Source organism: Chryseobacterium sp. Leaf404 (assembly GCF_001424145.1).
Lineage (GTDB): Bacteria > Bacteroidota > Bacteroidia > Flavobacteriales > Weeksellaceae > Chryseobacterium.
The window spans coordinates 1-57,671 of record NZ_LMQM01000003.1; the positions used below are offsets into that span (position 1 = coordinate 1).

The following is a 57,671-nucleotide window of genomic DNA, read 5'->3' on the forward strand; positions in this document are numbered from 1 at the left end:
CTCATTCAGCGACTGGAAATTTGTGAGAGAATGTTTTCTAATCCCGTAAGATTTAAAACATAAGACGAAAGACTGATCCCGTAAGATCAGCAATTAAAAAAGTATTAACTCAAAAAATAATAAAAAATGAAATTTTGACCGCATTTCTACAAAAAAAACAATTATTAAATATCCTTAAATCAAAATAATCTGTAAGGATGCAACCAGAAAATTCAAAAACAACAATCAATAAATTACAACTTAAAATTAAAAATTACCATGAGAAAATTACTACAGGTCTTTGGAGTACTTATGTTATTAATCAGCAGCTTTACCTACGCTCAATACAGTCCTGGTGGATGCATTCCAACTCCTCCACCTTTGGACAGGCTGATTTTGAATCCTATCGGAGATCAGGGTTTTCCGGTTGATAAAGCCACTAACTTATCTAATTTCTTAGTTTCTATGAACAGAACGATTGATAATGGTCAGACTTCGGGAGATTTAACACAGTATGAAAAGGACTACATTAATAATGCAAATTATATCTGGGCAAAAGGTGTAATTGCATCGACTAATGCAAATGTCAATGATGTGGTTAACCAAGTAAACAGAAAATTAGCTCAATCAAGAAGCATTGAGGATAAGGCATTTTGTGTTTTGTTTTTATATGAAATTCAAATGCTTCAGTCGAAAGGGATGGTAGATAAATCTTCTACTATTGCAAAAAGACCGTGTACACCAAAAGAGAAGTTAGAGTTACTTGCTACTGGAGCTGCTCTTGGATCATTGGCAGAGCCGGGATTGGGAACTGCTTTAGGAGCTTTGGTAGGAGCTGCAATTGGGGCCTTTGGAGGATGCTAATATGAAAAAAGAACAAATTTCAATAATTGCATTCATAGCAGTTTTAGTGATTGGGCTCATTAGATTCAGCAATTCGTCTATATACGAAGCACTATCTACCGATCAAGCGGATACTATACAGGAATATGTTAAGAAATCAATTTCTTGGGGAATATTTTTTGGAGCCAGCATTATGTGCATGATCCTTCTTATAAAGAGATTGACACAAAAATTATCTAACAAAAAAACTAACTAAATAAACTCATCTGGAGGTTAAAAATATTAAACACTAACCTCCAGATATTTAAAACAAAAAAATTAAAACCATGAAAAAACTATTAAAATTTGCCGGCTTATTTATGTTGCTTATCAGCAGCTTCACTTTTGCACAATACAACCCGGGAGGATGCATTCCGACACCGCCGCCACTTGACAAGTTGATTAAAGAACCTATAACGAATGACATGTTCGGAGATCCAAATGCTAAAATCAGAAGTGAAGAGCTGTCACAGACATTATTAAGTTTTCAACAAAACTTATTTAAATATTCATCTGGGGGAACTGTTCCACAAAACCTGATCGATACCGTTGAGAATTCAACTCAGACTGCTTATTATCAATTACCTCAGTCTTTAATTGATAAATCATCTTCGATTAGAGACTTACGCTCTAAAATCAGGACAGCATTAAAAACTGAGAAAAATGTAAATATGATTGAATTTTATGTTGGTTGGGAATATCAACTTCAAGTTGTAGAAAATTCAGGTCTAAACTATCAATCTGCACGATTTGGGTGGGGATGCATAAGTTCCATCCTGGGAGGTGCTGCTGTTGGAGCTGGTGTCGGAGCTGGTGTTGGAACTGTTATACCTGGAATCGGTACTGCTGCAGGTGCTGTTGCCGGAGGTCTAATCGGAGGAACTATTTCTGGAATTAAAAACTGTAAATAATCTAAAAGAATGCATTCTATAATATTTTTACAACTGTATATAAACGAATTTTTTCATTAACCATATAAAACTAATTATCATGAAATTATTATTTATTCTATTAGCAGCACAAATATCTGCTGTTGTCTTTACTGATAACTATCAGGAAATGTGGAACCTCAAATCTGTTTTAAGCCTAAGCGGCCTCGTCGGATTCTCTGGAACCTTAATTAGCATAATGCTTAACTATAAAAACTAGATAAGTATGAAAACTAAAAATATCGCTGTTGCATTTCTACTCGCAGGTTCATCAATGACTTCTGCACAAGTTTTATCAAGCTTAGATAAGGGCTTAGTGATTGGAAGCTTGTTAATTCAAGGATATCAGGCTATTAAAGGAAGCTCGACTAAAAAAACTCCTGATCCGAACTCTAAAACAGTAGAAAGCTTCTGTTTTAAGAATAAGATGGAGGAAAAAATTTTAATAAAACTCGCTGCTAAAGTTGAAGATGAGACAATTACTAAAGATTTAGTGATACAAAAAGATGGCAAAGAATGTACATATAATCTACCTAAAGCTGTATATCAGTATGAAATCCAATTATCAAGTAAGGATGTTTATAAAAAAGGTGAATATAATGTACTGGAGGAAACTCTCATGACTATCAACCATGACTAAATAAATGTTTCTCCACTTTCCTGTGGAGAAATATTTTATTAATTTTAACAAAACTTTGACTATGAGAGAATTTACAGAAAAAGATCTTTATGAACTAGCTGAGAAGATTGAAGAATTTAAAGCGAAGAATTCACAAGCAATTAAACAGCCCCATATTACCATAGGCTATCAGGGAGACATTGAATCAACTAATTATGCGAATCAAATAGCAAATAGACTTACTGAAAGTGGAAATAATATTGAAAGCATTATACTTTTTAGTTCAGGAAATGCTGAAGATCACTATTCAATTTCATCGGCTCCGGATAACTCTATACTAGTTGAGATATTTTCGGAAAAATAAGTATCAGACCTAACAAATTGTTAGGTCTTTTTATTACAACAATTTATAAATGCAGTTCAGTATTTTATCAAACTGAAATTTTTGTATGGAGGGTTGAATGGCAGAATATAGTTCTTGTTGTTAACGGGTGTCAAAATATTGACACCTGATCTTTGATAGAAATCGGCAACATTCTTTATTTTGCTGCGTGGTACCGGAATATTCTACCTGAACCTGAGAAAATATATAGCATAGAAGCTTTTAGCAGATAAGACTCAAAATTGGGTTTTCTATCATGTCTTAGTCAATAACATTCAAAAATTTCCAAATATCCGTCTCACCTATCTTAAGAGATGGAGATTTTGTCATTTATCAGGCGTTAGATTTTATATTCTCTAATTTTTCCTTAAAATGATTTGAAAATTTTACAGAATCAGTTTTTTTACCATTCACAAAATTTATCATCTCTTGTAACAATAATTCATTATCATCCGTAGAGTGTTCTGAAGATCTTCCATTTAAAACCATTTGAGGCATAACAACATTATTATTTTCTCCTAATTCTTTTTCAATATGATTAATACATACAAACTTACCATTGTCATTTTTTGGCATATTGTAAATCCCACATTTGAGCAGTTAGATTAAAGGTAGTTAAATCGAATTAAATAACCTTTATATACTTTCTAAAACTTGAATTATGAGCAAGAATAGGATCACGAATGATTTCGTTTCGCCACCATAAATAATTCTCAGCCTTATAATCCAAATCGTTTTCCAAGAATATTGGTTCTTTCAAATAAATTAAAAAATTAATAAAGCCGTTTACGAGGTTTGGAAATCTCTGGGCATCCGTTCGCGCTTCAATAGTTTTTCAATACGGTAAGAAAGCCTCTGAAATATGTGCGAGAGATAAGAATCATTGTAGAAGTGGAAACAGTAAAATCTTAAATCTTTTTCTTCCTCTCCGAAAATCACATCTTCAACATATCCCATAAAAGTAGGCGTGAGAATTAAGAAGTCTGCTTCCATGTTTTTTGTGAGACGTTCGTATTCGGTGTATTCTATTTTACTTTGATAATTTTACTTTTTCAGTTTTTTCAGGCTGAATCAATTTATATTCTGTCTTTTTTAAAACTTCAATTTCTGTGTTGTTGTCCTCGCTGTCAGTATTTCGCATTGAAATAGCTGCAAATATTACAGTAAATATGGGACCTAGAATATCCTTTGAAAAAGTTATGGTCAAAGCAATAATACCAGTTGCTAAAGTTATAAGTTGTTTCACCGTATCAGCAGCAAAATCAAAAGCTTTTTTTTCTTGTTCATTCACAACTAACAGAATGGCCATAAAGGGCAAATTGCATCTCTTATACCATTAAAACTTTTATAGTCGAGAGTGTTTCCGTATTGGGATTTAGCTAATCTCTCTATAAGAACGTCCGTATTCATCAAAGCTCTAGTGTTTTCTACTACCGATGAAGCCTCATTAAACGTCATTCTATCAACTGCAATATCAATTAAATTACGAATATTTCTTTCGGTGTCTTCGGTTAAATCTAAACCTAACTCTCTTGCTTTACCTTTTGCTCTTTCAAATAGTAGCTCTTTTAGTCTTTCTCTCATGTAATAATTTTAGATTTCTAATATACAGAAGATAAATCACTCAATAGTTAAGTTTCTAATTGCATCATCTTTTTCCTACCCAAAAAATGTTTTATTTTTCTAAATAATTACCTAGAAGATTATTTAAAAGCTGCGGAAATCCATCAACTTTTAGTTTTACCTGATCTCTTTAAGTATTCAATTTTAAGCAAAAAAGTATTTTGTCAGCTTTATAATATCTTTACTACATGAAAACAAAAGACTTTATTTTTTTCGTGTGGTTTTTGATGATAACGGCAGCAACGTATGTATCAATTGATGCGTTCAATCACTTTAAAATTTTGATAGAATTTGGAATGTCATATTGGAGAATTGCAGGCTTTTCAGTGATTTACGTAGCGTTATAAGTCTGCTGTTAATCTACTATTTAGCTGTTATCAGAAATAATTTTGATGATGACGTACGGTAGCCTCTCATTAATGTCGCTAGCTTTAATGTCTATTTTGCTTCCTAAACTCCCAAGGAGAAATAGCATGAACATCACTCCAAAGACCTAGTTTCTTTTCTTGTGCTTCCTGCTCCAATTTACCTAGATTAGAATTTTTTGAGAAGTAATGATACCACCAGCCTAGTCCAGTCTTTATAAGTTCTTCGGAAAGGTATTTGTGATCGTCATAGTAAACTTTTGCGATTGTCCTGCCGTACCTGTCTGTATCTGTTTCAATAAAGATGATCTCCTTACCAAATACAGCAGCACTGGTAAAGTCCTTTGCATTTTTACTGAATGCCTGCCCGCTTTCCGGACAATCGACTTCTGCAAGGCGTAACTTCTTTTGAATATTCCCTTCAAGCAGAACGGTAATGGTATCTCCATCACTGATTTTAATTACTTTAGCTTTAATCTGAGCCGAAATAATAAAGGAGACAAAAGTGAGAGATAGTAGAAAAAGTCTTTTCATCATATAGTAGAATTTTAAATTTATTTGTGTTTGATCTTCGTCACCGCTATTTCGTCACTATTGATTATATTAAAAATCGATCTTTATAATTTTATTCCTGTTTCCTGTATGTTATATATTGCTCCGTGAAGAATATTTTCAGTTAATGTTTCTTGATGGGTTAAGTTGTAAGCATCTCTAACCAACTGTAGACCTCATCATCAGATAAAGCTGCGAGATATACATATAACTAACACCGTGCTTGATTGTCGAAATAATTAGCATCAAATGTCAAAGGATACTCTGCTTCAAATTCCCATTTTGCTGTGAAATATCCATCAAATTCAATACCTTTCGCATTCACCTGATATTGTATGAAACCAATTATATCGTCATAAATTTTGACATGCATCATCACAGCCATCTGCGATTTGACGTAGTACTACTAATGTGTCATTAGAAATGCTGAATTTTAAAAATCTAGTGTTGTTATATCCCTGAAAACAGTTTTAACAATTCCCCGTATTTCCACAATTTCATCTGCTCCGATTGAAATTTCAGGAAAATCTTTGTTCAGCGGTATAAGACAGTTTTTATCCAGATCAATTCTCTTTGCCGAGAAACCTTCACCTGATATATAAACGACCGCCAAATCGCCGTGTGTTGCTTCGAGATCAGATCTTATAATCATATAATCGCCCGGCATGATAAAGGGAAAATTTGATAGCCCCTTTGCCTTGCCTATAAATGTCGCATCGGGCTTTGAAAGAAATTTTTCGTCTAAGCTAATCCTTTTACCTGAGAAATCTTCAGCAGGAGATGGAAATCCGTTTGCAATATCATCATGCAATTCAACGTAATACCGCTCACCCTCTTTCTTTACCGGAAAAAATTCTATCTCACTATAGATATTTTCTGCTTTTTTTAAAATCATGATATTAAAATTAAGTCATCCCATTTGGTGGTATAACACTTTGACAGTGTCTCCCTAAGCATTTTTTCCCTCTTCTTAATATCCTGAGAAGCCAATGTGACAACGGGGTCTGATTTTGAAACGTTTAAATAATCCATAACTTTCATTAGTTTCTCGTGCTTCGGATTTTCATTAAAAAATAAATTGCCTTGCTTATAAGGTTCAGGACTGATTCCATGCACTACAACACCCGTCTTTTTATATCCATAGCCCTGTTTGTAAATTATATTCAAGGCTTTAACAGCATATTTTGAAATCGTGATATTAGAGTTAGATGCGAAAGGAAGGTTCAATATTACTTTGTTGGCGTACTGCGGTTCGTTTTGTTTGAATTTATTCGTAATCACAAATACTTCAATTTTGCTGCAATAGGATTGTTCCCTGCGAAGCTTTTCCGCACATTTGGTAGCAAAGGTTGAAACCCTTTCAGAAATATTTTCGTAGCTATACTCATCATGAGCAAAACTTCTGGTTGTTGCTATTGCCTTCTTACGCTCGGTTTCTTCCAGATCGAGATAGTTAAGCCCTGAAAGTTCTTTTTTAAGTCTTAAACCTACAATGCTAAGTTCTTTTTGAACGGTGTAATCATCCAGTTGTGTAAAATCGTAAGCAGTCTTAACGCCCCATCCCATCAGTTTTTTTGATAACTGACGACCAATACCCCAGATATCTTCTATTGAGAGCCATTTCAATGCCTTAATTCTTTTCGCATCGGTATCAATAACATAAACTCCACCAACTTTCTCCGAATACTTTTTTGCTATTTTATTGGCGACTTTTGCCAATGCTTTGGTAGGGGCAAATCCAACTGAAACAGGAATCCAGCAGTTTTTTTTTACCACCTTTCGCATCTTCTGACCATATTTGGTAAGATTGTACTTTTCATAGCCTGTGAACTTCAGAAAAATCTCATCTATAGAATATACTTCCATTTCAGGAGAAAACTCAGCCAGTGTACTCATTACTCTTTTGCTCATATCGTCATACAGTTCGTAGTTGCTTGAAAAGATGTGGAGATCTTTGTTTGATTCAAATTCTTTAAGCTGGTATGCGGGCAGCCCCATTTTGATCCCTATGTCCTTAGCTTCATTACTTCTGGCAATCACGCAGCCGTCATTGTTTGATAAAACAACGACAGGCTTTCCATTGAGATCAGGCTGGAATGCCCGTTCGGAAGAAGCATAAAAATTATTGCAGTCAATTAAGGCAAACATAAAAAATCGGGAATGAAATTTGGTGTAAAGTTAGACAAAAATCAATCCGAAAAACAAAATATATGTGCTACAGATTCTCCACCCAATTCACAGCAAAACAACTCGAAGAGTATTATACTGCTTATGAAATCGAGAATGAATACCACCTTCTCGATGAACTGAATGGCTTTAATTATCCTGAAACAGCCATAATAATGGACAAAGCACCCACCGAAATAGTCACTGGAAAATGGGGTTTATTTCCATCTTGGGCTAAAGCTGATTTTCAGAAAAAGGCAAATACGCTTAATGCAAAAATAGAGACAGCAGAGACGTTAGCTTCTTACAAAAATTCAGTAAGCAATAGGTGTCTTATACCGGCACATAAGTTTTACGAATGGCAATGGCAGGATTCAAAAGGCAAAGAAAAGAAGAAGTTCAGTATCGGGTTAAAGGATCATGAAGTATTTTCCCTTGCCGGAATTTATAATTTATGGACGAATCCAGAAACTGGTAAATCGTACCGAACTTACAGCATTTTAACTACTGAAGCAAACGATCTGATGTCAGAGATCCACAACACAAAAAAGAGAATGCCTGTATGCCTGAATAGGGCTATGGATCAGGAATGGTTAGAAGGTAGATCGCTACAAGATTTTTCATTCCCGAATTACAATCCTAATTTAACAGCTGAAGAAACAGGTGGAGGAATCGTTGATTTGTTTTCTCCATCTAAAAATAGTGACTGATCGTTAGTATTTAACGCAATTAATAAAGAAACATCCGAAAGGAAACTGAAGAGGACACTATGTCAATCAGAGAAGCTGTTATTGAGATTAAAGAAGATTCAAATGCTTTCAAATTGATATAGATGCAGCGAAGTAAGAAAAAAAAGGTTATAATAGGCTGTTGTAAAAAATAATAAAAACAAAACAAAGGAATAGTTGCAGATTATTAAACACAAGTTCAGGCCTGTCGGTATAAAGAAAAATCTTCAACTTCCAGGTCGTATTTTCCTTTATAAACTTGCTTATTAAAATCTGTAACAATTTTGAAATGGCTATCTTTTTTCTTTTTTTCTTTTGAAAATTTAATACAGCAGAAGTCTCTGATGATAACAGCACTCCCTCAGGACTGATAGAAAATTATAATAATCAGTTTTATATTAATAAAAATGTAGCAGATATTATTGTTTTGTGGGTCTGCCAAAATTCTACACTCTCCCATTCTAAATATCAATAAGTGAATATCATTTGACTAGGAGGTCAAGGAAGGTCCTTAATATTGTTTCATATGAAACAATAAAACCTTAAATCGTGCATTGTGATAAGCCAGCAGACTGAGAATAAAATCGACTTTCAAATTTCAATTTGGATTTACAGAAAACTATGGAAAATAAAAAATAATAAACATTTATAAAATAACTTTTGATCATCCATTAGCTGAACGTGTCTAAAGTCGTGTGGTTAATCAAAAGAAATGTTCTCACGAAATAGGTATGTATCCATCTATTAATATGATAATACAAATAAAATTTTATATTAGCAGGATAATTAGCTTAATGCAAGCTAGCCTTAATTTTATGAAAATAGCACTACAAGCATTGATGATTTTAGTTTCATCAACAGTTTTCTCACAAACTCATAATGAAAAAATAATTTCTATTTTAAAAGCAAATGGAAGTATTGAAGGATATAAATCTTTCATCATTGATATGACGATTAATCCACTGAAATATAATTCTAACAAGAGCGATAGTCTGAAACTTGTAGAAATTGAAAAAAAATTAACTGATAAAGAAATTGAAAAAAGACTTTCAAAGGCTTATTCGGAAGTTTACAATGAATCTGAGATTGATGAAATTTATAAATTTTACAATTCAGCAACGGGTATAAAGCTCTTAATGTCTTCTGATATTTTAGAAGAAAAATTTAGGAACAGTTTTCTAGATGTGCATAATGACATAAAATCAATTCTTGACGAAGCAATTGCTAAAAATCAAAAAGAATCTGAGGACAATAGAGAAATTCCAATTCCATCTGAAAAGGAGGATGGATTTTATTCTGTTACCAATCTCCCAAATTCAAATTATAAATTAGAAAATTTAATTTTAGCATTAAAACCCGAAGTTAAGAAAAGCGAAATATTAGAAATCAGAGCATCAAAGGATGAATTAAATCGGAATATTATAAATCTGACTTTAACTAAAAAAGGAGCAAAAAAATTCAAAATACTTACTGAAAATAATATCGGAAGACCAATTGCAATTGTCCTTGGCAAAATGCTCATATCAGCACCGAGAGTTCTGACTGAAATACCTGATGGAAGAATTCAAATAAGTGGAAATTTTACAGATGAAGACATTCAGAAATATGTAAATTCACTGGAAAAATAAAAACGAAAGCTAACGGGGGATTTGGTAATAGCGGTGTGTTGAAAGCCTGCAATTCACGTTTTTCGCAACGGTAGAAATTTCTGTTTTTAGTTGAAGTTCCCTTTTCGATTAACCAACCTTTAATGAAGTTATGTGTACATGTACAAAAGCAGATATGAAACTTCTTGAGCTTAATTGTACCTTTTGTATAAATCCACTCAATGCAGATCCAAAAAATGAAAGGAGAGGATGCTGAAAAGCACCCTCTTGCTGTGATTTTAGCTGTTCTGATCTCTGAAAAATAGCTATAACATATATCATAATTTGTAACAACAAGGGCTAGTATTTTAACCTAATCTAATTATTCCTCCATACCCATTATGGTGATATTTCATCAGATAATATCGTTATTAAGATCCCCGATCAATACGTATCAGCATCATCAAATTCTTTCCTGATCCACTCCACTTCTTTCTGATCTTTTAGAAAATAATCCCACCATTCCATGGTTCTGACAGTTAGATCAACATTGTTTTTTGGGGAATGTAATAAATTATGACCTCCCTCTGGATAAAAGAGTGCGATGACAGGTTTTCCATACCGTTTAAGTCCAATGTAGAATTCCATGGTGTGATCCCACTTTACGTTTTCATCCTTTAATCCTGTCCATAAGAGAATTGGCGCAGATACCTGATCAACATAATGGACAGGATTGTTTTTAAAATACATTTCCTTATCATCAGCAAAAGATCTGTTGAATGCGTACTGCCCGTTTTCAAACTGCCATGTCAGGGGAAGGTTGTTATTGTAATTGAATGAAAAATAGGCTCTGATAATATCACTATGCCCGGAACCTGTAAGAAAAGCTGCGAAACGTTTGGAATGCGTGGCAATAAAATTGGTTTCAAATCCTCCCATGGAATGACCGGTTAAACCAATTTTATTTTGGTTGATGTTGGGATGATTTATCAAGGCATCCAATGCTGCGTTAACACAGTCTAGTGCGGAAAGACCTGCTCCCTTCTTTTCAAATACGATGTCGGGCAGGAAAATGAAATACCCATTTTCAAGATATTTCCCCACGTCGAAACCTATACTGCTGTTATTGAAAAGATATTCGTTTGACCTGTTGCTTCTCATCTGATAAATGCTGACGATCATCGGGTATTTTTTGGAAGGATCAAACTCAGCCGGATAGTACAGCAGACCCTTTAGTTCTCTTCCCTCTCTGTTTTTATACCCTACTATGTCCTGCTTAATTGCAAAAGCTGTTCTGTCGTTTGTATTTCCGTTAAAAACAACTGATTTTTTTCCGGTAATATGATTATATAAAAACAATTTCGGAGGCATATTGTAATTCTCCTCAAGAGTGTAAGCAGTTTTACCCATCTGATCTGCCCGGAATTCCCTGATATTATTGATAACAGGAGCAAGTACTGTTGTCCACTTTCCATGATGGTATGAGAGATATGAAGTTTTATTATCTGATGTCTGGAGTCTGACGAGTAAGGGTTTGTTTTCAGAAACAGTACTGGTCGAAATATGATACATACTGTTCAACAAGACGGTATCCGTATTGCTTACTGTTGTTTTACTGCCTTGGGTTCCGTTAACAGGACTGCAAATTCTTTTTTTCATATCAAAGAGATACAGTCCCGTCTTACTTTCAAAAAATACCTGCTGCCTTTCTTCATCGTAAACAGGTTTTTCAAGTCCTTCCTGATCAATTGTAAATTGCTGTCCTGATTTTATCTTGTACAATATCCATTTCTTGTATTCTGAATGATAGCTTAACAGGTCATTTCCTGAAGAGGAAACGACAATTTCCCTTGAACTCCTGAGAACTTCGACTGCTTTGTTTTGCTTCAGATGATAGAGATAAACGTTGATCATGGGAACACGGGTATCATACCTGAAATTTTTGCGGGGGTTAAATGCCAAGACATGTTCCCTGCTGTTAACCGGAGCAAAAACAGTGAATTTCTTATCCTGTACAGGAGCCGGGAGGAGATCTTCATCCCTCCATATAAAATAATGCTTTTCCTGCTGTCCTGAAATTTTAGCCTGAAGATCCCCGTCACTGCCATACCAGATATCAGGTGTTACCACTGGAGGTATAACTTTTGATTGTATATCGATCCAAAGGGCTCTTTCACCGGAGATTTCACTGATCTCGGCTCTTATAAATGTATTTGCCTCACCGACTTTAAATGACCTGACAGATTTATTTTTGAGATCTACTATGGTATAGAAAACCTCCATACTTTTTTCATCAGTTTCCGTAACTGCAATATACCCTCCCGATTCTGTCAGGTGACTTCGTTTTATTAGTCTGCCGGTTTTGTAAACCTCAATAGGATTATTTCCTGAAAAATCGGTTACGTAAGTCTGACCATCTTTTTTGGAGATGACATACAGTATATTCTCATAATCTGTATGGATACTTACTGCGTTATCCATACTTTTCTGCATTGTGGCATTTTCATTATATACGGACAGAATATTGTTTTTGTAGAGGATGAAAAATCTTTTCTGTGAACTTAGAACCGCTGTCTCTTTCACGTTCTCAAATGGCTTTTTTTCCTTGTTCAGCAGATTGATCCACTCTGCCCTTCCGCTTCCGGATGCCAGAAAAGCATTCTTTCCTGAAAAAGCGGTATTTCCGTTCATCTTAACGAAAGTGGCCACAGGAAGATCAGGCTTTTGCCTGTCAAAAACGAGCATGGTGTCCTTTGAAGAAACATATATTTTTCTGACTGCTGACCATCTACCATCTTCTGATACCAGAAGATTTCCGAGGATATATTGAGCCTGGTTTTTTTGCTGATCAGCCGAATCGCTGACTGACTTCTCCCCTGCCCTGACAGATACCATCAGGAAAAGGAAAAAGACAGCAGAAATAACTTTTAACTTAGTATCCATTGTTTTGGGGATTGAGATTGGCATTGAGTAAAATTTCCTTTTGGGGTATTGGCCACAGCTGATGGAAAGATTTCCAGTTGGGCTTGACCACGGTAAGCTGATCGAGTTTCCCGAAGCGTTTCAGGTCAAAAAAGCGATGCCCGGATTCCGTAAAAAATTCCTTCCGTCTTTCAGAAAGAATTTCGTCCAGCATAAAATCTGCAGTAACAGTTCCCGAAATCAAAGGAATCTGAGCACGCTGCTTTATGCTGTTGATCAGAGGCAGTGCCTCAGCAGTTTTCCCCTGACGGGTAAGAACTTCAGCCAGTGACAGATTGACTTCCTCCAGTCTGAAAACTATGGAATACTCATTGGGATTGGCAGTGGTATTTTTGTATTTATTGGCTCTGTACCACGTATTCGAACCTACTGTTACAGATGCAGTCCAGTGCTGTCTTCTGAGGTCACCTGCAGTAAAGGAACTGATCATACCGGAACTCAAAGCCACCGTAGTCGGAGCCGAGTTATTGAAGTAATACGACATTGCTTCTTTAGTAGGCTCATTGGTATTTCTGGGTTTAAGCTGCCAGAGGATATGTGTTCCTGATTTATCGAATACTTTAGTGAGATCATTCTGAAACTGATACAGCGGACTTTGCCTGATGTTTTTCAAAAGCAACTCTGCCTCATTCCATTTTTTCTGAAGCATGTTGACTTTTGCCAGCATGAGCTGTGCTGTTTTACGGTTGGGAAATATCCTCTCCGTACTGCGGTACTGATCACTGCTCAGTGTAACTGCCTCCTGCAGATCACTTTCAATTCGGCTGAGAACCTCAGCGGAAGGTGTTTTTGAAATGCTTTGGTTGATCATGTAGCTTGTGGTTACAGGATACGGAACATCTCCGTAGATCTGCTGGAGGTAAAGGAAAAGAAGGGACCGGACTATAAGAGCCTCACCACGGATCCTGTCCTTGTCAGCACGAGAAAGTGACTGTGAATTTTCTGCACCTTCCATGATGGCATTGGCCATGTAGATTTTCTGATACGCATTGGTCCAGTAACTGAGAACCGTCGGATTGGAATTCACCAGACTGTTCTCGAAGATTTCAGTGATTCCACTGCTTGAACCTGTACTGTACGAGCCTAGTTCATCTGTATACAGTCCAAACAGTACTCCGGTCTGATTTCCTGAAACTGGTGAATTCTCCCATAATCCTGAATATAAACCTGCCAGTGCAGCATTGGCGGTCTGAACAGTTTCAAAAACCTGATCTGAGGTGATCTGATTGTTGGGTGTATCCGCTTCCAGCATATCTTCGCAGGAGACAGCAGTAGACATCAGAAATAAGAGGATTGTATAGATTATGTATTGCATTGTTTTCATTTTGATTGATTTAGATTTCTGGTGACAGCTAGAAGCCCAGCTGAACACCAAAGGAATAGGTTTTTAAAGGTGGAAGAAATGAACCTGAGCCTGTTTCAGGATCGATTCCGAAATAATTGGTCACAGTCAGAAGGTTCTGCCCTTGTATAAAGATTCTGGCATCCTTGAACACTGTCTTGTCTCCCACAGGAATTTTATAGGAAAGCTGAATGTTTTTCAAACGTATAAAGGAGGCATCGGAATATGCGGCATCACTATTCTGAAGAAGTGTGTGTGATGGGTTCGATACGGACACATAGGGCATGTAGAATCCTCCTGGGTTGGAAGGTGACCAGACATTGAGCGCTTCAACGGGAAGGTTGTTGAGTGATCCAGGGATGGGCATAACCGCATTGTAGTTTCTGGCTTTTTGTTTGACAAACTGAAACAGAAATGACATATTCCAGTTTTTATATTTCAGCTGGTTGTTCCATCCTCCGAAATACCGTATTCCGATGTTCTCAATAACCTGTCTGTCATCAGGGGACGTAATCTTTCCGTCTCCGTTGAAATCAGTGAATACATACTGCCCTGTCTGGGGATTGTTACCTTCAAGCTGGTACACTCTTACAATCTGAACCGGCTGTCCAATAATATAGGTATTGGCATAAGTTGAACCTGCAAGACCGGGGAAGCTGATCAGCTTGTTTTTCGGAAAACTGATATTGAATCCGGTTTCCCATTGAAGACCCGTTCCTGTAAGGGGACGTGCATTGAGGTCAAATTCCCAGCCTGTATTTTCAACCACAGCATCCAGATTGGCATTGACCGTGGAGAAACCTGTTACAGCAGACAGCTGATAGCCGACCAGCTGATTTCCTGATCGGTTTCGGTAATGGGATGAAGTGAGGTTCAGCCTGTTTTTAAATAAACCCAGTTCAAGTGCCATCTCCAGTTTTGTGGTCTTCTCCCAGCTGAAATCGGGATTGTACAGTCTTGAAGGCAGCAGTCCTGTAACACCGTTGTACACTGCGGCGGAAGTTACTGTGTAGGTATTGAGATATTGAAAATCACCTATATTGTCACTTCCTGATGTTCCGTAACTTCCTCTGAGTTTTCCTGAGCTCAGCCACTTTGATTCTTTAAAAAAGTTCTCCTCTGAAAAAAGCCATGCTGCACCGACGGCTCCGAAGTTGGCAAATTTGTTATTGGGACCAAAGCGGCTGCTTCCGTCTCTTCTTCCCGTAATATTGACAATATATTTTTTGTTCAGCTGGTAGTTGACTCTTCCGAAAACAGCTCCGTACCGGTATTCTGTGGTCAGATGGTCTCCTATGGTTTTGGTCTGCGCCGCCGCAATGTTCATGATAAAGGCATTGCTCTCAAAGCCGTTACCTGAAAGTGATCCCTGGGTAGTATCATCTGACTGGTAGGTGGCTCCTGCAAGGATATCAAACCTGTGATTTCCTTTCTGAAAGTTCCAGTTGACCTGAGGTTCAATAATGTAGGAGAATTTATTCTGATGATAGGTGCTTGAATTGGAATAAAAACTGGACTGACCCGTAACAAATGAGGGATTATAGATGGTATTGGGACGAAGTGCCCATTCTTCAAACGCCTGATAGTTGATTCCTCCGTTCAGTCTGAGTTTAAGATTTTTAAAAATCTCATACTCCGTATTGAAATTGTTGAGAAACTGCAGGTTTTCATTGCTGTAGCTTCCGTTGTATGCTGCCACAGGATTGCTGAATGTATTATTCTGCCAGTTTAAACTGCCGTCTGCGTTGTACAGTGCCGGTGCATTGGGTGAAAGAAGATAGGCTCTCCGCGTGATATCCTCCGCAATGACATTGTTTTTCTGTGTGGAAAACATATTGGATATGGTGATGCGGAATCTGCTGTCAGCAGAGCGGTGATTCAGGTTGGATGAAATATTATTGGTCTTGTACTGATAGTCCTTTGAATAGACCGTTGTCTGTTCCTGATGCCCTGCACTGACAAGAAAGGTAGTGGTATCACTGCCTCCGTTAAGTGAAATCTGGGTATTGGTGGCGGTGGCGGTATTTCCAATGAGCTCTTTGCGCCAGTTGGTATCACGGCTCTGATCCCAGGCTCCGTTGACATCATAGGCAGTTGCAGGATACACGGATACTCCTGAATTACTGAATGCCTGTTTTCTCATGTTGATGTACTGCTCTGAATTCATCATTTCAAGGTTGGAACTGACTGTACTCATGGAATACATGGTATTGAACGAAAGTCCCAGCCTGCCTGATTTTCCTTTCTTTGTTGTGATCAGTACAACACCGTTCGCTCCTCTTGAACCGTAGATGGCTGTTGCATCTGCATCCTTTAATATCTCAAGACTTTCAATATCCTGAGGGGAGATGCTGTTTAAAGGGTTGATGTTTCCTAAAGGAATGGCACTTCCTGAATACTGTGAGGTTACTTCACTGCCTATGGGAACTCCATCGACTACATACAAGGGTTGATTTCCGTCTGATCCGCTGTTGGATAATGTTCTTAAGGAATTCTGACCTCTGATTCTGATCTGATATCCGCCTCCGGGGGTACCGCCATTTTGGGTAATGCTGACACCGGACATTCTGCCCTGTGCTGCTGAAAGTACATTGGTGATCGGTTGGTTTTCTATATCCTTTGCGGAGATTTTGGCAATGCTGCCTGTTCTTTCTTTGTCTTTGACTTTGTAGTAGCCTGCGTTGAGGACAACTTCTTTTACTTCGTTGACATGTGTATCAGAGTTAAGACTGACATTGATGACGGACTCATTATTGGCGGAGATTCTTTGTTCTGTATAGTCAGGGTGACTGAAGATTAGGATGGGGTTTTCTGCTGAAACCTGTAATGTATAGGTCCCGTTTTCGTTGGTAGTCGTTACTTGGTCGCTGCCTTCTTGGGAGATTGTAACTCCTGAAAGGGTTTTATTGGCTACAGTAACGGTACCGGAAATGGTGCGTGTTTGGGCTTTTGTGTTGGTGCTGACAGCGGTCAGCATAAGGCCAAAGAAAATACCTCCTATCTTGTAATAGGAATTTTTCATAGATTTGTAAAAGGTTTTTAATCGTTAAATTAATTACTGATCTGCTCTTTCCCTGTGTCTTCAAACTGTATGGGAAGGGGCTTTTTTGTTTTTTTATTTTTTTGTAATTAATGTGATAGATTCATCGATTGATAAAAACTTTCCTGATGCCCTTTAGTATGAAAAAGGACTGGTGAGGTTCTGCAAGCAGTGACCGCAAGGCACCGGAAAGAATTTAATATGAATGAAATCTTTGTCCCAAGTTGGCATTTTATTGCCTCAATAGGTTGTACCCTCCTATTGTATCGTGCATGATACTATTTTGTAAGCAGGGCTTAGATTGTAATGTAGAAATGAGCGAACAGCATTGAAAAAGACGGCATGGAACTCTACATTATCCAATTCGGGGTACTGGTATACCTTTGACACAGATAAGAGAGCCCACGCCTAGGTCGTGAGCTTTCTGCTTATCATCTCGTGTCATAAAAGTACCAGTTTTCGAATTGAGATTCTAAGCAATAGCTTCTATTTTTCTTTGAAGTATCGCAAAGTTACATTTATAATGTAACCAAAGCAAATATAACAAAATAACGACATATACGTCGTTGAATTTGCAAATTTTTATAAATTATTTTACAGTAGTGCAATATCAAAAGAAAGTATTTAGATATAAGGTTGCTGTAGGCGTTACAAATAAAAGATTAAGGGAAGGAATTTTCATTAATAATAAACCTATGACTCAGATATATTTAAATAATGATATAAAGGAAAAATACAATATTGATTGGAACTGCGCTCGCGAAGAATCACTTCCAAATACAACTCTGCAAAACATCCATCTTATCTGTGATTATTTCAAAATTGATATCAGTAAATATTTCACAGTAGTCAAGGAGGTCAGCGACGATGAAATTGACGAAGCAATAAATTCGAAGAAAAAACTTATAAGGCTATATTCTATATACTTGAAATACTAAATCCTGACTTGTTGTCAGGATTTTTTTTATACTATGAATAATTGTAAATATTAAAGTTAAAAATCCCCAATAAATGGATAAGAACTAATAACCATGAAAGCTCATTTCTTCTGTGAAATATACAAATATTTTTTATTAGATAACATTATAAAACGACCATCCTCAATAAAACAAAATTATGTAAATTGCAAAAGAAAGTATTTTAAAATTTCGGATGAGAATAATTGTAGTAGCCGACATACATGGTGATGATGAAAAATTTAGAAAAGCGTTAAAATCTGTTTCTTTAAAAAAAGCAGATAAATTAGTTTTACTCGGTGATCTAATCGATCGAGGTAAGAATTCAAAAAGTGTATTAGATACACTTTTATTATTAAAACAAAATGGATTCGAAAACATAATTTACATTAGAGGAAATCATGAGCAGATGTTATTGGATTCTGTTGAAAATGATGAAAAAGAATATATCTGGATAAAAAATGGCGGGGACAAAACTCTTAAGAGCTTTAGAGTTAATTTTGCAAGTCAAATCCCTGAAATTTATATAAACTTGTTAAAAAGTTCAATAATGTATTATGAACTACAAAATTATATATTTGTTCATGCAGGTTTAAATTTTGAATTGGATAATCCCTTAGATGATTCGCATTCATTAATGTGGATTCGTAACATTTCTATCGAAAAATATCAGAAATCTAAATTTTCTTCAAAAATAATTATTCATGGCCATACTCCCTCTGAGAGGTTTAAAATTTTAGAAGACTTTCAAAATTCTAAAATTATTAATTTCGATAATGGAATATATTTAAATGGCGCTGAATTTGGAAAATTAACAGTAGCCGATTTAACTAACAACAAAATATTATTTATATAAAATGAAAATAATTGACGTCCTCGGTCCTATAAATACAAGAGGTGGACATGGAATAATTGAAAAAGTAAGTTGTGATGATGGGCAAACTTATGCAAGAAAAACATTTTCATTAGTCCCTAATCATAGTATCTCAGCTCATGTTGTTGATAAATGTAGAAGTAGATTTATTAGAGAAATCAGAATTCAGAAGCAACTACAAAAGGAATATATTATTCCAATAGTGCATTATGACTTATCAGGGCCTTTCCCTTGGTACTTAATGCCTATTGCAGATTATGACTATGGTCATGAAATCGAACTTATTAGAACTACTTCTAAACAACCTGATGGCTTAGGTGATATATTAAATGCACTAGAATATTTACATACACTTGGTTATGTTCATAGAGATTTAAAACCAGGAAATATACTTTATCATGATGGATTTTGGAAATTATCGGATTTAGGTTTAGTAACACCCGATAAGGATATAACAGATTTATCCATCACCTCGTCAAATGAGTGGTCTGGCACAGTTATTTATATGGCTCCAGAACAACATACTAATTTTAAGCATGTTGACAGGAGAGCAGATATATATTCATTTGGAGCAATACTTCATGATATTTTTGGTAATTCTACACGCTTACCTTTTTCAAGTTTCAGTTGTTCTGGAGAAATGGGTGTTATTTTGGAGAAATGCTCGAAAAAGGAGCCTAAAGACAGATTCAGCAATATTGGTATTTTAAGAGATAAGTTACTATACATTTTATCAAAAGGTCCTGCCACTGTTTCATCGACTTCGCAAGAACAGATTGAGAAATTTGAAGATTTAGAAAATTTTAATATAGAAAATTTTACAGATTTAATTTTTTATATAAAAGAGGATGACGTAGATTTAAATAGCATATTTAAAGAATTAAATAATGAAATTTTAGATAAATTGTTTTCAGTTGATAATGATTTATTTATAGAGTTTAGCCTTTATTATGTAGATTGGATAAAAAAGAGTTCATTTAGTTTTGATTATTGTGATGTCGTTATAAAATTAATTCAAAATATCTATGATAAAGTTGAAAATAATGATTTAAAGGCAAATTGTGTAACTTCGGCTGCTCAACTTGGTAGAAGCCATAACAGATGGTTTGTTATGGAGAATGTTGTTAAAATGGCTAATGCAGATATAGATGAAAACCTAGCCTTTAGAATTCAGATTGAAATTGAAGTTGAACCTCGTAATAAAAGTAATTTTGAACTTTGTGTAAAGCAAATAAATCGCAATAAAAGTGCTTATCATAATCTGATTGCTCAAGCTTTGTAAGCATAGACTCCAGTTTGCACAAGCATCGACCTTTTCGAAGTTTTTATACAATGATTTATCAAATAACATTACTTCATAGCGTTTGCTTTGAAGTATTTTTTTGCAATATACTTCAATAATAAATCTCCAGATCATAACACAATGAAACTGAACTATAACCAAATTAACACACTATAATCTCTTAAAAATAGCTGTCAAATTTATAAATATTTCTTTGCCATGAAAAACTTAATATATTATCCAACTTTTGAGCCCAAAAATGACAATTGGCTAAAATATGCCTTAATTTATGTAGATAATTTCTCACCAATAATTCCAAAAAATGGAGAGAAAAAATTATCAGAGACCTTCATCAAAATTAAAGAAGAAACAGATGTCGTCAAAATTATTGACCCTCAATATGAGCAGGCATCATTAGCATCGCTGGACACAATTAAAGAACTCGAAACAGTAGAGAATTATCCTGACTTTTATAGAGATATTTTCGACGTACCAAATATTATTAGAAAATTTAAAGATCGTGATAATTGGAATTATGAAATATTCAATGAAAAATACAATGCAAGTTTTCATGAGGAGCTTATCACCAGAGAATATGCTTGCGAATCTCCAAATGGGATTATTACTTCCCCTCAACTTGCCCAACTATTTATGACCTTTTTAGCAAGTAGGATTGCTCAAAGTGGGTCTGCAAATCCAATTACAGATAGTAAAAAATTTGATATGCTGTCAATGTCTATTTTTAAAAAAAATAATAACAGCAGTGATAAAATTCAGGATTTGGCAAAAACCATTATAAAAGCCAAATTGCCTAAAAATCTAGAAGAAATTCCAATAGAGAAATTCATAGAATTTAGAAAAAACGAACAAGTTAAAGAACTAAGAGTTAGTTTCAATAGAAGCTTAAATGATTTCTATAAGTCATTAGAGGATGATAAAAATCCAAATGAGTTCATAAAGTCACTAGAAGAGTATGAAAAATCATTTTCAAAAGAAATAATCCTATTTTTTGCTGCTGCTTCTGTTATAACCATTGATTCTGTTACTTCTATTTTTAGTGAAGAAAAAATCGAAATTTTAAAAAATCTAGCTAAATCATTCTCAATAATCAAATCAGTTGCATCTTTGAAAAAATCGTACAAGGACGATAGTGAAAAAATTAAAGCTCGAAAATTTTTAACAGAAATTTCAAACATACAGCATTATTGATTTTATGTACTTTTGATAACTACTGAGAAAAAATTAAAAGTTTATTGGCACCATAAGGTATATAACAAAATTATTCAAGTAGAATTTCTACAGAAGATTCTTTGCCATCTTTATACAGAAACCAGGAGATGTTGATGATCTTGAGGTAATCTTTTTTTGTGCCCAGCTGCTTGAATTCTTTCTCCGATAAAAGTTCTTCAATTGAAATATATTCCCCTATACGGGGAAAGAATGGGAGGTTCCATTTGATCACTACTGATCCTTGCTGGTAACATAAAAAAACTTTCATGATTTTTATTTCTAAGATACTAATTTTTAGAATAAATTTAGTGATCCGGGAATTCAAATATGGTTTTGTGATCTTCTTTCAAAACGATGTAGGCACTGAACTTTTTGCCGTTCTTGGCCTTCATATCTTTGATGAGCGGGGTTTTTCCATTGTTGATCAGTGAAGAGATCTGCTGTATGCTGAGCTGTACGCCGCATACATTTCTGAACTGCATCCAGTTGCACTGCTCATCAGGACATTTGATGATCTTTTCCTTGACGATGAGGTTGTGTTGTTTGCATTTTGGGCATTGTAGATCAGGAATGCTTTCATGAGGGATTGACAATGATAATAGTTCTTTGGTAATTTCTGATGTATAGTCTTTGATATCAGTGATGAATTGTTTTGCATCGAGTTCGCCGTTCTCGATCTTATCCAATGCCATCTCCCACTCTGCGGTCATTTGCACATTGGCGATCTTTTGGTTTTTGACAAGGTGATAAACTTTGATTCCTTTTTCGGTTGGTACTAAAGTCTTGCTTTTTCGGATGATGTAGTTTCTGCTGAGCAGGGTTTCAATGATGGAAGCTCTGGTTGCGGGTGTTCCGATCCCGATATTTGAAATGGCTTTCTGTTGTTCTTTATCTTCGATCGATCTTCCTGCATTTTCCATCGCCGACAACAGATCTGCCTCACTGTACAGTTTGGGCTGTTGGGTTGTTTTTTCTTGTAGGTCTGCTTGTGAAATTTTCAGCTCATCCCCGATTTTCATTTCTGGCAGGTCAATAAGTGTTTCTTCAACATTATGGTTATTGGAAGTGCTGTCGTTATTTTTGTTATTATCGTTATGTTCTGAGAGTATCCCTTTGATGGCTCGCCAGCCTTTGGTTAGTATTTTTGATCCTTTGATGTTGAATTCATAGTGGTGTACTTTGAGTGTAATGTGGCTGACCTGTTTGCTGCAATGTTCTGACAAGGATTCCAGTAAACGGTAGGCGATCATATTATAGATCGCTTTCTCGGTTGCAGTGAGTGCAGATGGTATTTTTGTGGTGATCAACAGTCCGTGGTGATCGGTCACCTTGAGGTCATTGACCATACGCTTGTTGAAGTTGCCGAATTTGAGCGTTGAAATGGCAGGTTTGAATTGATCGACCGTATTGAGGATCCTGACCAGTTCCGGGATCTCTGACCAGAGGTCTTCTGGAATATATTTGCTGCCGGTCCTTGGATATGTGATGAATCTCTTTTCATAAAGTGATTGTGCCGTTTGCAAAACCTCATCGGCTGATAATCCTAGTTTTCTGTTGGCCTCCTTTTGAAGTTCGGTCAGATCAAAAAGTAGGGGTGCTGTTTCTTTTACAGTTTGGATTGAGACATTGTCAACAGTAGCCATGCCCTCTCTTTCTATGGATCTTAGGATCTGCTCTGCCTGTTTTTTGTCGTCCCATTGTTCGGTGGACTGGCTGGTGAAATTCAGGTATTCTTTACGGTGCTTCAGCTGTACGTGCCAATATTTTTTCTGCGTGAAATTGTTATGGTCTTCATATCGTTTGCAGATCAAAGCCAGTGTCGGGGTCTGTACCCTGCCTAAAGAATACACATCTTGGTTAGCAGCAATGCTCAATGCCTGGGTGGCATTGATCCCGACCAGCCAGTCGGCTTCGCTTCTGGCTTTTGCAGCCTGATACAAACCGTCGAACGCTGAACCTTTCTGGAGTTTTTTGAAACCTTCCTGTATGGCTTTTTCTGTAAGGGAACTGATCCATAATCTTTCAAATGGTTTATTGCATCTGAGATATTGGTAGATGTATCGGAAGATGAGCTCTCCTTCCCTTCCTGCATCGGTAGCTACAATGATGCTGTCGCATTGGTCAATGACATTGCTGATGATCTTTAATTGTTTGAGGGCTGACGGATCAGGCTGATAGCCTTTTTTATTTTGCTTTTTGGCGGACCTTGGGATCAACAGGAATGGATCTGGAAAGATAGGCAAAGAAGCTTTGTCAAAGCCTCTTATACCATAATCTTCGGGCATCCCCAATGATACCAGATGACCTAATGCCCAGGTTACGCAATACCCGTTGCCTTCCAGGTAACCGTCTTTTCTTTCGTTGGCATTTAACAGTTGGGCGATCTCTCTTGCGACACTGGGCTTTTCTGCGATGATGGCTTTCATAGGATTGGATTTATTTTGATTTAATTTATATTATTGGATTGGAATTGTTTGGAATCGTCAGTGTTTGATCACATCTTGCGTCCTTTGGATTGGGTCGGTTTCTTCTGCTCTGCTTCCTGCTTTTTATTGGCAGGCTGCTGCTGTTTGGGTCCCAACGGTTCTTTGATGTTCTTGGTGGCCTCATTAGTCTTGCCGTCTGAATTGACCGCCTTTTGGGTTTTGTGGTCTTCCGACGGCTGGGTTTTTTCTTTCAGTTTATTGGGATTGGTAAATGAAAAGTCCGTTTTGGACGTTTCCTTATCGAAGGTGATGTAGCCTTGATAGGCTTTTCCTTTGCCATCTACAAGACCGTCGACATACACCGTCTGCCCTGCCTTGAATTTTTCGTATTGCGCATCGTCCAATTCTCTTCCTCGGAAAACTTTCGGAGCTTCCCCATCTTTGTTTTGATTTTGCTGACTGGATGGGTTTTGCTGTTGCGTTTGCTGCTGTTTTTGGTTTTTGTTGAAAATAAATTCGACATAGCGTTTGTCGGCATTGAACTGCACCGTTGCCTCGAACAGTTCTCCTTTTTTGGAGGTCATTCCTTCCAGGTAAAGCGGCTTCCCTTCCAGCAAAGTTTGTTTTTGGCGATCATCCAGCTTGATGCCCTTGATCTCATCCGGGATCTTCATATACTCTGCCCTGTAGGCAACGAGTTCGTTGGTCAGTCGGTCACGGCTGATGACGGATGGGATGATCTCATCGGTCTTAGGGTTGACCAGATCCACGACCCTGCCCATGTTTCCGCTTTCTTTGAGGTTTTTCTTGTCTTCTTCAGTGAACTCGTGACCAAGAAACTTCAAATTATAGCTTGGCTCCTTTCGGATGCCGTGAAGGTTAATAGCTACTTCGCCGTTGTCGGCTGTCTGCAGGGATAGACGGACATCCATCTTGCTGACGGCTGTTCCCAGATTGATGGTGATAGGCACCAAATTGTTGGTTTTAAATCCTCTGAGCAGCGGATCTAAAGCATTCATCTTTTCAAGCTTTTCACGATTGAGCCCGAATTTCTCCATCGTTTTCCAGTCGATCTGTTCCGGCTGAAAACGGTATTCCTGAGTTTCTGTGTTGTTTTCCATTGTATTCTGATTTTTTATTGGGTTTGTATTGTTTGGTAGGACCTCATATTCCTTCAGCTTTTCTTTTTCTTCAGGGGATGCCTGATCGACATATTGCTGAAGGTCTTTAGCCGTTGTGACAGCATCATACTCCGAGACCTTGAAGAAATTGAAATGCGAAGGGTTTTTAAGCTGTCTGTAAAAATTGGAGAAGAAGTTGGAGAAGATATCGCCGTGCTTGTCAACCCTGATCAGCTGGTCGTTGTCTTTTTTCTCATTTGGAGAGATCTTTTGCAGGTTCCCATCTTTGTCTACGCCTTTCACCATCTCGACAGCATTGGTGCTGATATTCAGAACAAGCAGTGTATCTGACACCGGCTTGATTTGATTCGTTTCATTTTGTACGGCTTCTTCCATCACGATCAATTTTTAATGAGACGAAAATAGATGCAGCAACTGCCAATCTTTAACTAATGGTATCTGAGATGTTTCTTTAGCTGTTACTGTCTCTGTCCTCTTATGAACTTAAACATTCTCTGATGAGCTGATGGACATCGGAGAGCTTGTAATACAACTTGCCACTGATGGTGTAGTATGGCAGTTTCTTAGCGGTGCGGTAGCGTTGCAGTGACCTTGAGCTGATCTTTAGGAGTTGCAACACATCCTGATTGTCAAGAAGCACCTCGCCGTCGATCTCGATAAACCTGGATTGGCTGGATGACACTTGTTCTTTAAGGATGTCAAATCGTTCCATAATTCTTTCCATCCACGCGATAAATTCTGTTCTTTCGGTATTCATACGGTGATTTTTGATGTTAATAATGTATTTGAACAGTTGATCAACTTTTTATTGCGGTAAAGTTGAAAATTGAACATCACATAAAATCACTACCTTTTCGTAGTACCGAAAAGATTTTTAAATAAATAAAATATGAATATTGAGATTTGATCATCTTAAAGCATAAGAAAAGCTCATCATATCGCAATATTTCGACTCTCCGCTTTTGGAACGAACAGTGGTTTGGAAGACCCCGCTTGAAATATATCTTTGCCTCATTAAATGTGCATGCTGATTATCTCAGTCTTATGCTACTGTTATAAAGAACCCTTTATGTTAATACCCTGACTATTTCTAATTTAAAAAGGCTGAAGTGTTGACTTCAGCCTTTCTTTTTTTAATAGCTTTTAAAGAGGTTTCCTATTCGTCGAATTATTCCCAATCCATAAATCCTTCATAGGCAAAGTATATTAAAACTGCATACAAGCTATATTTTAGAATCTTTTTTGCCAGTTTATAGCTTTTAAATAATACCGGATTGTAAGCCGATTTGTCGAAAGGTACTTTTGTTGTCTGTTCCATTTTTTTTGATTTTAATTGTTGTTAAATAATTATTTTTCTGCTTCAATTTTTAGTGAGTTGAGCCAATAATCTATGGACGTATCAAGACTGGATTGAAATTGATGTTTCAACAAGTTGACCAGCCAGCCTTCCATACTTTCTTCCACACGGATGGTTGTTTGCCCATTATGTTCAGTGAAATACCACGTGTGTATGCCAAATGCTCCAAACGCAGGACCCGACCAGCCAGCCATTTTATTGATTTCTACGGTCTGTAGTGTGGAAGTTATTGTCAAGCCATTACTTTTCCAGGTGAAGGATGTTCCGGGTTTGAATGCACCATTAATTTTTGGTGTTACAATTTCCTTTTGCCAGGCATCCCAGTGATCAACGTCGCTGAAAACTTTCCAGACCTTTTCGGCTGGGGCTTTAATTATAATGCTCTTTCTTGTGATCACAGGCGCATCCGGATGAATAGTCTTTGATGTTTTGTAATTACTGAAGTATTCAAGTAAAAAAATAACTGAGGATATTACCAAAAGAAAAGAGACCACACCATATCCTATATTTCTAAGTCTTCTATATTTCATCATCATTCAGGTTTATAGGTGGATACAATTCCGCTTGCCCAGTTTTCTATGGTCTCCGGTGCTGGCCTGTCCGCCTTGTCAAAGAAGAAATGCTGATTGATTTCAAGTCCGCAATACGTGAAAATACCCTTGTCTGATGTCAGCGACATCGCTTTATCCATTCCAATGTCTTCATAGTCTGCTTTTGATTTCCCGTGCGTATTGATGATGGTTGTCTGTTTGCCTGTAAGTAAGCCTTTTTGTATGCCCTGGTCGTACCGGTAGGCAAAACCGTAACTAAACACACGGTCTATAAATCCCTTCATAATTGCAGGCATTCCCGTCCACCAGATCGGATAAATAAAGGTAATGTGGTGTGCCCAGGAAATATATTCCTGTTCTTTTTGAACATCGTCCGATACTTTTCCCATTCGCTGTCCCTGCATATCTTCTAAAGAAAGAACCGGATTAAATTTGAGTTGGTATAAATCCCTGATAACAACTTCGTGTCCGTTGTCCCATAAGTGCTCAGCTAAAGTTTGTTTTAAAAAGCTGTTTAAACTCTCCGGATTTGGGTGGGCATAAATAATTAAATGTTTCATTGTTCTATTGTTTAAATTTGATAGAACAAAAGTAGATCAGCGAAGTCTGCTAAAATTGTAAGAAAACGAAAATGGTTTATTCAGCCTTTGGATTGCAAATATTCTGTTGAAACTTCAGGTATTTCGTAGGACTAAGATTGATGTAATGCTTAAAATCGTGGATCAGTTGACTCTGATCGTAGAAACCACATTCGTTGATGATGTCAAACCAATCCATTTTATTGGAAGAGGAAGCAATACTCTGTATGAGTTTAACAGCCTTTAAAAACCTTTGATAACGGCTGATTTCTTTGGCGGTGTATCCCAAATGTTTCTTATGGTTGAGCTGGATATTTCTTTCGGTCTGGTTTTGTAAGTCAGCTACAGATTTGATAGGATTCAAATTTGTGTCTTTAAAATTGGCTAACTGTTCTGCAATTACATTTCTCTGTTTAAGATATGGTTTTGAGAATTCTAAAATATACGCCACTCTATCATTAATATCCTCTATTTTGTTAAGTTGCGCCCATAAAGAAGTGAAACAATTCTCATCTAATAAATCATCCGGATTGACAGGCAGATGTTCTGCAACGGCAGCATTGCCAAAGAAATTGTAAAATGCATCATCTTTAAAATTGGCAACCAAAATCCCTGAATTTGCCGGTAGCGAATAAGTAAAAGCCTGCTTTATCGGTCCTAAGACAAGGCATTTATCCACTTTCAGTTCGGTCTTTTGAATAGAATAAAGAGAAGCCGGCGTCCCGAAATTGAAGATGAGAATAGTTTGATATGATGGGAGTAATGTCTTGGTAATGGTTTCACCAGTTGTATTTTCGGCAAAGTAAAAATGAGAAAAAATCTCCTCATAGCCTCCAGGAGCAGCTATTTTAAAGTTTTTATAATGCTTTTCGTTTTCTGCCATTTTTCTTATGAATAGTGTAAAGTTACAACTATTTCATTTTAAACCTTAAGACATAATACGGCGGTTTGCTTTCATCCTTACCATTGTTCCACCAAGGTTTGTTCTGTAACTGGTTTGATGTAAAGTATAAATAATCATCAGAACCAATTGATATCCCGTCTGGCCAAGAAATGAGTGATTTATCCTGAACTAAAATCGAATATCCTTTTGGAGTAGAAATCCCGATGGCACTATTTTCTACATCGGTTACGAAAATTTGTCCTTTGCTGTCTATCTTGAATCCATCAGATTTTGGCTTTTCAGAATAATACTCTATTTTTTTTGTTAAAATATCATCATTTAAATTTTCATCCGCTAAACTTTTCGTAGAAATACGATAGATTTTCTCACCACCCAAAGCCCCGAAATAAACCCACTCCATTTTAGCATCAATTGCAATTGGATTCAGTGGGTAACGCGGTTTTACAATTTTTCCATCAGGGTACATATGACTTAATGGTCGCCCATTGATCACCAGATCTTCATCTTTTGCTTGAAAAGATGGGTGGTTTTCAAAAATTCTGTGGCTATATCCCGTTTTCAGATCAATAATAATAAAAGCAGGAACTGCGGGATAAATCATTCCGCCCAAAGACATATCTGCAATAACGGCTGCTTGATGTTTCTCATCAATTACAAAATCCTGCAGGAAGGACGATGGGTGTAAGACGGCATCCGGTATAGTGAAAACTTGATGAAGATTTTTCGTGTTAATATTCCACCCGATCAGCTTAGGTGATTGTTTCGGAACAGTACTGTTGTCTCCAATGTCCAATACCCACAAAATATCCTTTGAAACCTGAATTCCGATTGTTCGGCTAATTCCTTTTACCGAATTTTGTTTTGGTTTTGCCGTCCACACTGTGTCTGGAAAATCCTGAATAGTTCCGTTGGGTAGAATCTCTTTCACTGCATATTTTGAAACGGAGGGATCACTCATCGTGATAAAAATTCTTCCTTTTTCAGACACGGCAATATTTCCCGGTCTTTCGGATTCAAACGATGCTACAATTTCTAATTGATGTTGCGATTGTCCAAAAATTGGGTTTGCTGAAAGAAACAAACTCAATAGTAATACTGCGTTTTTAAAAATGTTCATTTGATTTTATTCTTGCAACAATTTCAAAATTCCTTCGCCAACGATATGTGCCGATTGTGGATTTTGCCCCGTTACTACACGTTGGTCTACGGTAACGTGCGGCTGCCAAAGTCCGGATTTTTCAAATATCGCACCACGTTCAATCAATTTACTTTCCAGCAAAAAAGGGACTACCTTTTCTAATTTTACGGCTGTTTCTTCTTCATTGGTAAAGGCGTTGATCTTTTTTCCATCTACCAGATATTTGCCGTTGGCCAGTTTTATATTTACCAATCCTGCCGGCCCGTGACAAACAGCACTTACAATACCATTATTCTCATAAATTTTTTGAGCAATCTTTGCCAGATCTTTATTGTCTGCCAGATCCCACATTGCACCGTGTCCACCTGCGTAAAAAATGGCAGCATATTCTTCGGTTTTCACATCGCCCGGCTTCATTGTGTTTTCAATTTTGGCGCGGTATTTTTTGTCTTCCCAAAACTTTTTGTTTACGGCATCCTTCAGATCAAAACCATCAACAGGAGCCTTTCCGCCCTGCGGGCTTACAAAGTCTATTTCGTAACCGGCATTGTGCAGCACTTCCCAGGGATGTGTCACTTCCGACAGATAGTAGCCCGTTGCTTCACCGGTGTTTCCCTTCTTATCGTGGCTGGTCACCACAAACAATATTTTTTTCATTGTTTTGGCCTGCGCTGTCGCCTGATTAGTGAACGAAAGTAGAATTGTAACTACAGTTAGCAGTACTGTTATTTTTTGAAACACTTTTTGCATCTTTTTATTATTTGAAATTTATAATGCAAAATTGAGTATAATGCCATATCCTGCAAAGGAACTAAATCACAGATTTTGTGTGATGTATGTCACATAGAAGAAATAAGTCAGGAAGAGAACCGGCTCAGAGTTTCTCTGGAAACACCCAGATAAGAGGCAATCAGCGTTTTGGGAACCCGCTGAAACATCATTGGATACTGCAGTAGAAACTGCTCGTAACGCTCTTTTGCATTGCTGTTGATCAGCGACAGAATACGTTGTTGCAATGCGATATAGCCTAAGTTGGATTTACGCCTGAAAAAAGACTCGACTTTATGCATCTCGGAACACAACTTTTCACGATTGGCGAGTGAAAGGCAAAGCACTTCAACTTCTTCAATACAGTCAATGCTTAAAGTTGCATTGGTTTGATTAAAGTACGCTTGAAAATCGGTGATCCACCAATCTTCCATTGCGAACTGTAGAATATTTTCTTTGCCTTCATCATTGGTGAACGACGCTTTGAGCAGGCCTTTTACTACAAAATAGTCATTGGTCACATTATCCCCTTCCTGAACCAGAAATTGGTGCTTTTTGAGTTTTTTAGATGTGAAATGAGAAATGATGTGATCAAACTCCTGGTCTGTAAGCGTTATGATCTTTTCAAAATGCTGTCTTAATTCAGAACCATATTTTTTATGATTTTCAAAAATCCTTTTAGATTCTGATCTTGAATGCTGTAAAATATCAGTATGGGATAATTTCCCATCAGCATTATTTTCAGTGGTGTTTTCAGGCATCCTTATATTTTGTATGGTCTTTATTATTGTATGTAAATATCGCTGCTTATTTTATATTACTAAAATTATTTAAATGATAATTTTATATCATATTTGTGATAGATGCTGAATCCTGAATAGTGACAATTTCCATCTAAGCTGTTTCTAAAAAGAGCGAAATCTTTTTGTAATTATTTAATTTCTGTTTCAGTTTAAAAGATTTCAAGATCAAATAATGGCAATCAGAGTTTCCCTTTTTTGCACACCTGCCCAAATAAAAATTAAACCGCACCACTGGTCAAAAACTCACCTTTTTCGCTCACGGCCTGATTTCCCCAATCGGTAATAGCTTCCAAAACAGGAACAAAGCTCTTCCCAAAATCGGTTAAGCTGTAGACTACTTTAACAGGCGGCTTTTTACCATACACTTTTCTCGATACCAGTCCGTCCTTTTCCAATTGCTTTAACTGAAGACTTAGTGTCATTTCCGTGACAGAAGGAATTTCCCTGCGCAGTTCACTAAATCTTAACCAAAAAGCTTTAATGCTTCAATGTATCAGCAAGCCATAAAAACACTGGAAGAAAACGGCCACGAGGTAAAAACATCAGACCTGTACCGTATGAATTTCGATCCTGTTTCTGACAGAATAAATTTTACCACTGTAAAAAACACAGCCTGTTTTAGCAGCAAACCGAAGAATATTTCGCCTATGAAAACGACGGTTTTGCAAGTGATGTACTTGCAGAACAAGATAAAGTCCTTTGGTGCGATCTGATGATCTGACAATTTCCGCTCTGGTGGTTTTCTGTTCTTGCCCTATTGAAAGGCTGGGTCGATAAGGTTTTTGCGATGGGAAAGTTTTATGATAACGGAAGGATTTATGAAAACGGCCTTCTCAAGGGTAAGAAAGCTTTGTTATCGATAACGACAGGAGATCCGGAAAAGAATTACGTAACCACCAAATATGGAAGCATCGATCAGACACAGATGAACGACCTTGATTTAGAAGAAAATGGATTTATCATCTGACCTTGCAACTATTTTTGAGTAAAACTTTGTACACAAGAAGACACTTTAATGATGATTTAACCTAATGCAAGCAATGGAATGTATGAATACGCAATGTATGACAATGGAAAAAATTTTAATACTTTGCAAGGAACATTTTATTATTCAGCAAATATGGATGGTGAAATCTAAGTCTATAAATAAAAAACCCATTGAGATTGCTCTAATGGGTTAACTAACATTTTTATAAATCTACTATATTCTATATCCGCCAGATACTTCTATTCTTTGAGCATTAATCCATTTGGAGTCATCTGAACAAAGGAATGCCACAACACTTCCAATATCATCAGGTAAACCTACTCTGCCCAGAGCGGTCTCGGATGCCAGGTATTTATTTACTTCTGACATATCACGAACAGCACCTCCATCGAAATCAGTTTCGATGGCACCCGGAGCAAGAGAATTTACTCTTATTTTTCTGCTTCCCAATTCTAATGCCTGATATCTTGACAATGAATCAATCGCAGCTTTCATAGCACCATAAGCAGAATATCCTTGAGATGAAAATCTTGCCAATCCGGAAGACAAATTCACCATACTGCTACCGTCATTTAATAGTGGCAATAATTTCTGCGTCAGGAAATAAGGTCCCTTGAAATGAATATTCGTCATTGAATCCAGGGTTTCTTCAGTTGTCGTTTCAAAACTTTCGTTGATTCCGATTCCTGCATTATTTACCAAAGCGTCCAGTTTCGCAGAACCGAATTGAGTGTCTAAAACATCTTTTACTTCCGTTACAAATTGGTCAAAACCTGCAGTTGTAGAAATGTCTAAAGGTAAAGCAAATGCTTTTTGTCCAAGAGTTTCAATTTCTTTCACAACTTCGTCAGCTGCTTCTTTTTTTGTCTGATAAGTAAGGATGATATCGAATCCTTTTTTTGCTAACTGTAAAGCTGAATCTTTACCAAGTCCACGGCTCGCACCCGTTATTAATGCTATTTTATTTGCCATTTTTTCTAATAAATATTTATTTTATTTGTAATTATCGTTCTATAGACCTTTAATACTTTTCGGTAGCATAAGTCTACCTAATCAGCAAAAAATGATGATCAATTTCACTTTAGTTTCCCTGGATTGAAATTATATGTATAACTTTTTTAAATCAATTAACTTATTTTTCAATCGTTCCCATATAAGCTTCCTGGTACCTTTCTCCAGAAGCTGGTGTCAAATTATTTAAAACTTTAATCTGTGCATCGCTCAATGTTAACAAATCAGCTCCAACGTTTTCCTCTACCCTGTCTACACGTTTTGTACCTGGTATCGGAGCAATGTCATTTCCTTGTGCCAATAGCCAAGCTAGTGCTACTTGTCCGATTTTAGCATTTAGTTCTTTAGCTATCAATTCAACCTGTTGAACTATTTGTAGGTTCATTGCTATATTTTCTTTACTAAATCTTGGACTGTTCTTGCGGAAGTCATCGTCTGCAATCTGATCATTTGAGGTTATTTGACCAGTTAGAAATCCTCTTCCAAGTGGAGAATAAGGAACAAATCCGATTCCAAGTTCACGTAAGACGGGTAATATCTCAGCTTCCGGATCACGGGACCATAATGAATATTCGCTTTGCAACGCAGATATTGGATGAATGCTATGTGCTCGACGAATCGTACTTACGCCAGCTTCGGATAAACCGATGCTTCTGATTTTTCCTTCCTTAACCAGGTCAGCAAGAATGCCAATTGTATCTTCTATAGGTGTATTTGGATCAACACGGTGCTGATAGTAAAGATCTATATAATCTGTCCCTAATCTCTTTAAAGATCCCTCAACAGCTAATCGAATATTGGAAGGACTGCTATCCAGCCCGTCTACTCCGCCGCCTAAATGCGAGATAAGACCAAATTTTGTTGCAAGGACTACATTATCCCTTTTCCCTTTCAGTGCTTTACCTACAAGCTCCTCATTAGCATAAGGTCCATATATTTCAGCAGTATCTATTAAGGTAACACCAAGGTCAATTGCTTTATGAATGGTACGGATCGACTCGGCCTCATTTTGTTGGCCCATTGTATAGTAGGATGACATTCCCATCGTACCCAATCCTATACGGGAAACCTCCAGGCTTCCTAGTTTTATACGCTTCATAGATTTTATTTTTTATTAATTTATAATTTTCTTAAACCACTTATCCATAGAAAATAATACTCGGGAAAAGAATATGCCTCTTTTATCATTTGGCATTATTTATTTTAATTTAAAATACTTTCTCTGAGTTTGTTCGGAGAAATCCTACTTCTTTTCTGAAAGCCTTGAAAAAATAGGTTGTAATTTTAGAACCAAGCAATTGAAATTTTCGAGATTTTCAACTCCTTCAGTCAATAGATTTTTTGCCTTAGTAATCAAAAAAAGATGAAAAAGCTCAAGTCCTGACAGATTTACTAACAAAATGGACACGAAATACATTCTACTTTAGTTTCATGTCTTCGAACTTTGCAATCAATAGAGGAAGATTCATTCTAATAGAAAAGCTATTGATGAAATGGTCTGATAATTTGACAATCAGAATTTCGATAAACGATCCCCAAATTTATTGAATTTTGCCAATTTCTTTGTAAACATAAGCAAAAGTACGGCAGTTTCTCAAGATCAAGTGTCAAGTCTCTTGGGATCTAATGCCTTTGCACATTATCTATTTTTAGATTTTTGATGATCCTGAGCGCATTAGAGCAACTGCTTGTTCGTGAGAAAGCGGTGGATCAGCTTTCATTAGTTGGTCTATCGTATAATCCCTTATGGCGGGAGCCGTTCCTTTGTCAGCTTCGTTCAAAGCCTCCTTAAGTTCCTCCACATTTAGTTCTGTACAAAAAGCTGGAGTTCCCGGTTCCTGTCTCCACGATAAACTGAGACTGCCGCCATCTACGCTATCAAAGCCTATTTGATCGACCAGTTCAGCGGCTAATCTTTTATGCTCATCATTATCGGAAGCTATCGATATCGCTATCCTTCCTTTTTCCCCGGCAGCTTTACTTTGATGCTTGAGTGTGTACGCCCAGGCCATATTAAAAACTTTTACAACCGGTCTTCCCAATGTTTCGGAAATATATTCACTTTCCGTTTTGCCTTCCAAGCCAGCAAGCTCGCCGTCACGTAAAGGACTATAATTAGAAGTATCCATAATGACAACTTCCTGCGGGACATCCCGAAATAAATCTTTAGGCAGATCTTTATATGCACTGAAGGGTATGGACAATATGATTGCTTCCACATCTTTAACAACGTCTTCGATAGTGGCAGCTTTTGCTCCAAGCTGTTCTGCAATGTTGCTGAGCTCAGCGAAATCCTGTGTGTTGTTTACTTTTATCTGGTGTCCTGCATTCGACAATTTTTCTGCCAGTGTGCTGCCAATAGACCCTGTTCCAATAATTCCTATATTCATTTTTTTAATTTTAATTTTTGTTATAAACTGTGTTATTTACCGCATACGAGTATCATATAAAGTGTGTACGTATCGGTTGTTTGTTTTCTATAAAAACGGACGAATTGCCTCGTCAGCCATTTCAAGATATTGAGTACGTTTGCCCGGATCAGCTTCCTCTAATGCCGCCGCTAAGGATTCTTTACCAAGATCACGACAATAGGCGGGAGTACCGGGCTGCTGTCTCCAGGACTCGGAAAGTGGTCCGCCATCAATAGCGTCAAAACCCATTTTGTTAATAAGTGCCTGCACAATCTCTTTATGCTCGTCCTGATCACCTGCAACAGAGATAGCGATTCGGTCAGGACTTCCTTCAGGCATTGATTTTGAAGCCAAACTTGTAGAAAGAATATTGTTGAAAGCTTTGATCACAGGGTGACCCAGTACTTTTGCAGTCCATTCACTATCTGTCAATCCGCCTTCAAGTTCAGGATTTTCTCCATCACGGGATGGATAATAATTACCTGCATCTATAATGATTGCCTGGGATGCTGACAAGATTTGAACCGGAAGCTTTTCCATCGCCGTAGGAGGTACAGCAACTATTACGATATCTTTAGCGGATGCTGCCTGTTCTACTGCTACAGCTGTTGCCCCGGTTTTTTCAGCAACTCCTGCCAAAGATTCTGGTCCACGTGAATTCGCAATTTTCACATTATGTCCTAAAGCGGTTAAATGTCCGGCAAGCGTACTTCCAACGTAACCGGATCCGATAATTCCTATTTCCATTTTATTTTAAATTTTGTTTAATTGTTATTTTGATATAATTGCATAACGATATAGTCCACTGTTCATTTCGTCCAGCGTTTATGATAAAAATTACAGAATGGCTTCCGTATTTTTTAAAAAGTATGTTTATTAATTTAAGCTGTTGCTGTTGCCTTTATATTGGTTTGGCGTAATGCCCACTTCCTTCCTGAATAGGCGAGAAAAGTAGGTTACATTTTCGAAGCCTAGCAAATTCGAAATTTGAGTTACATTCAGTTCGCCTTCTGTCAACAGATTTTTTGCCTCAGCAATCAAAAAAAGATGAATGAGTTCCAAAGCCGTCTTTCCTGTTTCCTGCTTCAGCAGATCGGATAAATAGCGCGAAGAGATGTGTAACTTCTCAGCCATCAGTGACACGGTTGGCAATCCAATGTTTGTCGTTTTTCTTTCTTCAAAATGAGCAGTCAGGAGCGTATTAAACTTTGTAACGGTAGAGCCGGTCAGTTCTTTTCTGTTTATAAACTGTCTTTTGTAAAAACGCTGTGCATATTTGAGCAACGAGTCCAGATGGCTCACAATAATGGCTTTGCTTAGTTCGTCGGTGTTATTATGGTATTCTTTTTCAATGCTGAAATACAAGTTCCAGATGATATCCTCTTCCGATGGTGAAAGATGCAGCGCCTCATTAACCTCATAATCAAAATAACCATATTTTCTTACTTCGTTGTGAAGAAGCGTTCCCGGCAAAAAATCTTGATGGATGATTATTAAAAAACCCTTTTCTTCCAACTGAACATTTTTAAAGACCACTTTTTGCTGCGGCTTTACAAAAGACATGGAACCAAGATCATGGTCGTATTTTGTTTTTCCGTAGTGCATGCTGCCCGATCTTAATTTTTTAAATCCGATGATGTAAAAATCTGACGTAAACTCGATTACAGTATTTCCGTCACATGCTCCACGTTCGCCATAAGCGGTACTAAAAAGTGGGTTTTCCGGAGGTTTTACACCAAGAGCTTCATGAAGCTCGCTGATTTTTTTGAAATGTTTCATTGTCGTCAATTCGGATTCTTTTCTATTAAACTCTCTCAACCGTGTGCTGCTATGGAAACATCCTGCCAGGATTCCCATGTATTCAGGCGTTGTTCATAGGTTTGTTTCACCCATGGCAAAGCAATCTTACCGAGAATTAATCGTGATGGAGGATTTTCAGCATCAACCAAGGCAAACAGCGCATTAACCGTAGCTTCCGGATTCCCTGAATCTCCTGCCTGAGCATGTTCCCAGAAAACGTTCTTCATGTCATCATAAACCGGGATAGGTTCACTTACAGCCAACGACTGCTTGCCATTGAAGTCAGTGTCGTAAGGCCCGGGTTGCAGAAGAGTGACCTTGATTCCAAATCCGGCTACTTCGGCAGTCAATGTCTCGGTAAGTCCTTCGACTGCGAATTTGGTTGCACTATACAATCCCATGAAAGTAACTGTGTTCAATCCCAATGCGCTCGAAAGTTGAATGATATGCCCCGAATTTTGCTCGCGCATTACAGGCAGTACTGCCTGAATCGTCCATAATGATCCTAACACGTTGGTTTCAAACTGAGCTCTTACATCTTCCTCGGTAAGTTCTTCTACAGCTCCGACGTGGCCGAAACCTGCATTGTTAATTAATACATCGATACCACCAAAGTGGTTTTTTGCAGTTTCGATTGCTTCAAAACTTCCAATTCTGTCCGTCACATCAAGTTTTAGAACCAGAAGACTGGAAGAAAATTCTTGATTTAATTCTGCTAATGTATCCGGAGTACGGACAGTAGCAACTACATTATCGCCGCGTCTTAAAAATGCTTCAGCCCAGATTCTTCCGAATCCTCTTGATGCCCCTGTTATAAAAATTGTTTTTGCCATTATATTATTTTAAATATTTGATATGGACAAAGTTCCGTCAATTAATACCTGCGATTGTGATACAAAAGTAGGCAATAATGAAACGTTTTTACGATGGTCTTTCTTCTTATCGCTATGTTTTTGACTGGTGTAAAGCATATCAGTAAAATTATTTTTCACACAACAACCTGAAGTGTTTAATAGGTCTTAGCGCAAAGAATATTCAGATCTTATTGGTGAAGAAATATTTTAAAATGTTCTTTTTTCTGTTTTGTTCCGTATCTGTCTTGACTGTTTTATCTAAAGGATGATGGTTTGAAGTAAAAAATTTGGAATAGATAAATGAGCAATTTGTTAAGGTAAACAAATCTGCTAAAAAACAATCCGGTGTAAGGTAATTCAGTTTTCTTTCTTCAATACACAGTTGAATCTGCGAAAGAAAATCTTTGTAAGTACCTGCAATAGATTTAAAATAATCCTGAAAAATTAAGTTGTTTTCGTACTGAGACATAATATAAACATCTAAAAAAGGAAATAATTTTGATGTCACTTCTGATTGGTTGATATATTTATCGATTTTACAAAGCAAAGGATCTTCGGCAAGCAAAACACTGTATTTTGGGACTACAATATTACTGATGATCTCTTTATCAACAATTGAAAGCAGATTTTCTTTTGATCTGAAATAATAATTGATAACGGTACGGCTTACTTCAGACTTCTCCGCAATATCAGCCATTGACAGCCCAAAATTCCCGTCTTTGAGCAGAAGATCAGTTGCTGCATTTTTTATTTTTGTTTCTGTATCGATCATTACTATTCGTTTTAAATAGTTGGCAAAAAAAAGTGTTCTTTGCCAACTATAGTTAAGAAAAAACAAGCTTAACAGCTTTTGTTAATGACAATAGCTCAAAATGATAACCTGATTGTCTCTAATAATACGGTATTATTGCCAACCACCTCCCAGTGCGCGGTAAAGATCTACAACAGAATTTAGCTTTTGCTGTTTGATATTTGCAAGGCCTAGCTCTGCCTGAAGTTTATTGTTCTGTGCTACAATTACATCCAGGTAAGTTGCCATATCCTGCTGGAACAATTTGGTAGATGTAGTCACTGCTTTATCGGAACGTATGACGAGATCTTTAGTAATGACCTCCCTCTTATCTGCGGATTCAATGTTTGCCAGAGCATTGGAAACTTCTCCCACTGCATTCAGAAGGGATTGTTTGAAGTTTAGTTCAGATTGTTCCATTGCTAATTTTGATTGCTCATATTGGGTTTTAAGTTGTTTACCATTAAGCAAAGGCTGAGTAAGAGAACCTAACGCTGTTCCAAATAAAGACCCTGGAATTTCAAACCAGTTTTTGAAATTAAAAGCGTTTAATCCGCCCTGCGCTGTTATATTTAACGCAGGATACATATTTGCTTTTGATACTTTAACATTATAAAACGCTCTCCTGACTGCTAATTCGCTGCTTTTAACATCTGGTCTGTAACTTAGCATTTCAGATGGAATTCCAACAGACTGATAAGCCGGTGTGGTCATTTCGCTTAACTTTGAGGTCCTCATAATTTCCGCAGGCATTTTACCAGTTAATATGCTTAAAGCATTTTCCTGAATAGTGATCGACTGTTCGATCATTGGAATAGTCACCAAAATTTGATCTCTGGAATTTTCCTGTTGCTCTACCGATAAACTCGTAGTAATCCCAAGTTCCTGCTGCTTGGTGATCATTTTCAATGTCTTGTCAACCAATTCTAAATTTTTATGAGTGATATCCAATTGGTTATCAAGCATCAACAGGTTATAATAACCTTGGGCAATTTGTGAGATCAATCTTGTTTGCACTGCCTTCGCCGCTTCCTGGGTCTGCAGATAGCTTGCTAATGAGGCTTCTTTTCTACCGCTTATTTTACCCCATATGTCAGCCTCCCAACCTATCGTCACCGTTGATGAATAATCCTCAACATACTTTTGACCTAGAAATTGACTTGTCGTTAAACCATTAAGACTATTATCGGAAGGACGGTTGATTGATGCGTTGGCGATGTTTAGATTAACCGTCGGAACATTCCCCCACTTAGATTGCTTGTAGCTTAAGGAAGTGATCTCGATCTGTTTTATGGCAACTTGTAAATCGTTATTCTTCGCTACTCCGCTTTCGATAAGTGAAAGCAAAACAGGATCCGTAAAAAACTGACGATAAGGTATTTTTGCGATACCTGTTGAAGCAGAGTCTTGTACCACTTCAATTTGTGTATTGTTCCGGAAACTATCTGGCAGATCCGTAGCGGGCTGTTGATACTTTACCGTTTTACAAGAAGCAAAACTTAGTAGAATGCCTGCTGCTGCAAAATTGGTGTATAATCTTGTGTTAAAATTCATTAGTTCACTTTGTTACATTGTAGACCGCCTCACAGTATGCACTGTTTTTCAGTCTACAATGATATTGTTAATTAATTTTTTAGTGTGCTTGATGTTTTAGTTTTGACGGTTCATAATCCCAGACATTATCTTCTAGCGGAACTCCGCTGATCTTCTCCTGCAGATATTTAAAAACAACAAAAAGGATCGGTGTGATAAAAACTCCCAGAACTGTTCCGAACAGCATTCCGAATACTGCTGCGTAACCGATGGAGTGATTTCCTATTGCAGAAGGTCCGGAAGCAAACAACAATGGTAACAAGCCTGCTATAAAAGCCAGTGATGTCATTAATATAGGACGAAGGCGTGCCTTGGCAGCTTCTACCGCAGAGGCTGTCAGACTTTTTCCTGATCTACGTCTCTGCATCGCGAACTCAACAATCAGAATAGCATTTTTCGCCAATAATCCGATCAGCATTACAAGGGCTACCTGCACATAAATATTGTTGGTAAGGTCACCAAGGGATACCCCTACAAATACACCAAGCAAACCTGTTGGTATACCTAATAATACAGCAAAAGGAACGATGTAACTTTCATACTGTGCTGATAGGATAAAATAAACGAAGATAAAACACAATGTAAATATGACCGCAGATTGACCTCCTGAGGTCTGTTCTTCCCTACTCATTCCTTTCAGATCATATGAAAATCCTGTAGGTAAAGATTGGGCACTCACTTCCTTTAAAGCGGCCATTGCTTGTCCTGTACTGTAACCCGGAGCCGGCAATGCCGTAATATTGATCGCATTGAAGAGGTTGTGATGATCTACAACATCCGGACCCTGCGTTTTCTTCAATGATGCTAGCGCATTAACAGGAACCATTTCTCCAAGATTATTTTTAATAAAGATCCCGTTAATCGAAGCCGGATCTGCACGGAATTCCGGAGATGACTGGATAAGCACACGGTAATATTTACCAAACCTGTTAAAATCAGAGGCCTGCATACTGCCATAATAGCCCTGCATTGCACCCATCAGGTCTGAAACATTTACGCCCAGCTGTTTGGCTTTTACCTCATCTACGACCAATTCATATTGTGGAAATCCGGCATTAAAAGTAGAAAATGCCATCGCTATCTCAGGTCTCTGCATCAATGCTCCGATAAATGCGTTAGATGTTTCATTGAATTTTGTAAAGGAACCTGAAGTACGATCCTGTAGCACGATCTCCATCCCACTGGTACTACCAAAACCGGGAACTGTCGGTACGCCAAGCACAAAGAATGAAGCCTCTTTGATCCCATTTAGCTGCGCCTGCATTTCCGCTATAATCTGATTCAAATTCTGCACGCTTCCTCTCTCTTTGATTTTCTTAAGCTTAACGAAAAATACCCCGCTGGATGATGAAATACTGGTGTTCATCATATTCAGCCCTGTGACTGAGACTTTACTATCTAAAGCAGGGTTTCTTACAAGGTTTTCTTCAGCACGCTGAATAACTTGTGCAGTCCGCTCCTTGGTAGCTCCTGGAGGAAGTGTGACTGTCACCATCAGAAAAGACTGATCCTCATCAGGAATAAAACCGGTCGGAGTATTGGTGAACATCCATGCAAAAAGTCCAATCACCACAGCCAGTCCTCCAAATGCAATCCATTTGTTTTTCAACAAGAACAAAACAGATTTGCCGTATTTAAAGGTCATCTTATCAAATGACGCATTGAATCCCACGAAGAAGCGGTCTTTAAACGATAGTTTTTTCTGATGGCTGCCATGGCTGTCGTGTTGCTTCAAGAAAATGGCGCACAGTGCCGGGCTTAAAGTCAATGCATTGACTGCAGAAATTATGATGGCTATCGCCAATGTCAAAGCGAACTGCTGATAGAAAATTCCAATTGAACCTTCCATAAAAGCTACGGGAACAAACACCGCTGCCATTACCAATGTGATAGAGAATATGGCACCTGTTATTTCACTCATTGCAGACATCGTCGCAGCCCTCGGATTAAGCTTTCTGTGTTCCATCTTTGCGTGCACAGCCTCTACCACGACAATGGCGTCATCTACCACAATACCGATCGCCAACACCAGCGCAAACAAAGTAAGCAAATTGATGGAAAATCCAAGTACACTCATAAAAAAGAATGTACCAACGATGGAGACAGGAACGGCAATAGCAGGAATTAAAGTTGACCTGAAATCCTGAAGAAACAGATAAACAACGATAAATACCAAGATGAAAGCCTCTATCAGTGTATGGACCAACTGTTCGATCGACATATCAAGAGATTCTTTTGAACTGTATATCACTTTGTACTTTACACCCGGAGGAAAAGATGCAGATAATTCTTTAATCCTTTTCTGAACAGCAATTTCAATTTCATTGGCATTAGAGCCTGCTGTTTGGTATAAGGCCGTCACGACACCTGGTTTTTTATCAATGAGCGTGGTTATACCATAATCATAAGCACTGAATTCAACTTTTGCAATGTCTTTTAGGCGTAAAGTTTTGCCTTCATTATCAGCTCTCAATATCATATTTTCATACTGGGCCGGTTCTGTATTTTTACCCTTGTAACGGATGACATAATCCAGGGCTTCCTTACTTCTTTCTCCAAAGCGCCCTGGCGCTGCTTCCACATTCTGCGTCTGGATAGCCGTTATCACTTCCTGTGGTGTAATATTGTAAGAGGTCATTCTTTGAGGATCCAGCCATACCCGCATAGAATAGTCCTTGTTTCCAAAAACCATAGCATCACCAACTCCTTTTATACGTTTAAGTTCAGGAACGATATTGATCTTCGCATAATTTTCAACAAAAACATCATTTGTTTTTCCGTCATCGCCATATAACGCAATGAGCGCCAGCATACTGTTCTGCCGTTTCATCGTGGTCACTCCGATCTGGTTTACTTCTGCTGGCAACTGGCTTGTGGCCTGAGAAACTCTGTTTTGAACATTCACCGCAGCCTGATCGGGATCCGTTCCTAATTTGAATACTACGGTTACCATCAGGGTACCACTACTTGATGTCGAGGTTATATAGTCCATATTCTCAACTCCATTGATCGCATTTTCCAATGGAGGGGCAACAGAACGGGCGATAACCTCCGAATTTGCGCCTGGGTACGTTGCTGTTACCACAACACTGGGAGGTGCAATTTCGGGAAATGACGTGATCGGTAATTTTTGCATCCCTACAAGTCCCAATATGACCAGTATGACAGAAATAACAGTAGCAAGTACCGGTCTCTTTATAATTGTTTTTAGCATTTTAGTATCATTTAAATATAGCTGTAAATACTGCTATCCATTTTGTTTAGCTGCAGTTGTATTCTTTTGCGGAGCCTTCTTGTCAGAAGACGATTTTGGTATTACAGGGATTCCAGGCTGAAGCCGTTCAAATCCTGAAACAATGTACCGTTCACCAGGTTTCATCCCCTCTGTAACCATATAGTTGGTGCCACTTTTCCCTGCGATCTCTATAGATTTCTGCACTGCCTTATTGTTCTTATCAAGTGAGAAGAAGTAGATCTTATCTTGTATAGTAGTAGTAGAGGCTATTGGCAGTAGAACAACATTATTAAAGTTTTGCTTAATAAGGATCTTCCCTGTATTTCCTGCTCTTAATAAAGTATTGGGGTTTTCAAAGCTTGCCCTCAGCGTGATGGATCCGGTATTGGAATTGAATTGACCTTCTACCGCATCGATCTTACCTTTATTCCCGTAGATTTTTCCATCAGCAATCTGAAGATCTACCAGAGGGGAATTTTTCATTTTTTCTCCTACGGTGCTTCCAATATTGACATCCTGGAAATTCAAAAAATCAGATTCGCTCATACTAAAATACACATTGACTTTATGGATGTCCGACAAAATGGTAATTGGCTGAGCCCCTGACGGTCCGATAAGACTGCCCAATCGATAGTTGATACGACTTAGATATCCGCTTACGGGTGCCTTGATGGTACAGAATTCATAATTGATCCTAGCAGCCTGTGCAGATGCTTCGGCTTGGGATAAAGATGCCTGTGCGGCCTGATAGGTTGCCTCTGCCTGCTGAAACTGAAGGTTGGCTACTATTTTCTCTTTTACAAGTTCCTTTCTTCTGTCAAGATCGATTTTTGCAGTTCTTAGATTAGCTCTGGCAACAGATACGGCTGCTTTGGCAGTATTGTACTGCTCTGCGTATATTCTATCTTCTATTTTGAAAAGAGGCTGACCGGCACGTACATAAGAGCCCTCATCAACCAGGATCTTTTGCAAATATCCTGAAACTTGCGGACGGATCTCGACGTCCGCTATCCCTTCTATGCTTGCCGGATATTCTTTTGATATAAGTCCATTTCCTTTTTCAACAGTTGATACTTCCAATTCCATTGGTGGGAATTGCTGAGTTGTTTCATCTTTTTTACAGGACAACAATAACAATACGAGGCAAATATGCCAAGATCCTATTATCGATACTCTCCTAAAATTGTTCATAAGTTTAAATATTTCGAGTGCAAAATTATCAACAAAATAGTCAGACTTAAAGGTCAGAAAGGATCAGAAATTCGTCAAAAAAGAACACGCAAGCTTGAATATGAACATCTTATTTAGCAGTATATGCTTGAAAGTTTATTATAAAATCGAAAAAAATTTAATCTAAAAGACTTTTTCTGTAAGAACTCGGAGTTTGCCCGGTATTTTTTTTGAAGAATTTTGTAAATGTCGTGTGATCTTCAAAATTCAGATGAGACATCACGTGATTGATTGTGTTATCATTTTTAAATAAAAGATTTTTCGCTTCCGAAATAACCTTATCTTCGATAATTTTCTTAGGTGTTGTAAGAAAAACATCTTTTACTGTTCTTGTCAAATGCGTTCTGGATATATGGAGTTGATCAGCGTAATACTGAACGTCTTTGTGTGTATGATAATGTGCTCCTACCAAATTGGTGAATTTGATTGCTAAATCTTCTTTTCTAACACTTACAGTGTCATCATCGCTATACGATCCTTCCTGCCTGAAATTAAAAACTTCATAAATTATCAGTGAAAAATAATGTTTTAACATCTGGGGAATAAAAAAGCCACTATCTGGATTTTGTGCATTCAAAATCTTGATTTTACTTATATGAAAAGATATTGAGGAGACCTTTTCCTCATTTAATGGTAATATTTTAATAAAGCTGCTGGAAAGAACCTCCAGAGCTTCACGCGACCCCCATTCCAAATTAAGATCTGCAAAAAAAGCGTTAGAGAAAAGAACGCATTCAATAATCGTGTCATGAGACATTTCACGGAACTCTATTGTATTATTGGGTAATATTTGTAAAAGACTTGAGGGATCTACATCTATGCACTGCTTATCAATAACAATTCTGACTCTACCCTGTTTAAATAATAGTATGCCAAAACAACCTGCTCTACTTGGTGCATTTTGTCTGATATTATCTATATCGATTGTAAAAGCACTGATATTTGTATCAACCAATTTCATAGATTTAAAATCCATAATTTCACATATAAGAGGTACAGGCAAAGCAGTTGTGTTCATAAGAAGATTTTTATAATAAATGTAGCAGGTAATTTAGTGTATTAAATAGAAAAATTGTTATCTTAAAAGTATCTATTTGTTTAATCCATCAGTTTAGTCATTTTTTATCTTTTTGTCTGGTCTGATAATTAATCTTAAAGTTGGATCATTGGTTATAAAACTCCATAACCAGCTAAAAACCAGTTTGGTTTTATTACGAAATCCTGCAATGGGAATAATATGGATAAAAAGCCACAATAACCAAGCAATGATGCCTTTAAAAAATCCTCCTGGTAAATCTACCACTGCTTTGAATTTTGCGATAATTGCCATAGAACCTTTATCATTATAAGTAAATTCCTTCAATGATTCACCTGTTTCCAACGATATAAAATTTTCACCTAATAAATCGCCCTGCTGGATGGCCACCTGAGCTAATTGAGGATGACCGTTTTTAAAGTTGGTGTCACTTGTTTGCAGACACTGGTCTCCAATAGCGTAGATACTGTCAGATTCGATTATTTTATTAAAAGCGTCCACTAAAATCCTGCCACCCCTTCCCAAAGCACTGTCTGGAATCCCTTTAACTTTTCTGGCAATAACGCCCGATGTCCAGATCAAAGTAGCCGCTGGAATATGAGTTCCATCAGAGAGTGACACTTGCTTTCCATCATAACCATGTACCAACTTTCCTAATAATACTTCAACCCCAAGCTTTTTCAAAACCTGTAAGGCTTCACTCTGACTCTTATTGCTCATTGGTGCGAGCAAAGTACTAAGTGCATCAACCAGGTAAACCTTTCCGTAGTTAAAATCAAAATTGGGATAGTCCTTTTTAAATACATTACTACCCATCTCTGCCATCATACCTGCTAGTTCAACACCTGTAGGGCCACCTCCTGCTATAACAATATTAGAAAGTGTTGTTCTATCTTCCGGAAGAGATGATCTTGTTGCTTCTTCCAACTGCATTAGAATATGATTTCGCATTGACAATGCATCATCAATACTTTTCATTGGAAATGCATGATTTTTTATCTCATTATTACCAAAGAAATTAGTTTCGGTCCCCATTGCCAACACAAGAATATCATATTTGATTTCTCCATTATCGGTCAAAACTTTTTTCTCCTCAGGAAAGACTTCCAAAAGCTTTCCCATATAAAAATTTATAGTTGTGTTTTGAAATAATTTCCGAAATGGATAGCTTATGTTTGACTGTTCAATGAATGCCGTTGCCACCTGATAAAGTAATGGTGGAAAGAAATGATAATTATTTTGATCCACTATTGTTACCTGATGATGTTTTGATTTTGAAAGTTTCTTTGCTAATTTAATTCCCGCAAAGCCTCCTCCCACTATAACAACTTGTTTCATTTTAAAAATTTATTAATAAAAACCTCCTACTATCATTTCATCTTTTTATCATAAGACACATAAAAACAAAATCCCTTCACAATTTATAAGGAGGAATCTTGTAACTGATATTTACAATTATTTTGTCTTCGGATTTTTTTCAAATAATGCTCTGTTGAATTTAACAACATCGGGATGAGACGGATAACTTGACATTGCCGAAAGTTCAGCAATAGCTTTATCTCTTTTAACAGGCGCCTCTTCTTTTACGCCATCCGCTAATGCTTGTTTTAGCTCTTCTGCATCTAATTCTGTACAGTAAGCTGGCGTTCCAGGCTGGTGTCTCCAGGATTCTGAAAGATTGCCTGAATCAACGACATCATAACCGGCATCATTAACTAATCCTGCAATAATTTTTTTTGCTTCGGCATCATCTCCGGCTACAGCCATAGCAATTCTGTCTTCTGCATCTGGATTTTTGCCGCCACTGATAAGTGTTTCTGCCAGCAAGTTGTTGAAGGCTTTGATCACTGGTCTTCCCAATTGTTCAGACACCCAGACACTTTCTACTTTTCCGTTTTTTATCTCTTCAATATCAGCATCACGGAACGGATAATAGTTGGAAGTGTCGACAACAATTACATTTTCCGGAACCTCTGCAAACAAATTTTCGGGTAAAGCTGGAATCGCTATCGTTGGCAAAGACAAAATAATGACATCTACATCCTTTACAACATCTTCCTGATTTGAAGCAGTCACACCTAACTCCTCAGCACGGGCATTTAATTTTTCGACATCGTCCGAATTATTGATTTTCACACTGTGACCGGCCAATGCCATTTTCTTTGCTATGGTACCGCCTATTGCGCCAGTACCAATTATTCCTATTTTCATAAGTTATTACTACTATGTCTTACTATTTTATTCTAAACACAAATACAGCCTTTAGATCCAGAAATAATCTAAATGCAAAATCTACATTTATTTTCTAGATTATATATACAATGCACGATTGATACGAAGAAGATACTCTGGATCTAGATCTTTGGAAATCCCACCCAATCGTTCCGTAATAGCCTGGATAGCTAAATCTCTTCGTTTTGGTAAGCGCTCCTTTTCTGCTGTATCAATCAAGGATTCTATTTCCTTTTGTGTTAAATCTGTACAGTATACCGGAGATCCAGGCTGCTGTCTCCAAGAATCAGACAGAGAGCCAGCATCAAATGCATCAAATCCTGTTTCATCGATCAATTTGATTGCAACCTCTCGATCTATATCCCTATCTGCAGATAACGGAATTGCAATACGCTGAGGAGTTCCAGAAGGTTTGCCATTGTTGGCAAAAGAGTAAGCCCCAATTGCATTCCAAGCTTTAGCAAAGGGATGTCCCAACTGCTCTTTCACCCATAAACTTTCTACCTGCCCACGTTCAATGCTGTCAATGTTTCCATCACGAGCAGGGTAATAATTAGAGGTATCTATAATGGTGGTTGCTTCCGAGACACCGGAAAACATTGATGCTATAGAGGGTATACGGCTTAACGGTATAGATATAATGATAACATCTTTATTATCAACAGCTTCCTGGATAGTGGCTGCCGTCGCTCCATTGGCGAGAACGTCCTTTGCAATATTTTTCGGTCCGGATGAATTTGCTACGGTCACATTATGACCTCTTTCTGATAATTTTAAAGCTAATGTTTTGCCAATAAGGCCGACACCGATTATTCCTATATTCATATGTTAATATTTTAAGTTTGATTTTATTTAATTATTCCATTGCATGTCCCTTAGAAATCTGACATTGTAGCTTCAACCTTCAATTCAAAGTAGACACTATATTCCACGTTCTCCTAAAATTGTTCATAAAGTTTAATATGTCGAGTGCAAAATTATCAACAAATTAGTCAGACTTAAAGGTCAGAAAGATTCAGAAATTCGTCAAAAAAGAACATTCGAAAATTGACCGTTCGTCAAACTATAAACCTATTATTTAATATCGATGGCTTTAAAGTTTTTTATAAAACTAAAAATAATTAACCTATCAATCAGAAATCTACCACAGTATTTGTAATCCTTTAGTTCAAAATTTACAAAATAACTAGACAAATTTATGGAAATTACACTTTCTTTTTAATAGCACTTTCCTAAAGGAAAGCGTTTTTTTATAATTACTTATAACAAAGAAGTTGAATAATCTGGCCAGCTTATTTGAAATAAAATTCGAGAGACCATAAATTCTTAGACTGGTAATACCTACCATTAATTATCTGGTAAGGGAATCGTGAGGGAATTTTATGATGAACAATTTTTTTTACCGTTGAAGTTGAAACAGCAACTTTAAAATTACTTTCCTTTAGGTAACTACTATCTTTTTGTAAGTATTTTTATTATAATTTTACATGCGAGAATGTTCACTTAAAAGTTTTTGGCTTGATGTGATATCTGAAAACTAGTAAAGTAGTACTTGTTAAATACATCATTAAAATGAATCAGAGAAAAAAATTAAAACTTGCCGCCATTATCGAAGGTACAGGCTGGAATCATACTGCCTGGCAGCATCCGGAAATGCCGGCAGACGCCAGCGAAAATATAGACTATTACGTTCAACAGGCTAAACTTGCAGAACATGCAAAATTTGAAAGTTTATTCCTAATTGATGTAAGCCACGTTGGTCCAGGAAATATCCCGCATTATCTGAGTATGTTCGAAGGCGTTTCCATAATGTCAGCTTTAGCGATGGTGACCAAAAATATAGGACTTGCATTCACGGCCTCGAGTTCTTATACCGATCCCTATAATATTGCAAGACAAGCATTGTCTTTAGATAAAATAAGCAAAGGTAGAGCGTCGTTGAATGCCATTACTTCCAATCCGGGTGGAATGGTCAATTTCAGTCGGGGTCATCTATCGAGATCAGATCAGTACCCTATGCACAGAGAGTTTTTAGAAATCATTCGCGATCTGTGGGATACCTATGAGGACGATGCATTCGTAAGAGATAAAGAAAATGGAATTTATCTGAACCCTCAAAAAATGCATTTGACAAATTACAGGGGTCAATATTTTTCCGTCGAAGGACCATTAAATCTAAGTCGATCCATCCAGGGAAGACCTGTTCTGTATACTGCGGGAAGTTCGCCAACATTTGTTGACATTGCAACCACTTACACCGATGGTGCCTTCATAGGAGGATTCTCGTTGGAAGAAATACAATATACCGCAATGGCACTGAGAAAAAAATTGGATGAGAAGAATAGAGATCCTGATACATTTGTCATAGCAACTTCGCAAAATCCAATCGTGGGAAGAACGGATGCTGAAGCTCATCAAAAATATATGGAGCTGGCTGCACTGAATCCTTATCAAAGAATTCCACCACCGCTGTTTTTAGGATCTGCCGAAAGAGTTGCTGATGAAATTCAAAATTGGTACAAAATGGGAATTATGGATATGCTGATGATTAAACAGGATCATCCGTACGGACTCAGAGATTTTATCGAATTGGTAGTTCCTATTTTACAGGAACGAGGAATTTTCCATACTGATTATGAAGAAAAAACACTTCGGGGAAACCTTGAGCTTCCAAAACCATCGTTCAGAACAAATTTTTAAACAAGAAACATATTCTTTCAACATTAATTTATAGCAGAGCTATCCACTATCTTTTCGTTAATTACTATCAATAATAAAGTTTCAATTTATAACTTTGCATTGATTTGTTGGGTAACAGAAGAAGTATTATTAATGTTATTTAACAAATCAAAATTCCGAAAAAATGAAAAAACATATCGCTCACTCCATTTTAGAACTGGCCATCGTATCAGAAGGCAGCACTTTCAGAGAGACATTACACCATTCACTGGAATTGGCTAAAGTGGCAGAAGCAAATAATTATAAAAGATATTGGTTTGCGGAACATCACAACTCGGCTTCGGTAGGCAGCAGCGCAACTTCAATATTAATTGGTTATGTAGCTGAAAACACAACTAAAATAAGGGTCGGATCCGGGGGAATTATGCTGCCTAATCACTCTCCTTTAATTATAGCGGAACAGTTTGGAACTCTCGCACACCTTTATCCCAACCGAATAGATCTGGGCCTGGGAAGAGCGCCAGGCACTGATACACTGACGGCACAGGCTATCCGATCCGACTTTATGAAAGCTGCACACTCTTTCCCTCAAGAAATTGAGAAAATCGAAAATTATTTTTCCATCTCAAACAGCAAAGGGAACGTAAGAGCACCAATAGCGGAAGATACCAACGTACCGATCTACATCTTGGGATCCAGCACTGACAGTGCACACTTAGCAGCTGAAAAAGGGTTGCCGTATGCATTTGCAAGCCATTTTGCTACCAATCATTTGATGCACGCGTTAAAAATCTACCGTGAAGAATTTCAACCTTCCGAAATGCTGGAAAAGCCCTACACGATTGCCGGTATTAATGTCATTGTGGCAGATACTGATGAAGATGCACAAAAACTATTCACTTCACTGATCAGAATGTTTTATGGAGTTTTGACCGGAAATTCCCAGCCTTTGCATCCACCTACAGAAATGACCGATGAACTGAAAGACATTTTTCATCATCCCAGTTTGCATCAGATGCTGAAATACTCCTTTGTGGGCACTAAAGAAACCGTAAAAGAACAGGCGAAAGCTTTTTTGGAAGAAACTCAGGTTGATGAACTTATAGTGGTATCTACAATTTACGATATTACTGATCGAATAAAGTCTGCAAAACTCTTCGCCGAAGTAATGGAAGAGATCAATGCGGTCGAAACTTCCGGCTAGACCGACTTAAGATTAAATCAATCTATAAAAACAAAAAAATGGCACAAAAAAAAATTCACTGTGACTGTCTGGATACCATCAAGCCAGTAAGGGATACCTTAGACGTGATCAATGGTAAGTGGAAGATCCCCATCATCATTTCAGTAGGTGTTGGCAATGACCGGTTTACGGACATTCAGGAAAGTATTCCCGGAATTACCCCCAAAGTTCTGGCAAAAGAACTTAAAGATCTGGAACAGCACAAACTATTGAAAAGGATTGTTATTGATGAATACCCTATCAAGATCTCGTACAAACTCGAGCCTTATGCAGACACTTTGACGCCACTTATTTATGCACTTAAAGATTGGGGCGTTAATCATAAGAGGAAAGTGACAGAATAACACTTTTACAACTTTGATTGTTATATGGCTGTTCGATTTTCAGTCGACTAAAAAAAGTCAGGGAAATGATTAATTGATAACCGTTTCAAATTTTAAACAAGAAAGATGGGTATTATCGATAGAAAGCAGAGAGAAAAAAAAGAAATGCGTGAACGTATTCTTGAGTCAGCACGAAAAATATTTCTTGAGAAAGGCTATGAGAATACCACTATACGAAATATTGCAATTGACATAGAATATAGCACAGGTGTGATTTATTTACATTTTAAAGATAAGGGTGAGGTATTTCATGAATTACTTAAAGAGGGATTTAGGCTTTTGGAAAAACAGCTACAATTCCTAGAGAACATTGAAGAGCCATTCGATCGGCTAAAGGAATCGGGCAGAACATTTATCAATTTCGCAAAAAATAATAAGGAATATTATAAATTGATGTTCTTGACAGATGAGTCCTCCCCAAATCCGCTTCCACAAAAAGATTTTCAGATTGTTAAAGATACTACTGAAAAATTACTTGCTCTTGTGATTGAATGTCAAAAATCAGGTAGATTCAAGGATATGAATGCCGAATACTTCTTATTTATGTTTTTGGCATCTATACATGGTATATGTACGGTTTTTTACAAAGTTCAAACGCCTAATTTTATAAATAAAAGTGATCTGGAACTTACAACACATGGATATGAGCATCTTGTACTCTTATTAGAAAAGAGTTAAAGATGCACTGTATCTTTATCATGTCTAGAAGCAGAAATCATAATATGATTTTTTGGATTTGCAAATAAAAAAAAGCCAACTTGAAATACTTTTTCAAATCGGCTTTTCCTTGAATAAGTTCTCTAATTATTACTGCATCATATTCTGAAGGTAGTTAACTAACATTCATTTTGAACACAAAATCTTTAAAAAAGTATTTCGCCTTTTATAATTTATCTTGTAGCTACTATTCCACCATCAATAATCAGTTCCTCTCCAGTAACGAACTTTGATTCATCAGAAGCAAGGTATAATACGCCATATCCGATATCTTCCGGTCCTCCAACTATCTGCGGAAGAACTACAACATTTTTATGCGTCTCTTTAGATGCTTCAATTGTAATTCCCACTTTTTCCATGATCGGGGTATATATAGGACCGGGGTGGATTGAGTTTACCCGGATATTATCTTTACCGAAATACTTGGCAACGTGCTTGGATAACGAACGGACAGCTCCTTTGGAAGCGCTATAGGCAGCTCCTCCAGCATCAGAATGGTCTCCACCTGCAAAAGCACCTATAGACGAGATATTGACGATAGAACCTCCACCATTATTTTGCATATGGGGAATAACTTCTTTCATTCCTAAAAAAACACCTGTTGTATTGATGCTCATCACCTTATCCCAATCGCTAATATCTGCTTCAAGAATGCCTTTTGCGATGTGTATTCCTGCGTTATTAACCAGAATATCTATTTTTCCATAAGTCTCCATCGTTTTTTCAACCACTTGCTTCCAATTTTCGGAAGAACTGACATCCAGCACAATGGGAAGAACATTATTCCCTTCACTTATAGCATTCGCTTCTTTTGTCAAGAGATCTTCCTGTACGTCGGTCATAACAACCTTAGCACCTTCCTGAAAAAATAATTTTGCAGTCGATAAACCCATACCTCCTGCTGCGCCTGTAATTATTGCGACTTTGTTTTCTAATCTTGCCATTTTAATTATTTAATTAACTATTAATGACACAATATTAGGTCGAAAAACATCAAATTCAATAGGCAATTTTAAGGCAATAATTGGCAATTTCGTAACTTTGAGAAATTCTTATTGTAGCAAAAAATGCATAAAAACATCATCATTACCGATTTTAATGAGCTCCTTCAACATAACGAAAGCATCAATTCTTTCCAAACCGGAATTTTCGTACTAAATGAGGTTATTGCCGAATTGGTAGCAACGCCACACATAGCCAATTTTTACGGAATTTCTTATTGTTTTAAAGAAACTTGTAAGGTTAAAAACGATCTGGAAACCTATATTTTCGGAGCAGGAAAATTGTTTCTTTTAAGACCTGGTGAAGTTCATCAAGTAGAAGCATCTGAAGGATTTACCGCCGTACATATCTTGGTAGACCAGAGTTTCATACTTCGCAATTTTATGCTTTATCAACACAAGATAGCGTCACTCCCTTTTTTCAGAACTGATTTCCCTAACTTAATTGACTTAAATAAGAAAGAGCAAAAGAAAATAATCTGGTATATCAATAAGATTATGTCCCTGAATAAAGATACCGGTAATTTTGCCAAGCATATTTTAGAAAGTTTACTTACTGCTTTTATCTATGAAATTTGCAATATCATTTCTTCCCATCCTGAAAAAGAAGAAAAAAAAATATCAGGCGGAAAGGAAATTTTTGAAAAATTTACCGCTTTGCTTGCTGAAAATCACTTGGTTTCAAAGGAAGTTAAATTTTATGCAGATAAACTAAACATCTCGCCGGCATATTTAAACGAAGTCATTAAACGGAAAACAACAAAGAGTGCTTTGACCGTCATTCACGAATATATTACTTTTAAAGTGAAAATATTTTTAAAGCATACCGATTATAATATATCCGAGATTGCAGAAATTTTCAATTTTCCGGATGCGACCACTTTTATCCGTTTTTTCAAAAAACATACTTGTTTAAGCCCATTGAAATTTCGAAATAGTCTTTTCACTAAAGATAGCACAATAACTGCAGATCTTTAAAATAGTTCTTTGTACTAATGTATTCAATCTCTTTTAATTTCGAACTAACTCGGTTTTCACCAGATCATAATTTTTTTAATTCTGTCCACTTTTCGGTAAATGATTTCATCATCATTATCATAAATGTGAAATCCAACCATAACTAAGGTCTTCAAAGGTTTATTTCGACCAGTTTACAACATTTGAAACAGAAACCTAGAATATTTGTATTTGGCAACTGATAAATCAATTATAGTTTTAAATTCAAGAATTGCTTGATCAATGCTTTCTATAAAATGATATGTGATACCTTTAAAAATTAATATTACATTACTCTTGAGATTTGGTAATATTCCAAGATTTCAGATATCTCAAAAATGATATTTTTCGCCATCAACTAAAATTCAAAACTTTTAGTAAACCTTATCGGCAAAATAAACTTTTGCTATACAAAAACCACATAGTTTTTTGCCTATAATGGCAAATCTAATCCTGTAAAAAGTTTAGGTTTTCAATCCTGACAACTGTGAAATTCTTTCCAAATCTTCTACCAAATGTTTCGATATTTCTTCGGTTATGGGTACAACGCAAAATGGCGCCAACAAAAGAAAGTTGGCGCCATTTGTTTTCATATATACTCATTTTGGAGAGCCACATAAAGTTGATGTTTTCGCAAAGGGCTTTTCCTATTTTTCGGGACGAATAAATATTATTCATTTACACAAAAAACAAATCTTTTACAACGATTTTTTGACGATGCTTTTTCTCACACGCATACCTTAGATTAATCATTTTATTAAGGAAAGCATTGTAAGATGTAAGCTGCTATTCAGTAGTACTTGGTTTAGTAATAGGCACAGTCTTGGAGACTAGACCAATCATCTCATGTTCTTAAGCTGCCTTTGATAAAATCTTTGGTGAATTACTCACAAAAGCTCACCAAATTTTAATTTGTCTACTCTCAAAATTGCAATCAATATCAGTTTTCACTACCAAATAATATCGATATAATTTACTGTAATTATTTTGTCCCAGCAAAAACTTTCCGCCGATTACCCTTGTTTTGGTTTAGGATAACCCTGATTCTGTTAATTTTATTTTCAAAGCTTGATGCAATTTTGCAAGTATAAAAATCAAGATATGAATATTGTAATAACTGGCTCTTTAGGGAACATCGGAAAACCATTAACAAAATTATTGATTGCCAATGGACATAAAGTAACAGTCATAAGTAGTAAACAAGAAAGAATTTCTGCTATAGAAGCTCTAAATGCAATTCCAGCAATCGGAAGCATTCAAGACGCCGATTTTTTAACCCAAACATTTAGAGGCGCAGATATCGTTTATTTGATGGAAGCTTGGGAAGGGATAGGAAGCCTTTTCGATAAGAATATAGATTTCGTAGCAGAATTCAAAAACATTGCCTATAATTATGTAAAAGCGGTTCAAGATTCCGGTGTCAAAAAGATCGTCCATTTGAGCAGCGTGGGTGCACACTCCGAAAAAGGAACCGGCAGCCTTCTGGTTCACCACACCGTTGAAAATATTTTAAGAACGCTTCCCGAAGATGTATCCATCAAGTTTATGCGTCCTGTTGGATTTTTCACAAACATCTACCGATGGCTCCCCATGATAAAAGCACAAGGTGCGATAGTTCAAAGTTATGGTGGCGACCAGAAAGAACCTTGGGTTTCTCCTGATGATATAGCATCCACTGTTGCTAAAGAAATGGAAAAGCCATTCAATGGAAGAACTGTACATTATCTTGCCAGTGATGAAGTTTCACCCAATGAAATTGCACGGGTTTTAGGAAAAGCTATCGGTAACTCAGACTTGGAATGGAAAGTAATCTCTTCTGAAGAATTATTGAAACAGATGCTATCGGCAGGTATTAATGAATGGATAGCAACTGGTTTGGTTGCCATGCAGAAAGCTCAGGCAGATGGAAGTCTCTACGATGATTTTTACCTGAATAAACCTGAATTAGGAAAAGTAAAACTTAACGATTTTGCAACCGAATTTGCAGCTGAATATAACCAACAAAATAATTGATAAGATGAAAAAAGCATTAATTACAGGAGCAAACAAAGGAATTGGATTTGAGACAGCTAAACAGCTTTTAGAAAACGGTTATTTTGTTTTCATCGGAAGCAGAAATTATGAGAATGGCAAACTTGCTGTGCAAAAACTTAATGAAGTCGGATTTAAAAATGTTGAAGCTATACAATTGGATGTCACGGATATGACATCGATATTATCTGCCAAGCAGGTAATCAAAAGCAAAACAGAAACTCTAGATGTACTCATCAACAATGCAGGAATTAATG

56 protein-coding genes and 2 pseudogenes (1 of these 58 running past the window's edge) are annotated in these 57,671 nt (G+C 37.1%); 18 read left to right on the plus strand and 40 right to left on the minus strand.

Going from position 1 to position 57,671, the window contains the following annotated elements; translation table 11 throughout:
- Positions 1-258: 258 nt before the first annotated feature.
- The 4 genes from ASG31_RS04220 to ASG31_RS04240 all read left to right on the plus strand — a co-directional run bounded on the left by ASG31_RS04220 (position 259) and on the right by ASG31_RS04240 (position 2,773).
- Positions 259-843 (plus strand): hypothetical protein, encoded by a 585-nt coding sequence (locus ASG31_RS04220; RefSeq protein ID WP_131725494.1) that lies wholly within the window; start codon positions 259-261, stop codon positions 841-843.
- A gap of 305 nt (positions 844-1,148) precedes the next feature.
- Positions 1,149-1,772: a hypothetical protein gene (locus ASG31_RS04230; RefSeq protein WP_131725495.1), complete on the plus strand. Its 624-nt coding sequence runs from the start codon at positions 1,149-1,151 to the stop codon at positions 1,770-1,772.
- A gap of 244 nt (positions 1,773-2,016) precedes the next feature.
- Positions 2,017-2,430: a hypothetical protein gene (locus ASG31_RS04235; RefSeq protein WP_056028402.1), complete on the plus strand. Its 414-nt coding sequence runs from the start codon at positions 2,017-2,019 to the stop codon at positions 2,428-2,430.
- A 61-nt stretch (positions 2,431-2,491) separates the two neighbouring features.
- Positions 2,492-2,773 carry a hypothetical protein gene (locus tag ASG31_RS04240; RefSeq protein ID WP_056028405.1) on the plus strand — a complete coding sequence of 94 codons (282 nt, stop codon included), beginning with the start codon at positions 2,492-2,494 and terminating at the stop codon, positions 2,771-2,773.
- Positions 2,774-3,124: 351 nt separating this feature from the next.
- Here ASG31_RS04240 and ASG31_RS04245 read toward each other — a convergent pair whose 3' ends face one another.
- The 8 genes from ASG31_RS04245 to ASG31_RS04270 all read right to left on the minus strand — a co-directional run bounded on the left by ASG31_RS04245 (position 3,125) and on the right by ASG31_RS04270 (position 7,479).
- Positions 3,125-3,367 (minus strand): hypothetical protein, encoded by a 243-nt coding sequence (locus ASG31_RS04245; protein WP_056028408.1) that lies wholly within the window; start codon positions 3,365-3,367, stop codon positions 3,125-3,127.
- Positions 3,368-3,577: 210 nt separating this feature from the next.
- Positions 3,578-3,784 carry a hypothetical protein gene (locus ASG31_RS18445; RefSeq protein WP_131725496.1) on the minus strand — a complete coding sequence of 69 codons (207 nt, stop codon included), beginning with the start codon at positions 3,782-3,784 and terminating at the stop codon, positions 3,578-3,580.
- Between the two features lie 37 nt (positions 3,785-3,821).
- Positions 3,822-4,100, minus strand: a complete 279-nt coding sequence (locus ASG31_RS04250; protein WP_056028412.1) for a hypothetical protein — start codon at positions 4,098-4,100, stop codon at positions 3,822-3,824.
- Positions 4,085-4,375 (minus strand): hypothetical protein, encoded by a 291-nt coding sequence (locus tag ASG31_RS04255; RefSeq protein ID WP_056028415.1) that lies wholly within the window; start codon positions 4,373-4,375, stop codon positions 4,085-4,087. The genes ASG31_RS04250 and ASG31_RS04255 overlap by 16 nt, the downstream gene beginning before the upstream one ends.
- A 470-nt stretch (positions 4,376-4,845) precedes the next feature.
- The gene (locus tag ASG31_RS04260) at positions 4,846-5,316 is read right to left on the minus strand and encodes a thermonuclease family protein (protein WP_231433808.1); all 471 of its coding nucleotides are present in this window, start codon (positions 5,314-5,316) and stop codon (positions 4,846-4,848) included.
- A gap of 226 nt (positions 5,317-5,542) precedes the next feature.
- Positions 5,543-5,707: a hypothetical protein gene (locus ASG31_RS18500; RefSeq protein ID WP_157844434.1), complete on the minus strand. Its 165-nt coding sequence runs from the start codon at positions 5,705-5,707 to the stop codon at positions 5,543-5,545.
- Positions 5,708-5,764: 57 nt separating this feature from the next.
- Positions 5,765-6,226 (minus strand): LexA family protein, encoded by a 462-nt coding sequence (locus tag ASG31_RS04265; protein WP_056028418.1) that lies wholly within the window; start codon positions 6,224-6,226, stop codon positions 5,765-5,767.
- Positions 6,223-7,479 (minus strand): Y-family DNA polymerase, encoded by a 1,257-nt coding sequence (locus ASG31_RS04270; RefSeq protein WP_056028421.1) that lies wholly within the window; start codon positions 7,477-7,479, stop codon positions 6,223-6,225. The genes ASG31_RS04265 and ASG31_RS04270 overlap by 4 nt, the downstream gene beginning before the upstream one ends.
- A 62-nt stretch (positions 7,480-7,541) precedes the next feature.
- Between ASG31_RS04270 and ASG31_RS04275 the strand changes: the two genes are divergently transcribed.
- A complete protein-coding gene (locus ASG31_RS04275; protein ID WP_056028424.1) occupies positions 7,542-8,207 on the plus strand; it encodes an SOS response-associated peptidase in 666 nt (221 codons plus the stop codon).
- 833 nt (positions 8,208-9,040) lie between these two features.
- Complete coding sequence (locus ASG31_RS04280) at positions 9,041-9,853, plus strand: DUF2059 domain-containing protein (RefSeq protein WP_157844435.1); 813 nt, start codon at positions 9,041-9,043, stop codon at positions 9,851-9,853.
- Positions 9,854-10,255: 402 nt separating this feature from the next.
- Here the strand turns inward: ASG31_RS04280 and ASG31_RS04285 are convergent, their stop codons facing one another.
- The 3 genes from ASG31_RS04285 to ASG31_RS04295 are packed head-to-tail and all read right to left on the minus strand — an operon-like array spanning position 10,256 to position 17,157.
- Positions 10,256-12,754 (minus strand): alpha/beta hydrolase family protein, encoded by a 2,499-nt coding sequence (locus ASG31_RS04285; RefSeq protein WP_056028430.1) that lies wholly within the window; start codon positions 12,752-12,754, stop codon positions 10,256-10,258.
- Positions 12,744-14,108 carry a RagB/SusD family nutrient uptake outer membrane protein gene (locus tag ASG31_RS04290; protein ID WP_317038650.1) on the minus strand — a complete coding sequence of 455 codons (1,365 nt, stop codon included), beginning with the start codon at positions 14,106-14,108 and terminating at the stop codon, positions 12,744-12,746. Before ASG31_RS04290 ends, ASG31_RS04285 begins: the two co-directional genes overlap by 11 nt.
- A gap of 37 nt (positions 14,109-14,145) precedes the next feature.
- Entirely contained in the window at positions 14,146-17,157 is a 3,012-nt protein-coding gene (locus ASG31_RS04295) for a SusC/RagA family TonB-linked outer membrane protein (RefSeq protein ID WP_056028433.1), read from the minus strand.
- A gap of 1,170 nt (positions 17,158-18,327) precedes the next feature.
- Between ASG31_RS04295 and ASG31_RS04305 the strand changes: the two genes are divergently transcribed.
- From ASG31_RS04305 to ASG31_RS04315, 3 genes are all read left to right on the plus strand, one after another.
- The gene (locus ASG31_RS04305) at positions 18,328-18,987 is read left to right on the plus strand and encodes a metallophosphoesterase family protein (protein ID WP_056028438.1); all 660 of its coding nucleotides are present in this window, start codon (positions 18,328-18,330) and stop codon (positions 18,985-18,987) included.
- 1 nt (position 18,988) lies between these two features.
- The gene (locus ASG31_RS04310; protein ID WP_056028441.1) at positions 18,989-20,287 is read left to right on the plus strand and encodes a protein kinase domain-containing protein; all 1,299 of its coding nucleotides are present in this window, start codon (positions 18,989-18,991) and stop codon (positions 20,285-20,287) included.
- 219 nt (positions 20,288-20,506) lie between these two features.
- Positions 20,507-21,496, plus strand: a complete 990-nt coding sequence (locus ASG31_RS04315) for a hypothetical protein (RefSeq protein WP_056028443.1) — start codon at positions 20,507-20,509, stop codon at positions 21,494-21,496.
- Positions 21,497-21,566: 70 nt separating this feature from the next.
- Here ASG31_RS04315 and ASG31_RS04320 read toward each other — a convergent pair whose 3' ends face one another.
- From ASG31_RS04320 to ASG31_RS04365, 12 genes and pseudogenes are all read right to left on the minus strand, one after another.
- A complete protein-coding gene (locus tag ASG31_RS04320) occupies positions 21,567-21,785 on the minus strand; it encodes a hypothetical protein (RefSeq protein ID WP_056028449.1) in 219 nt (72 codons plus the stop codon).
- A 37-nt stretch (positions 21,786-21,822) separates the two neighbouring features.
- Positions 21,823-23,943 (minus strand): type IA DNA topoisomerase, encoded by a 2,121-nt coding sequence (locus ASG31_RS04325; RefSeq protein ID WP_056028452.1) that lies wholly within the window; start codon positions 23,941-23,943, stop codon positions 21,823-21,825.
- A 68-nt stretch (positions 23,944-24,011) separates the two neighbouring features.
- The gene (locus ASG31_RS04330; protein WP_056028455.1) at positions 24,012-25,460 is read right to left on the minus strand and encodes a DUF3945 domain-containing protein; all 1,449 of its coding nucleotides are present in this window, start codon (positions 25,458-25,460) and stop codon (positions 24,012-24,014) included.
- Between the two features lie 100 nt (positions 25,461-25,560).
- Positions 25,561-25,842, minus strand: a complete 282-nt coding sequence (locus ASG31_RS18160; protein ID WP_082504452.1) for a helix-turn-helix domain-containing protein — start codon at positions 25,840-25,842, stop codon at positions 25,561-25,563.
- 411 nt (positions 25,843-26,253) lie between these two features.
- Positions 26,254-26,403 carry a hypothetical protein gene (locus ASG31_RS18505; protein WP_157844436.1) on the minus strand — a complete coding sequence of 50 codons (150 nt, stop codon included), beginning with the start codon at positions 26,401-26,403 and terminating at the stop codon, positions 26,254-26,256.
- 29 nt (positions 26,404-26,432) lie between these two features.
- Positions 26,433-26,975, minus strand: a complete 543-nt coding sequence (locus ASG31_RS04335) for an SRPBCC family protein (protein ID WP_157844437.1) — start codon at positions 26,973-26,975, stop codon at positions 26,433-26,435.
- Positions 26,975-27,553, minus strand: coding sequence for an NAD(P)H-dependent oxidoreductase (locus ASG31_RS04340; protein WP_056028461.1), 579 nt, complete (start codon positions 27,551-27,553; stop codon positions 26,975-26,977). Before ASG31_RS04340 ends, ASG31_RS04335 begins: the two co-directional genes overlap by 1 nt.
- A gap of 76 nt (positions 27,554-27,629) precedes the next feature.
- Positions 27,630-28,454 carry an AraC family transcriptional regulator gene (locus ASG31_RS04345; RefSeq protein WP_056028464.1) on the minus strand — a complete coding sequence of 275 codons (825 nt, stop codon included), beginning with the start codon at positions 28,452-28,454 and terminating at the stop codon, positions 27,630-27,632.
- A 28-nt stretch (positions 28,455-28,482) separates the two neighbouring features.
- A complete protein-coding gene (locus tag ASG31_RS04350) occupies positions 28,483-29,592 on the minus strand; it encodes an L-dopachrome tautomerase-related protein (protein ID WP_056028467.1) in 1,110 nt (369 codons plus the stop codon).
- A gap of 6 nt (positions 29,593-29,598) precedes the next feature.
- Complete coding sequence (locus ASG31_RS04355; protein ID WP_056028663.1) at positions 29,599-30,270, minus strand: type 1 glutamine amidotransferase domain-containing protein; 672 nt, start codon at positions 30,268-30,270, stop codon at positions 29,599-29,601.
- 200 nt (positions 30,271-30,470) lie between these two features.
- Entirely contained in the window at positions 30,471-31,142 is a 672-nt protein-coding gene (locus tag ASG31_RS04360; RefSeq protein ID WP_082504455.1) for a Crp/Fnr family transcriptional regulator, read from the minus strand.
- A 260-nt stretch (positions 31,143-31,402) separates the two neighbouring features.
- Positions 31,403-31,648, minus strand: a pseudogene (locus ASG31_RS04365) (winged helix-turn-helix transcriptional regulator); the annotation flags it as partial.
- Between the two features lie 24 nt (positions 31,649-31,672).
- On the opposite strand from ASG31_RS04365, the gene ASG31_RS19040 reads away from it, so the two are divergent.
- Together ASG31_RS19040 and ASG31_RS19045 are read left to right on the plus strand one after the other, a co-directional pair.
- Positions 31,673-31,897 (plus strand): NAD(P)H-dependent oxidoreductase, encoded by a 225-nt coding sequence (locus ASG31_RS19040; protein WP_082504458.1) that lies wholly within the window; start codon positions 31,673-31,675, stop codon positions 31,895-31,897.
- 44 nt (positions 31,898-31,941) lie between these two features.
- A complete protein-coding gene (locus ASG31_RS19045; protein WP_082504461.1) occupies positions 31,942-32,151 on the plus strand; it encodes an NAD(P)H-dependent oxidoreductase in 210 nt (69 codons plus the stop codon).
- A 234-nt stretch (positions 32,152-32,385) separates the two neighbouring features.
- On the opposite strand, the gene ASG31_RS04375 is transcribed toward ASG31_RS19045, so the two are convergent.
- The 14 genes from ASG31_RS04375 to ASG31_RS04440 all read right to left on the minus strand — a co-directional run bounded on the left by ASG31_RS04375 (position 32,386) and on the right by ASG31_RS04440 (position 49,189).
- On the minus strand, positions 32,386-33,144 hold the full coding sequence (locus tag ASG31_RS04375) for an SDR family NAD(P)-dependent oxidoreductase (protein WP_056028472.1): 759 nt from the start codon (positions 33,142-33,144) through the stop codon (positions 32,386-32,388).
- 160 nt (positions 33,145-33,304) lie between these two features.
- The gene (locus ASG31_RS04380; RefSeq protein ID WP_056028475.1) at positions 33,305-34,282 is read right to left on the minus strand and encodes an aldo/keto reductase; all 978 of its coding nucleotides are present in this window, start codon (positions 34,280-34,282) and stop codon (positions 33,305-33,307) included.
- Positions 34,283-34,832: 550 nt separating this feature from the next.
- On the minus strand, positions 34,833-35,609 hold the full coding sequence (locus tag ASG31_RS04385; protein ID WP_317038651.1) for an NADPH-dependent F420 reductase: 777 nt from the start codon (positions 35,607-35,609) through the stop codon (positions 34,833-34,835).
- 51 nt (positions 35,610-35,660) lie between these two features.
- Positions 35,661-36,341 (minus strand): NADPH-dependent F420 reductase, encoded by a 681-nt coding sequence (locus tag ASG31_RS04390; RefSeq protein ID WP_056028481.1) that lies wholly within the window; start codon positions 36,339-36,341, stop codon positions 35,661-35,663.
- Positions 36,342-36,470: 129 nt separating this feature from the next.
- Positions 36,471-37,373, minus strand: a complete 903-nt coding sequence (locus ASG31_RS04395) for a helix-turn-helix domain-containing protein (RefSeq protein ID WP_056028484.1) — start codon at positions 37,371-37,373, stop codon at positions 36,471-36,473.
- A 35-nt stretch (positions 37,374-37,408) separates the two neighbouring features.
- Complete coding sequence (locus ASG31_RS04400) at positions 37,409-38,227, minus strand: SDR family NAD(P)-dependent oxidoreductase (RefSeq protein WP_056028487.1); 819 nt, start codon at positions 38,225-38,227, stop codon at positions 37,409-37,411.
- A gap of 202 nt (positions 38,228-38,429) precedes the next feature.
- Positions 38,430-39,020, minus strand: coding sequence for a TetR/AcrR family transcriptional regulator (locus ASG31_RS04405; protein WP_056028490.1), 591 nt, complete (start codon positions 39,018-39,020; stop codon positions 38,430-38,432).
- A 132-nt stretch (positions 39,021-39,152) separates the two neighbouring features.
- Positions 39,153-40,592 carry an efflux transporter outer membrane subunit gene (locus ASG31_RS04410; RefSeq protein WP_056028493.1) on the minus strand — a complete coding sequence of 480 codons (1,440 nt, stop codon included), beginning with the start codon at positions 40,590-40,592 and terminating at the stop codon, positions 39,153-39,155.
- Positions 40,593-40,671: 79 nt separating this feature from the next.
- Positions 40,672-43,845 (minus strand): efflux RND transporter permease subunit, encoded by a 3,174-nt coding sequence (locus ASG31_RS04415; RefSeq protein WP_056028496.1) that lies wholly within the window; start codon positions 43,843-43,845, stop codon positions 40,672-40,674.
- A 33-nt stretch (positions 43,846-43,878) separates the two neighbouring features.
- Complete coding sequence (locus ASG31_RS04420) at positions 43,879-45,057, minus strand: efflux RND transporter periplasmic adaptor subunit (protein ID WP_056028500.1); 1,179 nt, start codon at positions 45,055-45,057, stop codon at positions 43,879-43,881.
- A 157-nt stretch (positions 45,058-45,214) separates the two neighbouring features.
- The gene (locus tag ASG31_RS04425; protein WP_082504464.1) at positions 45,215-46,114 is read right to left on the minus strand and encodes a helix-turn-helix domain-containing protein; all 900 of its coding nucleotides are present in this window, start codon (positions 46,112-46,114) and stop codon (positions 45,215-45,217) included.
- A gap of 93 nt (positions 46,115-46,207) precedes the next feature.
- Entirely contained in the window at positions 46,208-47,470 is a 1,263-nt protein-coding gene (locus ASG31_RS04430; protein ID WP_056028506.1) for an NAD(P)/FAD-dependent oxidoreductase, read from the minus strand.
- A gap of 117 nt (positions 47,471-47,587) precedes the next feature.
- Positions 47,588-48,343 carry an NADPH-dependent F420 reductase gene (locus tag ASG31_RS04435; protein WP_056028509.1) on the minus strand — a complete coding sequence of 252 codons (756 nt, stop codon included), beginning with the start codon at positions 48,341-48,343 and terminating at the stop codon, positions 47,588-47,590.
- A 99-nt stretch (positions 48,344-48,442) separates the two neighbouring features.
- Positions 48,443-49,189: an NADPH-dependent F420 reductase gene (locus tag ASG31_RS04440; RefSeq protein WP_056028512.1), complete on the minus strand. Its 747-nt coding sequence runs from the start codon at positions 49,187-49,189 to the stop codon at positions 48,443-48,445.
- 747 nt (positions 49,190-49,936) lie between these two features.
- Between ASG31_RS04440 and ASG31_RS04445 the strand changes: the two genes are divergently transcribed.
- The 4 genes from ASG31_RS04445 (at position 49,937) to ASG31_RS04460 (ending at position 53,347) form a co-directional block, all read left to right on the plus strand.
- The gene (locus ASG31_RS04445; RefSeq protein ID WP_056028515.1) at positions 49,937-51,064 is read left to right on the plus strand and encodes an NtaA/DmoA family FMN-dependent monooxygenase; all 1,128 of its coding nucleotides are present in this window, start codon (positions 49,937-49,939) and stop codon (positions 51,062-51,064) included.
- A 163-nt stretch (positions 51,065-51,227) separates the two neighbouring features.
- Positions 51,228-52,247 (plus strand): LLM class flavin-dependent oxidoreductase, encoded by a 1,020-nt coding sequence (locus ASG31_RS04450; protein ID WP_056028518.1) that lies wholly within the window; start codon positions 51,228-51,230, stop codon positions 52,245-52,247.
- A gap of 38 nt (positions 52,248-52,285) precedes the next feature.
- Positions 52,286-52,630, plus strand: coding sequence for a winged helix-turn-helix transcriptional regulator (locus ASG31_RS04455; RefSeq protein WP_056028521.1), 345 nt, complete (start codon positions 52,286-52,288; stop codon positions 52,628-52,630).
- A gap of 105 nt (positions 52,631-52,735) precedes the next feature.
- Positions 52,736-53,347, plus strand: a complete 612-nt coding sequence (locus ASG31_RS04460; RefSeq protein WP_056028524.1) for a TetR/AcrR family transcriptional regulator — start codon at positions 52,736-52,738, stop codon at positions 53,345-53,347.
- Positions 53,348-53,559: 212 nt separating this feature from the next.
- On the opposite strand, the gene ASG31_RS04465 is transcribed toward ASG31_RS04460, so the two are convergent.
- Entirely contained in the window at positions 53,560-54,330 is a 771-nt protein-coding gene (locus ASG31_RS04465; protein ID WP_056028527.1) for an SDR family NAD(P)-dependent oxidoreductase, read from the minus strand.
- A gap of 123 nt (positions 54,331-54,453) precedes the next feature.
- Between ASG31_RS04465 and ASG31_RS04470 the strand changes: the two genes are divergently transcribed.
- A complete protein-coding gene (locus ASG31_RS04470; RefSeq protein ID WP_056028530.1) occupies positions 54,454-55,365 on the plus strand; it encodes an AraC family transcriptional regulator in 912 nt (303 codons plus the stop codon).
- Between the two features lie 482 nt (positions 55,366-55,847).
- On the opposite strand, the gene ASG31_RS19050 is transcribed toward ASG31_RS04470, so the two are convergent.
- Positions 55,848-55,976, minus strand: a complete 129-nt coding sequence (locus ASG31_RS19050) for a hypothetical protein (RefSeq protein WP_262483836.1) — start codon at positions 55,974-55,976, stop codon at positions 55,848-55,850.
- 34 nt (positions 55,977-56,010) lie between these two features.
- Positions 56,011-56,061 (minus strand): annotated as a pseudogene (locus ASG31_RS19150) (hypothetical protein); the annotation flags it as partial.
- A 423-nt stretch (positions 56,062-56,484) separates the two neighbouring features.
- Here ASG31_RS19150 and ASG31_RS04475 point away from each other — a divergent pair.
- On the plus strand, positions 56,485-57,396 hold the full coding sequence (locus tag ASG31_RS04475) for an NAD(P)H-binding protein (RefSeq protein ID WP_056028533.1): 912 nt from the start codon (positions 56,485-56,487) through the stop codon (positions 57,394-57,396).
- A gap of 4 nt (positions 57,397-57,400) precedes the next feature.
- Positions 57,401-57,671, plus strand: the beginning of a protein-coding gene (locus ASG31_RS04480) for an SDR family NAD(P)-dependent oxidoreductase (RefSeq protein WP_056028669.1). 467 nt of this gene lie beyond the right edge of the window; the window shows 271 of its 738 coding nt (coding positions 1-271); the start codon lies at positions 57,401-57,403; its stop codon lies beyond the right edge, outside the window.

Excerpts from the sequence above, each read along its gene's own strand:
- ASG31_RS04350 (WP_056028467.1), bottom strand. The coding sequence starts at position 29,592 with ATGAACATTTTTAAAAACGCAGTATTACTATTGAGTTTGTTTCTTTCA.
- ASG31_RS04420 (WP_056028500.1), bottom strand. The coding sequence starts at position 45,057 with ATGAACAATTTTAGGAGAGTATCGATAATAGGATCTTGGCATATTTGC.
- ASG31_RS04460 (WP_056028524.1), top strand. The coding sequence starts at position 52,736 with ATGGGTATTATCGATAGAAAGCAGAGAGAAAAAAAAGAAATGCGTGAA.
- ASG31_RS04230 (WP_131725495.1), top strand. The coding sequence starts at position 1,149 with ATGAAAAAACTATTAAAATTTGCCGGCTTATTTATGTTGCTTATCAGC.
- ASG31_RS18445 (WP_131725496.1), bottom strand. The coding sequence starts at position 3,784 with ATGGAAGCAGACTTCTTAATTCTCACGCCTACTTTTATGGGATATGTT.
- ASG31_RS18500 (WP_157844434.1), bottom strand. The coding sequence starts at position 5,707 with ATGATGCATGTCAAAATTTATGACGATATAATTGGTTTCATACAATAT.
- ASG31_RS04295 (WP_056028433.1), bottom strand. The coding sequence starts at position 17,157 with ATGAAAAATTCCTATTACAAGATAGGAGGTATTTTCTTTGGCCTTATG.
- ASG31_RS04305 (WP_056028438.1), top strand. The coding sequence starts at position 18,328 with ATGAGAATAATTGTAGTAGCCGACATACATGGTGATGATGAAAAATTT.
- ASG31_RS04335 (WP_157844437.1), bottom strand. The coding sequence starts at position 26,975 with ATGATGAAATATAGAAGACTTAGAAATATAGGATATGGTGTGGTCTCT.
- ASG31_RS19040 (WP_082504458.1), top strand. The coding sequence starts at position 31,673 with ATGTATCAGCAAGCCATAAAAACACTGGAAGAAAACGGCCACGAGGTA.
- ASG31_RS04405 (WP_056028490.1), bottom strand. The coding sequence starts at position 39,020 with ATGATCGATACAGAAACAAAAATAAAAAATGCAGCAACTGATCTTCTG.
- ASG31_RS04400 (WP_056028487.1), bottom strand. The coding sequence starts at position 38,227 with ATGGCAAAAACAATTTTTATAACAGGGGCATCAAGAGGATTCGGAAGA.
- ASG31_RS04320 (WP_056028449.1), bottom strand. The coding sequence starts at position 21,785 with ATGAAAGTTTTTTTATGTTACCAGCAAGGATCAGTAGTGATCAAATGG.
- ASG31_RS04355 (WP_056028663.1), bottom strand. The coding sequence starts at position 30,270 with ATGAAAAAAATATTGTTTGTGGTGACCAGCCACGATAAGAAGGGAAAC.
- ASG31_RS04265 (WP_056028418.1), bottom strand. The coding sequence starts at position 6,226 with ATGATTTTAAAAAAAGCAGAAAATATCTATAGTGAGATAGAATTTTTT.
- ASG31_RS04260 (WP_231433808.1), bottom strand. The coding sequence starts at position 5,316 with ATGATGAAAAGACTTTTTCTACTATCTCTCACTTTTGTCTCCTTTATT.
- ASG31_RS04360 (WP_082504455.1), bottom strand. The coding sequence starts at position 31,142 with ATGCCTGAAAACACCACTGAAAATAATGCTGATGGGAAATTATCCCAT.
- ASG31_RS04315 (WP_056028443.1), top strand. The coding sequence starts at position 20,507 with ATGAAAAACTTAATATATTATCCAACTTTTGAGCCCAAAAATGACAAT.
- ASG31_RS04250 (WP_056028412.1), bottom strand. The coding sequence starts at position 4,100 with ATGGCCATTCTGTTAGTTGTGAATGAACAAGAAAAAAAAGCTTTTGAT.
- ASG31_RS04440 (WP_056028512.1), bottom strand. The coding sequence starts at position 49,189 with ATGAATATAGGAATAATCGGTGTCGGCCTTATTGGCAAAACATTAGCT.
- ASG31_RS04310 (WP_056028441.1), top strand. The coding sequence starts at position 18,989 with ATGAAAATAATTGACGTCCTCGGTCCTATAAATACAAGAGGTGGACAT.
- ASG31_RS04470 (WP_056028530.1), top strand. The coding sequence starts at position 54,454 with ATGCATAAAAACATCATCATTACCGATTTTAATGAGCTCCTTCAACAT.
- ASG31_RS19050 (WP_262483836.1), bottom strand. The coding sequence starts at position 55,976 with ATGAAAACAAATGGCGCCAACTTTCTTTTGTTGGCGCCATTTTGCGTT.
- ASG31_RS04255 (WP_056028415.1), bottom strand. The coding sequence starts at position 4,375 with ATGAGAGAAAGACTAAAAGAGCTACTATTTGAAAGAGCAAAAGGTAAA.
- ASG31_RS04425 (WP_082504464.1), bottom strand. The coding sequence starts at position 46,114 with ATGAACACAACTGCTTTGCCTGTACCTCTTATATGTGAAATTATGGAT.
- ASG31_RS04450 (WP_056028518.1), top strand. The coding sequence starts at position 51,228 with ATGAAAAAACATATCGCTCACTCCATTTTAGAACTGGCCATCGTATCA.
- ASG31_RS04285 (WP_056028430.1), bottom strand. The coding sequence starts at position 12,754 with ATGGATACTAAGTTAAAAGTTATTTCTGCTGTCTTTTTCCTTTTCCTG.
- ASG31_RS04325 (WP_056028452.1), bottom strand. The coding sequence starts at position 23,943 with ATGAAAGCCATCATCGCAGAAAAGCCCAGTGTCGCAAGAGAGATCGCC.
- ASG31_RS04435 (WP_056028509.1), bottom strand. The coding sequence starts at position 48,343 with ATGAAAATAGGAATAATTGGTACTGGCGCAATAGGCGGTACCATAGCA.
- ASG31_RS04275 (WP_056028424.1), top strand. The coding sequence starts at position 7,542 with ATGTGCTACAGATTCTCCACCCAATTCACAGCAAAACAACTCGAAGAG.
- ASG31_RS04465 (WP_056028527.1), bottom strand. The coding sequence starts at position 54,330 with ATGGCAAGATTAGAAAACAAAGTCGCAATAATTACAGGCGCAGCAGGA.
- ASG31_RS18160 (WP_082504452.1), bottom strand. The coding sequence starts at position 25,842 with ATGAATACCGAAAGAACAGAATTTATCGCGTGGATGGAAAGAATTATG.
- ASG31_RS04340 (WP_056028461.1), bottom strand. The coding sequence starts at position 27,553 with ATGAAACATTTAATTATTTATGCCCACCCAAATCCGGAGAGTTTAAAC.
- ASG31_RS04240 (WP_056028405.1), top strand. The coding sequence starts at position 2,492 with ATGAGAGAATTTACAGAAAAAGATCTTTATGAACTAGCTGAGAAGATT.
- ASG31_RS04280 (WP_157844435.1), top strand. The coding sequence starts at position 9,041 with ATGAAAATAGCACTACAAGCATTGATGATTTTAGTTTCATCAACAGTT.
- ASG31_RS04375 (WP_056028472.1), bottom strand. The coding sequence starts at position 33,144 with ATGGCAAATAAAATAGCATTAATAACGGGTGCGAGCCGTGGACTTGGT.
- ASG31_RS18505 (WP_157844436.1), bottom strand. The coding sequence starts at position 26,403 with ATGGAACAGACAACAAAAGTACCTTTCGACAAATCGGCTTACAATCCG.
- ASG31_RS04395 (WP_056028484.1), bottom strand. The coding sequence starts at position 37,373 with ATGAAACATTTCAAAAAAATCAGCGAGCTTCATGAAGCTCTTGGTGTA.
- ASG31_RS04290 (WP_317038650.1), bottom strand. The coding sequence starts at position 14,108 with ATGCAATACATAATCTATACAATCCTCTTATTTCTGATGTCTACTGCT.
- ASG31_RS04445 (WP_056028515.1), top strand. The coding sequence starts at position 49,937 with ATGAATCAGAGAAAAAAATTAAAACTTGCCGCCATTATCGAAGGTACA.
- ASG31_RS04390 (WP_056028481.1), bottom strand. The coding sequence starts at position 36,341 with ATGGAAATAGGAATTATCGGATCCGGTTACGTTGGAAGTACGCTTGCC.
- ASG31_RS04380 (WP_056028475.1), bottom strand. The coding sequence starts at position 34,282 with ATGAAGCGTATAAAACTAGGAAGCCTGGAGGTTTCCCGTATAGGATTG.
- ASG31_RS04415 (WP_056028496.1), bottom strand. The coding sequence starts at position 43,845 with ATGCTAAAAACAATTATAAAGAGACCGGTACTTGCTACTGTTATTTCT.
- ASG31_RS04270 (WP_056028421.1), bottom strand. The coding sequence starts at position 7,479 with ATGTTTGCCTTAATTGACTGCAATAATTTTTATGCTTCTTCCGAACGG.
- ASG31_RS04245 (WP_056028408.1), bottom strand. The coding sequence starts at position 3,367 with ATGCCAAAAAATGACAATGGTAAGTTTGTATGTATTAATCATATTGAA.
- ASG31_RS04455 (WP_056028521.1), top strand. The coding sequence starts at position 52,286 with ATGGCACAAAAAAAAATTCACTGTGACTGTCTGGATACCATCAAGCCA.
- ASG31_RS04430 (WP_056028506.1), bottom strand. The coding sequence starts at position 47,470 with ATGAAACAAGTTGTTATAGTGGGAGGAGGCTTTGCGGGAATTAAATTA.
- ASG31_RS04330 (WP_056028455.1), bottom strand. The coding sequence starts at position 25,460 with ATGGAAGAAGCCGTACAAAATGAAACGAATCAAATCAAGCCGGTGTCA.
- ASG31_RS04410 (WP_056028493.1), bottom strand. The coding sequence starts at position 40,592 with ATGAATTTTAACACAAGATTATACACCAATTTTGCAGCAGCAGGCATT.
- ASG31_RS04345 (WP_056028464.1), bottom strand. The coding sequence starts at position 28,454 with ATGGCAGAAAACGAAAAGCATTATAAAAACTTTAAAATAGCTGCTCCT.
- ASG31_RS04475 (WP_056028533.1), top strand. The coding sequence starts at position 56,485 with ATGAATATTGTAATAACTGGCTCTTTAGGGAACATCGGAAAACCATTA.
- ASG31_RS04235 (WP_056028402.1), top strand. The coding sequence starts at position 2,017 with ATGAAAACTAAAAATATCGCTGTTGCATTTCTACTCGCAGGTTCATCA.
- ASG31_RS04220 (WP_131725494.1), top strand. The coding sequence starts at position 259 with ATGAGAAAATTACTACAGGTCTTTGGAGTACTTATGTTATTAATCAGC.